The following is a 54,966-nucleotide window of genomic DNA, read 5'->3' on the forward strand; positions in this document are numbered from 1 at the left end:
CGGGCTGAGGCCGCCGGTGCGGAACCGGGTGGGGGCGGCGGCGGCGGGACCGGAGGCTGGATCGGAGGTCGGACTGGACATGGGGCGGGCCTTTCCGGCTGGGCCGGACCTTCGGGGGTGCGGCGTTCCATTCTTGAACTCGGGGCACTTAGTCTGTTATCCCGAACGCCAAGGGTTTTGAAGAACCCGCGTCGGATTCCGGCGTCGCAACGGGCATGAGGGCAGGGATGGCAGATTTCCGGTTGGCGCGGTCGGTCCTTGCGGCCTGCCACCTTGCGCGCAGGCAGGGGCTGGTGCTGATCCTGACGGCCGTGGTCGCGGCCTGTTCGCCGATCTACCGCAACCACGGCTATGTCCCGTCCGATCAGGATCTCGCGCAGGTCGAGATCGGCCGCGATACGCGCGAGACGGTGGGCGAGAAGATCGGGCGACCCTCGACCTCCGGCCTTCTGAACGATGTCGGCTGGTTCTATGTGCAAAGCCGCTTCAAGACCGTCGGCCCGCGCGAGCCGCAGGAGATCGACCGTCAGGTGGTTGCGGTGACCTTCACCGACAAGGGGGTGGTGGAGAACATCGCCCGTTACGGGCTGGAGGACGGCCGGGTGGTCGAACTGTCGCGCCGCGTGACGCAGCCCAACGTGAAGGGCCTGTCCTTCATCCAGCAGCTTCTGGGCAGCTTTGGCCGCATTCAGGCCAGCGATGTTCTGGCCCGGTAGGACCGACGGCGCGATCTACTCCTCGGGCTCGAAGGTCAGCGCGACGCCGTTGATGCAGTAGCGCAGGCCGGTCGGCGCAGGGCCGTCCGGGAAGACATGGCCCAGATGCGCGTCGCAGCGGTTGCAGTGCACCTCGGTCCGGCGCATGAACCAGCTGCGGTCCTCCTGTTCTCCCACCATCTCGGGGTCGATCGGGGCATAGAAGCTGGGCCAGCCGGTGCCGCTGTCGAACTTGGTGGCCTGGTCGAACAAGGGGGCGCCGCAGCAGACGCAGCGGTAGGTGCCGGGCACTTTCGGGAAGTTGTCATGGGTGAAGGCGCGTTCGGTGGCGTGCTTGCGCGTCACCCTGTAGGCGAGGTCGGACAGCTGGGCCTGCCATTCGGCGTCGCTCTTGACGATCTTGTCCATGCGGGTCTCCTTTAGACCCACGTATCTAGGATGCGCGGGGCCACGGGAAAAGTCATGTTGCCGATCCGTAAAGGCAAGTTGATCGCTCGGCTGGCCCATGGGGCGGGGGACATGCGCCGCGTGATGGCGTTCCGACGGGCGGCGTTTCCGAGGGTCGCGGGGGTGGAAGAGGACGCCCATGACGCCCTGTCGGCGCATGTGATGGTCGAGGGGCCGGAGGGCCTGCTGGCCTGTTTCCGCCTGATGCTGTTCGGCTGGGGGGCGGGCCTTGCGCAGGGCTACGCGGCGCGGTTCTACGATGTTGGGCCCCTGTCGGGCTATGCGCGGCCCATCGCCGAGATCGGGCGGTTCTGCGTCAGGCCCGGTGGGGTGCATCCCGATGTGCTGCGGCTGGCCTGGGGGGCGATGACGCGGATCGTGGACGAGGGGCAGGCGGGGCTTCTGGTCGGCTGCACCTCGTTCCGGGGGGCAGGGTGGGAGGCGCACCGGGCGGGGCTGTCCCTGCTGGCGGCGGAGTTCGTGGGGCCGGCGGAGCACCGGCCGGGGCGGAAGGCGGCGGAGGTGGTCGGGCTTGATCTGGCCGGGCCGCCGGGGGACAGGCGGGCGGCGCTGGCGGGGCTGCCGCCGCTGTTGCGGTCCTATCTTGGGATGGGGGGCTGGGTCAGCGACCACGCGGTAGTGGACCGGGAGCTGGACACGCTGCATGTCTTCACCTGCGTCGAGGTGGACCGGGTGCCTGCGGCGCGGGCAGCGAGCTTGCGGGCGGTGGCGGGGTGGCGCGCCGCGCGCGGCGCAGGTCCTGGGGTAAGCAATTTCAAGGGGTTGGCTGTGGGTGTTCAGGTTTCGTTAACCCCTGACGCAGCCCTCAGCCGCCGCCGTGGACCGCCTTGATCGTGTCGCCGATGGCGTAGGCTTCGGCCTCCACCGCCTGATGGTCGCGGACGTAGCGGCGAGCGAAGCCCATCAGGCCCCAGCGGTGGAACTGTTCGACATGCTTCACCTCGTGACCCCAGAGCGCGACGTTGTTTTCAGCGTCCGACGCATGGCGGAAGATGATCGTGTCGATGGCGGTGACGGCGGTCGCATCGCCGTAGCGCATGGCGAGCGACTGCACGCTGCCGTCCTCGGGCGCGCCGACGCGGTATTCGATGCTGTCGAGGAGGTCGGCCGGATACCAGGCCAGGAGCGCCTCGCGGATGTGCCGCGGCATCGGTCGGGTGCCCTGCTGCCAGGCGGCATCGCGCGAGGCGACCAGCGCGCGGGCCAAGGCGGTCGCGGCGATCTCGTAACCGGTCTCCAGCGCGGCGGTGGGGTCGAGGAGGGATTGAGCCTGCGGCGGTGTCGCGGGCAGGGCCGCGAGCAGAAGGGCGAAAAGCGGGGCGGCACGCATGGGCGAAGGGTGCCAAGGTTCGGCCAGGGCCGCAACCGGGGCAGGGGGGCGGTGACGGAAAGGTGAGCGCGTGCGGCGGCGGGGCGGTTATCAGAAGGAGCGCGTTCCGCGCAAGGCTTTTGTCTCGCGGGTTTGCGTGAAGGACGCAAACCCGCTCGGGCGTGCCTCCGGCGGGGATATTTGCGGACAGATGAAAGGGCTGTCCCCGCTTGTCGGGTTACGCCCGGCCCCTGCGCCCGCCGCGCCGGCCCCCGGCGGCCTGGGAGGCGGCGGCGGAGGCTTCGGCGAAGGTCATGCCGCCTTCCACCGATTCCAGCACCTTGGCGAAGCGGATCCATTCGCCGCCGTTCGGATCGTGGTTCATCAGGAAGTTGGCGGCGCGGATCGCCTCCATCTCCTGCTGGCGGACGGGGTTCATGATGGCGCTGGTCATGCCGGCGCAGATCGCCATGGGCAGGAAGGCGCCGTTGATGCCGTGGCGATGCGGCAGGCCGAAGGAGATGTTGGAGGCGCCGCAGGTGGTGTTGACGCCAAGCTCTTCGCGGAGGCGGCGGACGAGGGTGAAGACCTGTTGACCGGCGCTCGCCATCGCACCCACCGGCATCACCAGGGGGTCGACCACGATGTCATGCGCGGGGATGCCGAAATCGGCGGCGCGGCTCACGATCTTCTTCGCCACGGCGAAGCGGACATCGGGGTCGGGCGAGATGCCGGTGTCGTCGTTCGAAATGGCGACGACGGGGACGTTGTATTTCTTGACGAGCGGCAGGACGAGTTCCAGCCGTTCCTCCTCGCCCGTGACCGAGTTCAGCAGCGGGCGGCCTTCGCAGGCCTGAAGGCCCGCTTCCAGCGCGCCGGGGACCGACGAGTCGATGCAGAGCGGCACATCGACGGTCTGCTGCACGATCTCGATCAGCGCCTTCATCAGGGGTGGCTCGACGAAATTGTTGTCGGCATAGCGCGGGTCTTCGGCCATCTTGTTGGTGAAGACGGCGCCCGAGTTCACGTCCAGCACCGTGGCCCCGCAGGCGACCTGTTCGAGCGCGTCCTTGATCACGGTCTCGAAATTCCCGGCCTCGAGTTCGGCGGCGAGCTTCTTGCGGCCCGTGGGGTTGATGCGTTCGCCGATCACGCAGAAGGGTTCATCGAAACCGATGACGACGGTTTTCGTTTTGGATTCAATGACGGTACGGGTCATTCTTGAGCCTTTGGATTAAGCGGAGACAGAGGCGGGAACGCCCGAAGCGCCGCCGTGTTCGGTCACCCACTGGGCATTGGTCCTGATGCCGCCGAGGGGGAAGAAGTGGACCTGCTCGATCCCGAAACCGGGGTTCGCGGCCTTGTGGGCGGCGAGGTCCTGGAGGATCTCGGTGGGTTCGTAAGGAAGGAGGAGCTTGGTCACGTCCATCGCGCGTTTCTGGAGGACGCGCAGGCTGGGGCCGACGCCGCAGGCGATGGCGAACTTGATGAGCGTTTGCAGCTTGGCCGGACCCGCGATGCCGATGTGGACGGGCAGCTTGATGCCTTCGGCCTGGAGGCGGTTCACCCAGTCGATCACCGGCTGGGCCTCGAAGCAGAACTGGGTGGTCATCGCCATCCGGGCGTCGGTGCGTTCGGCGAAGGCGGATTTCCAGCGGGCGGCCTCCATCACCATGCGGTCGGAGCCGTCGGGGTCGATGTCCCTGTTGCCCTCGGGGTGGCCGGCGACGTGGAGCCGTTCGAAGCCGGTGAAGGCGCCGGTTTCGAGGAGTTCCATCGAGGAGGCGAAATCGCCCACCTGCGCGGCGGGGTTGCCGGCGAGGATGAGGCCCTGCCGGACGCCTACATCCTTGTAGCGGGCGACCCAGTCGAACAGCGTGGCCTTGTCCTTGATGATGCGTGCGGGGAAGTGGGGCATGGGCTCATAGCCTTCGCGCTTGATCCGCGCGGCGGTGGCGACCATGTCCTCGATCGGCGTCTCGATATGGGCGATGTAGACGCGGGTGCCGGCGGGCAGGATGTCGCGGAAGCTTTCCACCTTTTCGGCGGTGCGGGGCATGACCTCGATGGAATATCCCTTCAGGAAGGCCTCGAGCGATCCGGTCGCGGGTGCGGATTCTTCCTTTCGGCGGAAATTGAACAGGGCCATCACGGTCTCCTTCAGGGTGGAAGGCCTGGGCGGGGACATGGGGCGCGTCAGGCCCTGGCCCAGCCTTCGGCGTCGATCAGGGTCTTGAGGCGGGCGGTGTCGTATTCGGCTTCCAGCCTGGCGGCATAGTCGGCGGCGATGGTGTCGGGCTCGCCATCGATCTCGGCGACGACGGCCTTGCGCCATTCGGCCAGATAGCTGTCGGTGTCGCGCGCGCCGACCTTCATCGCGCAGCGGTCGATGGCCTGTTCGAAGCGTTCGGAAAGCTGGACCTTCGATCCGCGACGGCCCTTGCCGACGATGACCTGCGCCGGGATGTCGCGCCAGTAGACGATGGTGACTTCGGCCATGTTGCGATGATTCCCCTTGCCGGTGCTGATCCCGTTGATACGGGCCGATCCCCGACAACCGATGTCGGTTTTCGACATGGCGGAAGCGGGATGCGACCCGGGGCGCGAAGCTATGCGACGCGGGCGCGGTTGTCCAACCCGCAGAGGATGAGAAATCTTCACCTTGTTCATGCATCAGGTCGATGCAGGGGACCTGCGGTGTCGCAGGGGCGCGCAGGGGCAGGCGTCGGCGGCAGGTCGGGTGCGATCCGGTCACCAGCGGCTGGCGAAGCCGATCTGCATCCGGCCGATCTCGATCCTGGTTTCGCCGGTGGGCACGTAGTCGGGCAGGGGTTGCGCGCCGAGGTCGATGTGATCGTAGCGGATCGTCAGGCTGAGGCCGTCTGCGACCTGCCTCTCGGCGCCGACGGCGAGGGTCCAGCCGGACAGGTCGGCGTCGGCATAGGTCAGCAGGCCGCCCAGATTGGTCGCCGTGACCGACCCGCGCGCCCAGCCGCCTTCGGCAAACAGATGCGCCTTGCCCGCGGCAAGTCCGATGCGCCCGGTCAGGGTCGTCAGGTTGTCCACCTCGGTCGCGCAATCGGCGCAATTGATGAACAGGGCGTTGCGCGGTCGGGCGACGTGGCTGCCGGGGCCATAGTCGATCCGGGCGCCATAGGTCAGCCGGTTGCGCTGCCAGTCGTGCCCGAGGCTGAGCACCAGCCCGTTGCCCCGCCAGTCGCCCGGCACAAGCTCCAGCCCGCTGGAGGCCTGGCGCCAGCTGTTGCCGCCCTGGGGGGCGGCAAGGGCGAGGCCGAGGTAGGGGCCGCTCCAGTCCGGGACGGCGTCGGACGCAAGGCGCGGTGCGGGTTGTTCGGCCGAAGCCGGCAGATGGGGCGACATGAACAGAAGGGCCGCAAGCGCGACCGCGTGCCGACAGGTCATCTCTGCCTCTTTTTCTTTTTTCCGAAGGCTAGGCACCAAGTGCCGCCCCCGTCAACATTTGCGCGCAGGCAGGGGCGCACCGGCGCCGGGGCTGTGCAGATCCGCCACAGGGCGAGGGCTGCGATGCGCGCTTGCACCGGCGGAGGAAGCCGACTACCCTTGATCCAACCACAGATGGAGGGCGGTCATGACGCCCGAGCGTCCCCGTAGGGCGGACGCGACTGAGGCGCAGGTCGAGACGCCGCACAGCTTGTCGCAGGCCGTTTCCCGCGCCGATGAGCCGTCAGCCCTATCCCGGCCGGGGCCGGCCCCGCTTTACGCGGCGCTGGATCTTGGCACCAACAGTTGCCGGATGCTGATTGCCCAGCCACAGGGCAGTCAGTTCGCGATCGTGGACAGCTTCTCGAAATCGGTACAGCTGGGCATCGGGCTGGAAGCCTCGGGCCGGCTGTCGCGGGCCTCGATGGGGCGCGCGATCCAGGCCCTGCGGATCTGCGAGAAGAAGATCGCCAAGCACGGGGTCCGGCGCATGCGGCTGGTCGCGACCGAGGCCTGCCGGCGTGCGCGCAACGCCCGCGACTTCATCCGCCAGGTCCGCCGCGAGACGGGCCTGGCGCTGGAGATCATCGCCCCTGAGGAGGAGGCACGGTTGGCGGTGATCTCTTGCGCGCCGCTGGTCAGCGCGACGACCGAGCAGCTGCTGGTGGTGGACATCGGCGGCGGCTCGACCGAGCTGGTCTGGATCGACCTGAGCACCGTGCCCCCTGCCGACCGGGCGCGGGCGATCATGCGGCTGCACGCGGGCTTTGACGCGCAGGGCGAAGGCGCGGTGGCGCGGGTGGTGGACTGGATCAGCGTGCCGCTGGGCGTGGCGACGCTGAAGGACCAGTTCGGCGATGTGGACGACGATTCCGCCCGCTTTGCGCTGATGAGCTGGTTCTTCGAGGAGAACCTGGCCAGCTTCAGCCCCTACAATGCCGAGCACCCGCGCGAGGGGTTCCAGATCATCGGCACCTCGGGCACGGTGACGACGGTGGCGGCGTCCTTCCTGAACCTGAAACGCTATGACCGGACGAAGGTGGACGGGTTGCAGATGACCAGCGACCAGATCGACCTGGTGATCCGGGAATATCTGGCGCTGGGGCCGGAAGGGCGGCGGACCGACCCGCGGATCGGGCGCGACCGGCACGCGCTGATCATGTCGGGGGCGGCGATCCTTCAGGCCCTGATGCGGATCTGGCCCACGGACCGCTTGTCGGTCGCCGACCGGGGCCTTAGGGAGGGGCTTCTTTATGCGCAGATGAGCGCGGATGGTGTCCTGGAAGACGGGCCTGACACATGAGCGAGAAACCGACCTCGGGAAAGCCGACCTCCGGACGCGGCCAGCGCGAGCTGCGGGTGCGGGTCAAGACCGCGAAGGGGCGGAAACTGTCCTCCACCCTCTGGCTGGAGCGGCAGCTGAACGATCCTTATGTGCAGCGGGCGAGGCGCGAGGGCTATCGCGGACGCGCGGCCTACAAGATCATCGAACTGGACGACAAGTACGGGTTCCTGAAACCCGGCGCGCGGGTGGTGGATCTGGGCTGCGCGCCCGGCGGCTGGTGCCAGGTGGCGGTTGTGCGGGTCAATGCGCTGGGGCAGAACCCGAAGAAGCCGGTGGGCCGGGTGCTGGGCGTGGACCTTCAGGAGGTCGAGCCGATCGCCGGGGCAGAGATTCACCAGCTGGATTTCCTGTCCGACGAGGCGGACGAGAAGGTCAAGGGCTGGCTGGGCGGCCGGGCGGATGTGGTGATGTCGGACATGGCGGCGGCGGCCTCGGGCCACAAGGCGACGGACCATCTGCGGATCGTGGCCCTGGTCGAGGCGGCGCTGGCCTTTGCCTTCGACGTGCTGGAGGACGGCGGCACCTTCGTGGCCAAGGTGCTGGCGGGCGGGGCCGAGAACGAGATGCAGGCCATGCTGAAGCGCAACTTCCGCAAGGTGGCGAATGTGAAGCCTCCGGCCAGCCGGGCCGACAGTTCGGAAAAGTTCGTGGTGGCGATGGGGTTCCGCGGACGGGAGATCGAAGCCGCGGCGGTCTGAGGGACGCCTCCTCGTGCGCCTTCGGCTTCTCGTCGGGAACCGAGCCAAAGGGAGGTCAGCGAGGAGGCGGCAAGGGCCATCGACGCGCGGTTCGGTGCGGCGCGCATGAAAAAGGCGCCCGAAGGCGCCCTGTTTCGCGGTGCGGAAAGGATCAGCCGCCCCAGCTGCGGACCGGGCCGCAATCCATGTGGACGAAGTTCGACCGCGAATACTTGCCGACCCCGCCCGAGGCGCAGGCCGCGGCCGCGTTGGCCATCTGCCCGACCGAGCGCGACTGAAGCCGGAGGTCGGCCGCCTTGCCCACCATGTGCAGCGAATTCTTCGCCACCCCGCGCGAGCGCGACCGCAGCATCGCGTTGGTCCGGGGCGAGCGGTAGCCCGACAGGAGCATGTAGGGTTCGGACACGTCCATCAGCCGGTGCGCCGCGGCCATGATGTCGATGGTGCGCATGTCCATCTTCACCGCCTCATCCGTCCGCCAGTCGCGCATGAAGTGGTTGATTTCCTTGATGACCTCGGGGATGTATTCGCCTTCGATCCAGTAGATCGTGTCGATGCTTTCGCCGGTGCGGCCCGAATACATGCGGATCCTGCGGATGTCGCCGGCCCCCTTCAGCAGACCGAAAGCGTTGGTGTAGGTCGGCGCCGCAACCAGAGCCGTTGCCGCGAACGCACCAAGAAGGCCGCGTCGCGAGACGCTGTTGAGCTTGATGTCCGTCATTCTGCCGTCTGTCCCCGTGCTGTCTTCGACTGCCGTAGCGCAGCTCTCGTGCCACTTCTTCCCCAAGTGCAGCCACGTTATTGCACATGTCGAATCGAAGCCCAAGCGCCGATTGTCCGCCAGGGCGGCAGCACAACCGACATCGGCAAATTTCTGCTTAACCGCGGTGAAATTCGCCCTGTGTGGTGGAACTGCACCTGTTTCGGCGTCGTCTGTTGCCCGAGGCGACACAATCTGGCGGCCACGACATGGGTCTTCCGCATTGTGAATGGACAAGGCTGTCCGTTGCGGGGAAACATGGCGCAAATGGTTCAAGTCGTTGAGAACGAGGACAGAATGCACTTTCATTCCCTGCGCAAGCCTTTCGGCCGGTCCTGGCTTGTGCCCCTCGCCTTCGTCCTGAGCCAGGGCATCGCGCCTGCGGTTCCGGCGCAGACGGCGGCCTTCACCCGGTCGCTGGCCGCGACGGCCTCTTCCGACCAGGTCGTGGCGGACTGGTATCGCGAGACCGGCTACCGGACGCTGTGGACCGGGCCCGAGGATGCCGGGCGGCGCGCGGCCTTTCTGGCGGCGATCCTGTCGGCGCGGGACCATGGCCTGCCGGTGGCGCGCTATGACGCGGCGGCGCTGATGGCGCGGCTGCGGGCTGCCGAGACCGAAGGCGACCGTGGCCGGATCGAGGTGGAGATGACCCAGGCCTATCTGGCCTGGGCGCGCGACCTGACTTCGGGCGCGCTGGAGCCGCGGAAGGTGGACGCCGGGATTGTGCGCGAGATCGACCGGATCGACCCGAAGACCCTGCTGACCCGTATCGCCAACGGCAACCCCGAGGCGGTGCTGCGATGGCTGGAGCCGAAATCGCCGGTCTATCTGCAACTGATGAAGGCGAAGATCGGGCTGGAGGCGCAGATCGCCGCCGGCGGCTGGGGCGCGCCGGTCGCGGCCAGGCCCCTGTCCCCGGGCGACAGCGGACCGGCGGTCGTGGCGCTGCGCGACCGGCTGGTTCGGATGGGCTATCTTGCCCCGACCCCGGTCGCCAGCTACGACCGCGGGTTGCAGATTGCGGTGACCGCGTTCCAGCTGGCCCATGGGCTGACGCCGGACGGCGTGGCGAATGCCGCCACGCTGGCCGAGATCAACCAGCCCCCCGAAGCCCGGCTGAAATCGGTGATCGTGGCGATGGAGCGCGAGCGGTGGATGGACATCGACCGCACGCGCAAGCACATCTGGGTCAACCTGCCGGATTTCCGGGCGAAGATCGTGGACGGCGGCAAGACCATCTTCGAGACCCGGGTGGTGATCGGCAAGAACGTCCCCGACCAGCGAAGCCCCGAGTTTTCCGACGAGATGGAGCACATGGTCATCAACCCCTCCTGGGGGGTGCCGCGGTCGATCATCGTGAAGGAATACCTGCCGCTGTTGCAGCGCAATCCGAATGCGGTCAGCCACTTGCAGGTGATCGACGGCCGGGGCCGCGTGGTGTCGCGCGGATCGGTCAACTTTGCGGCCTATTCCGCCAAGACCTTCCCCTTTGGCCTGCGCCAGCCGCCCTCGGACGGCAATGCGCTGGGCAAGGTGAAGTTCATGTTCCCCAATCCCTACAACATCTATCTGCACGACACGCCGTCGAAATCGCTGTTCGACCACGAGGTGCGCGCCTACAGCCATGGCTGCATCCGGGTGGCGGACCCCTTCGGTCTGGCGCACGAGCTTCTGTCCTGGCAGGTCGACAATGCAGAGGCAGAGTTCGAGGCGGCGCTGAAGACCGGCAAGGAGACGGTGGTCAGGCTGCAAGAGCATCTTCCGGTCCACCTGGTCTATTTCACCGCCTATCCCGATGCCCGGGGCCGGATCAGCTATCGCCGCGACGTCTATGGGCGGGATGCGGCGCTGTGGGAGGCCCTGGAAGCGGCCGGGGTGGAACTGGCGGGCGTTCAGGGATAGACCTTTGGCAGGAATGCCCGGGGGAAGCATGGGCCATACGATCCGTGACATCGCAGCCGCTCTGGGGGCCGAGGCGGAGGGTGACCTTGATCTGACCGTGCGCGGCGCGGCCGAGCCCGCAGCGGCCGGGCCGGACCAGATCGCCCTGGCGATGGACCCGCGCTATGGCGAGGGCATCGGCAAGGGCCGGGCGCAGGCGGCGGTGGTCTGGCCGGGCGCGGACTGGCGGGGCATGGGGCTGAAGGCGGCGATCTTCGCGCCGCGCGGGCGGCTGGCCATGTCGGGGCTGACGCGGCTGATGGACCCCGGGCCGGCCATCGCGCCGGGGGTGCATGCGATGGCGCTGGTGGACCCGTCCGCCCGGATCGGCGCGGGTGCGGCGATCGGGCCCTTCGTCGTGATCGGTGCGGGCGTGGTGATCGGGCCGGGGGCGCGGATCGCCTCGCACGTGTCCATCGCCGAGGGCGCGCGGATCGGGGCGGATGCGCTGATCCTGCAAGGCGCGCGGATCGGCGCGCGGGTCACGATCGGCGACCGTTTCATCTGCCAGCCGGGGGCGGTGATCGGGGCGGACGGGTTCAGCTTCGTCACGCCCGAGAAGTCCGGCGTCGAGGAGATCCGCGAGACCCTGGGCAGCCGCGCCGAAATCCGGGATCAAAGCTGGACGCGCATCCATTCGCTGGGGGCCGTCACCATCGGCGATGACGTGGAAATCGGCGCGAATGTCTGCATCGACCGGGGCACGATCCGCGACACTGTCATCGGGTCCGGCACCAAGCTGGATAACCTGGTGCACATCGGCCACAACGTTCAGGTCGGGCGCGACTGCCTCTTGTGCGGGCAGGTCGGCATCGCCGGGTCGGCGCGGATCGGCGACCGGGTGGTGATGGGCGGGCAATGCGGGGTGAACGACAACATCTTCGTCGGCGATGACGTGATCTGCGGCGGGGCGACCAAGGTCTTCACCAATGCGCCCGCGGGGCGGGTGCTGCTGGGCTATCCGGCTGTGAAGATGGAGACCCATGTCGAGATCCAGAAGGCGCTGCGCCGCTTGCCGCGGCTTGCCAACCGGGTGGCGGCGCTGGAAAAGGGCAGGGCGGGCGAGTCGGGGCCGGAGCGGGACTGATGCGGGCAGAGATCGAAGCAGCGGTGATCGAGATCCTGGCGCGGCAGCTGTTGCTGCCCGCCGCCGAGATCGCGCCGGATGCACGGATCGAGGATCTGGGGCTGGACAGCCTGGGCAAGGCCGAGGCGATCTTCGCGCTGGAAGAGCGGTTCGACATCAGCGTGCCCTTCAACGCCAACGAGCCCGACCAGCCGAATTTCGACTTCTCGACCGTGGGCAGTATCGTGCGCGGCGTCGAGGCGCTGATCGCCGCGAAGGCCGGATGAGGCGGGTTGTCGTCACCGGCCTCGGCACGGTGAACGCGCTGGCCCATGACCTTCCGGGCACCCTGGCCGCCTTCCGCGACGGGCGCTGCGGCATCGGCCCGCTGACCTTCCGCGAGGCCGAGCGGCTGAGCATCCGCATCGGCGCCGAGGTCCGCGACTGGCGGCCGGAAGAGCGGTTTCCTGCGAAGGATCTGCCGCTGCTGGACCGGGTGACGCAATATGCGCTGGTCGCGGGGGCCGAGGCGGTGGCGATGGCCGGCCTGCCTGCGGCGATCGGCCCGCGCGGGGGGGCGATCCTGGGCACCGCGGCGGGCGGCATCGGGACCTGGGAGGACAGCTATCGCGCGGTCTACGCCGAAGGGCGCAACCGCGTCTCGCCCCTGGTGGTGCCGCGTCTGATGCACAATGCGCCGGCCGCGCATCTGTCGATGCGGCATGGGCTGGGGGGTCCGGTGCTGGCGGTGTCCTCGGCCTGCGCCAGCGCCAATCATGCGATCGGGCTGGCCTTCCAGCTGATCCGCGCCGGGGCGGCGGAGGTGATGCTGGCGGGCGGGACCGAGGCCATGCTGTGCTTTGGCGGGGTCAAGGCCTGGGAGGGGCTGCGGGTGCTGGCCCCCGATGCCTGCCGCCCGTTCTCGCTGGGCCGAAAGGGGCTGGTGATCGGCGACGGGGCCGGGGTGCTGGTCCTGGAGGCCGAGGACCACGCGCGGGCGCGCGGGGCGCGGATCCTGGCCGAGGTCGCGGGTTTCGGGATGACGGCGGACGCGGCCGACATCGTGGCACCGGGCGGCGATGGTGCGGTGCGCGCGATGCGGGCGGCGCTGGCCGATGCGGGCCTGGCGCCGGAGGAGATCGGCTATGTCAACGCGCACGGCACCGGCACGCTGGCCAACGACCGGGCGGAAGCGGTGGCGATCCGCGAGGTCTTCGGTCCGGCGCCGCCGCCGGTTTCCTCTACCAAGGCGATGCATGGCCATGCGATCGGCGCGACCGGCGCGCTGGAGGCGATGGCCTGCATCCAGGCCCTGACCGAGAGCCTGCTGCCGCCGACCGCGGGCGTCCTGGCGGCCGACCCGGACTGCGGGCTGGATGTCGTGGTCGGACAGGCGCGCCCGGCGCAGGTGACGGCGGTGCTGTCCAATGCCTTCGCCTTCGGCGGGCTGAATGCGGTGCTGGCCTTCCGCCGCGCCGACTGACGCCGTGCCGAATGACAGCGGCCGGCCCGAAGGCCGGCCGCAAGGCAAGGTTCCGCGCGACCGCGAAAGGCGCGGGGATCAGGGATTGGCCGCCGGAGCCGTAGCGCCCGCGGCCTTTGCGGCCTCGTCCGCGGCGTCGTTCGCGGCGGCCACCGCGTCATAGCCGGCGGTGAAGCCCTTGAGCGACAGCGTCAGTTCCACCTTTTCGTCCGGGGCGACGAAGGGGACGATGACGATCTTCGCATTCGCCCCCTTCTTCATCTGCGCAATCTCTTCGGCGGTAAAGCCGACCCGGGCCACGCAGCCGATCTGGGTGCAGAAGGTGAAGGGATAGGCCTTGGGTTTCGCCGAGTCGATCTGCAACATCATCCCGGCGGTCAGCAGCGTTTCCAGCGGCGCGATGAAGGTGGCCCCGGCGACGGCCGGCCCCTGGGTGCCCTTGGGCAGGTTGAACATGGTGAACTCGGCCACCGAATTGCCGTCCTTGTCCTTGAGCAGCATGTAGAGCTGGCAGGGATCCTTGCCGGTCTCGGTCCGGACGCAGCGCTGTTCCCAGGCTTCGAAATTGGCGGCGACATAGGTGCTGCCCGGACCATCGGCGGCTGCACCGACTTCCTGGCCGAGCGAGAGATTGTCGGCGGTCGGTGCGTCAGCCGCAACGGTTCCGTCGCCCTGGGCGGGCGTCTCGGTGGTCTGCGCAGCCAGCGGGCCCGAGGTCAGGGTCAGCAACAGGGCGAGGGCGATGCTCGTGGTCTTTGCCATCTTCGACATTTCCTTTGGTCGGTCGAGTGTCTGGGGGTCTCTAGCATGGCGGCAGACCCGAGTCAGGTGCGAAAAGCATGGCCCGGCAGGGTTCTGCGCGCGCGCCCGGGGCATCCCGGCGCGTCTCTGACGCGCCTTTGGCGAAAATGGAAAAGGGCCGGCAAGACCGGCCCTTTTCGTGACTGTTTTTGCTCCCTGTCGGACTGGCCGACTTCATGGATAGCGACGCTACGGCGGAAAACCCTGCCCGTCAACGGGTTCTTTTGCAGAACGAAGCGGAAAAAGCCGCGCCTTTTCAAGGGCGCGGCCAGTCGACAGGGAGGAAGTCACCGCCGGACCCGCCAAGTCCCGAGGTCCGGCCAGTTGAGTCTGGCAGAATGAGGTTAACAATGTATGTTCGGTCCGGTGAGCAGGGCATGACCGGCCGGAGAGGCGGTTCAACCGGGGATTGTGGGTGGCGATGGCGACGGAACAGACAGGCGAAGCAGAGAGCATCTTCATCGGCGGCGGCGGCGAGGGCTATGGACTGCCGCAGCGGCTCTTGCTGAAATACGGCAACCGTCACGGTCTGATCGCGGGCGCCACCGGGACCGGCAAGACGGTGACATTGCAGATCCTGGCCGAGGGCTTTTCGGCGGCGGGCGTTCCGGTATTCATGGCGGATGTGAAGGGCGACCTGGCCGGGATCTCGGCGCCGGGCTCGGCCGAAGGCAAGCTGCACGACGCCTTCACGAAGCGCGCGGCGCAGATCGGCCTGGACCTGCACTATCGCAGCTTTCCGGTGATCTTCTGGGACCTCTTCGGCGAGAAGGGGCATCCGGTCCGCGCGACGGTGGCCGAGATGGGGCCGCTTCTGTTGTCGCGCCTGCTGGAGTTGAGCGAGGCGCAGGAGGGCGTGCTGAACGTGGCCTTCCGGCTGTCGGACGAAGAGGAACTGCCGCTGCTGGACCTGAAGGACCTTCAGGCGCTGCTGACCTTCGTGGCCGAGAATGCGCAGGCGATCTCGGCGCGCTACGGGCTGGTGTCGAAAGAGTCGGTCGGCGCGATCCAGCGGCGGCTGCTGGTGCTGGAGAACGAGGGCGGGGCGGGGCTGTTCGGCGAGCCGGCGCTGGACCTGATGGACCTGATGACGGTCGATCCTTCGGGCGCGGGGCGGATCAGCATCCTGGCCGCCGACCGGCTGATGCATTCGCCGCGGCTTTATGCGACCTTCCTGCTGTGGCTTCTGTCCGAGCTGTTCGAGGCGCTGCCCGAGGTGGGCGACCCGGACAAGCCGAAGCTGGTCTTCTTCTTCGACGAGGCGCATCTTCTGTTCACCGATGCGCCCAAGGCGCTGATTTCCAAGGTGGAACAGGTCGCGCGGCTGATCCGGTCCAAGGGGGTCGGGGTCTATTTCATCACCCAGAACCCGGCGGATGTGCCGGACAACATCCTCGGCCAGCTGGGCAACCGGGTGCAGCACGCGCTGCGCGCCTTCACCGCGAAGGATCAGAAGGACCTGGCCAAGGCGGCCGAGACCTACCGGCCGAACCCGCGCTTCAGGATCAACGAGGCGATCCGCGACGTGGGGACGGGTGAGGCCGTGACCTCGCTGCTGGAGGCAAAGGGGATCCCGGGCATCGCGGAGCGGACGCTGATCCGGCCGCCGTCGAGCCAGCTGGGCCCGATCGACGATGCGGCGCGGGCGGCGGTGATGGCGGGCTCGCCGGTCCGGGGGAAATATGAGCAGGTGCTGGACCGGGAAAGCGCCTTCGAGAAGCTGCGCGCCCGGGCCGAGACGGCGGCGCGCGAGGCGGCCGAGCTGGAGGCGCGGCAGGCCGAGGAGAAGCGCGAGTTCGAGCGCGCCCGGCGCTATGACGGGCAGGGCTACGGCACGCCGAAGCCGCGGACGACCAGTGCGTCCAGCCGGTCGGATTCGATCGGCGAGGCCTTTGCCAAAAGCTTCGCGCGTCAGCTGGGCACCCGGTCGGGTCAGGCGCTGGTGCGCGGCGTTCTGGGCTCGCTGTTCGGCAAGCGTTAACCGGCCGTCAACCTGTATCGGGGCAGGATCGGCGCATGTCGATGCTGCCGCCCGTCTCTCCCGAACAGTTCCTGGCCGAACTTTTCAGTTCGCGCGCCGCGGCCACCGGCGCGGTGATCCGGCGCAATGCGCGCGACATCGACCGCTATTACGGCCGCGCCGCCTTTCTGGAGGAGATGCGGCGCCGGGGGTTTTCGGTGGTGGAGAATGCGGGGCAGATGGTGATCTTCTGCAACCGCGAACCGATCCGCCGTCTGGCGTGACGGCAGGGCCGGGCGCGATTTCCTGCGGAAATCGGTCCGGAAAGCGCAGGGTTTCCGGGGTGGCCCGGTGACATCGGTCGGGAAATCGGATCATCTCGGCGGGCGAGTCGGGAGGAAGACATGAAACGGTCACGCATCAACGAGATCATGCGCGCGGCGGATGAGATGATCCGCCGCTACGGTTTTGTGCTGCCGCCCTTTGCCAACTGGTCGCCCGAGGAGTTCAAGGCGCGCAAGGATGCCAGCGCCATCGTCACGGCGCGCTGCGGCTGGGACATTACCGACTATGGCCAGGGCCGGTTCGACGAGATGGGGCTGTTCCTGTTCACCCTGCGCAACGGGCGGCTGGCCGACCTCAAGCGCGGCGGCGGCATGTGCTATGCCGAGAAGCTGCTGATTTCGCGGCAGGATCAGCTTTCGCCGATGCACACTCATGTCATCAAGGCCGAGGACATCATCAACCGCGGCGGGGCGACGCTGGTGGTCGAGCTTTACGGATCGGACGATCAGGGCAATTTCGCCTGGGACCGCGGCGGCATGGTGCGCTGCGACGGGATCGACACGCCCTATGGCCCGGGGACCAGGCTGAAGCTGGCTCCCGGCGAAAGCGTCACGCTGATGCCGGGGGACTGGCATGCCTTCTGGGGCGAGGGGGGCGATGTGCTGATCGGCGAGGTCTCGACCGTGAACGACGACCTGACCGACAACATCTTCCGCGAGCCCATCGGCCGCTTTGCCGAGATCGAGGAGGACGAGGCGCCCTGGCATCTTCTGGTCAGCGATTACGACCGCTGGTTGCAATGAGGAAGGGGGCGCCGGGCGCCCCTGTTCGATGTCGGGCCGAAGGAAGGCTCAGTTGCCTTCGGTTGCGGGCGGGCAGAGGCCGTTCACCAGCGGACGCGGGCAGGCGGTGGTGGCGGGCGAGCCTCCCGGCGTCGTCGCTGCCGGAGTTGCCGCCGCGCCGGTGGCGATACTGGGTGGCGGCAGCACCTTGAGGGCCGGGATCGCATTGGCCGGGATCTGGGCCGGCTTGGCCACCGCAGGCCCGGCGGCGACCTTCGGGGCCACGGGTTTCGGAATGGTGAGACCCTTCGGCATCTCGCCCGAGGCGGTCAGCACGATCACCTTCTCGCCGCCCTTCACCCGGTTGTAGAGATCCAGCACATCCTGGTTGATCATCCGGATGCAGCCGGACGAGGCGTTGCGGCCGATCGACTGCCATTCCGGCGTGCCGTGGATGCGGTAGCCATAGTCGCGTCCGCCCGAGGTCAGATAGATCGCGCGCGCGCCCAGCGGATTGGTCGGACCGCCAGGCTGGCCGACCTCATCGTACTCGGCCAGTTCGGGCCGGCGGGCGATCATCTCCTTCGGCGGGATCCAGCGCGGCCAGGGCTTCTTGTCGGCCACGATGGCCTCGCCGGACCATTCGAAGCCGGCCTTGCCCACCGCGATCCCGTAGCGGATCGCCTTGCCGTCGCCGAGGACATAGTACAGCAGCTTGGTCGCCGGGTTAATGATGATCGTGCCCGCCGGCTGGTCGGTCTTGAACGAGACCACCTGGCGGCGGTAGGTTTCCGGGATCTTCTCGACCGGCAGCGCCGGGATCGTGATGCCGGAATCCATCGTGGCAAGGTAGACGTTCTCATCCACCTTCGGCACCGGGGCGGTGCTGGCGGCAGGCCCTGCCGTCGGCTCGACGCAGGCGGCCAGCAGCGCGAGCGACATCAGGGCCGGAGCCAGTGCGGAACCGCGAAAGGCCAGTGCGGAACCGCGAAAGGGAAGGCGCGAAGTCATGGTCATCAAACGGATCCGTATCAGAAGGCCTGCCGACAGGATGTCGCAGGCGCAGTCCCGCTCACGCTAGACGAGCGTTATCCACAGGTCAAACCTCCGCAGCGGGCGAAGCCGGTCACGGCACTGTGAGAATTGCTGATTTTCCCCATGGCGTTGCGCTGCCGCCGCAGGTTGCGGGCCCGATCGGGGCGGGCTGCGGGCAGGCCAGCGGTCACAGCGCCGTGCGCAGCGACCAGAGTTCGGGGAACAGCTCGACCTCCAGCATCCGGCGCAGGTAGGCCACGCCCGAGGTGCCGCCCGTGCCGCGCTTGACGCCGATCACGCGCGCGACCGTGGTCAGGTGGTTGAAGCGCCAGCGGCGGAAGTAGTCCTCGAAGTCCACCAGCTTCTCGGCCAGTTCATAGGCCTGCCAGTGGCGCGACGGATCGCGGTAGACGGCGGCCCAGACCGCCTCGACGCCGGGATGCGGCGTCCAGGGCTGGCGCAAGGGGCGCGCGAGGACCTCGTCCGGGACGGCGTGCCCCGCGCGGGCGAGGAAGTGCAGTGCCTCGTCATACAGCGGGCGGCGGGCCAGTTCGGCCTCGAGCCTTGCGGTCAGGTCGGGGCGATGCGCGTGCGGGCGCAGCATGGCAAGGTTGCGGTTGCCCACGGCATATTCGATCAGCCGGTACTGCCAGGACTGGAAGCCCGAGGACTGGCCCAGGCTTTCGCGGAAGGCGGTGTAGTCCGAGGGCGTCATGGTGCGCAACACGTCCCAGGCCGAGTTCAGCTGCTCGAAGATGCGGGCCACGCGGGCCAGCATCTTGAACGCCTCGTTCACGCGGTCGGCGGCGATCATCCGGCGCGCGGCGTCCAGCTCGTGCAGCGCCAGGCGCATCCAGAGTTCAGAGGTCTGGTGCTGGATGATGAACAGCATCTCGTCATGGGCATCCGACAGGGGATGCTGGGCGTCAAGGATGCGGTCGATCTGGAGGTAGTCGCCATAGGACATGCGGCCGTCGAACGCCATCTGGGCGCCGTCCTCGGCGGGGTTGAAGGGGCAGGTGGTCATGTCGGTCTCCGGTTTTGAAAGGGGTTTTCAGGAACGGAGAGCAGGCTTTCGGTTCAGGATCGACAGGGTGCCCATGCGCCGCCAGAGCGCGACCCAGCCGGCGGGGCGGCAAAGAGGGGGCAGGGTCAGTTGCCGCATGGCAGGCCAAGCGCGCGGCAGGTGCCGGGTGAAAGCCGGCGGTCGGGGGCTTCGGGGTCGGCCACGCCCATGTCGCCCTTCCAGGACAGCACGGCCCAGCCCATGCCCGCGGCCTCGGCGGCGCGGCGCTTGTCGGCCAGGAAGGCGTGATACCATTCGATCGGCTGGGTCACGCCGTCCGCGGTGTGCAGCGCGCCGAATTCGCCCAGAAGGATGCGGTCGCGCGGGATGCCGTGCGCATCCGCCCAGGACGCGGCGACCGCGATCTCGTAGGTCGCGTCGCTGTCGGCCGTTCCGGCATAGGCCTCGACCTCGCGGGCGATGGCCCCTTCATCGGCCAGGCCCTCGGCCTCGGCCATGCGGGCGGCGGAGTCCGCAATGACCCGGGCGGCGGTGTCTGGCGTCATCAGCGAAGGCGGATAGGGCAGGTCGCGCAGGTAGCGGACCGGGGCCTCGGTCCAGACCGCGCCCTGGTGGCTGTAGGCGAAGGGGACATAGCTGTGGAAGGTCCAGAGCACGCTGTCATCGCCGATATGCGCCGGGTCGAGACTGGCCAGCGCATTGGCCTGGCCCCAGCAGGCGCCGGTCAGGATGATCGTGAGGTCGGGCGCCTCGGCGCGGGCAGCGGCGTGGAGTTCGGCCTGCATCGCCGGCCATTTCGGCGGCGCGCCGGCATAGACGCCCTCGCAGTCGAAACTGGGTTCGTTCAGCAGTTCCAGCGCGACGCGGTCCTGCGGCAGCTCGGCCAGCCTTTGGGCGATCCGCGCCACCAGGGCCACATAGTCGGGGAAATGGCTGCCAAGCAGGCTTTCGATGCCGCCGATTTCCGCGCCGCGGGGCAGGGGGTGCAGGTCGAGGATGACCTTCAGGTCGGCATCCAGCCCCATCTGCACCGCCGCGATCATGCCGTCGATCAGCCGGTCCTGCTCGGCCCCCGGACCTGCGGCCAGGGCGGGGCCGGGGTCGGTGGGCATGCGGATGAAGTCGAACCCCTGTTCGGACAGGGCCTCCATCATCGCGGGCGTCACCATGCGACGCCAGTCGGGAAAGACGGCCAGCGCCTCGGGATCGGCCCGAAGCTCGGCGATCGAGCCCCAGTTATGCCACAGGTCGCCGTTGATCCCCCGTTTCAGCAGGATCGGCTCGGCCCCGGCAAGGCTGCCTGCCAGTGCAAGGGCAATGCAGAGGGTGAGGGAAAGGCGCATCCGACGATCCTTCAGGTGACCCGTGCGCGGGTCTTGAATTCCGGCTTGTCCCAGCTGCCGTAGTCCATGATCTTCGCCAGCACGGATACGGCACGGGCCACGTCGTCCTCGTCGATATAAAGGGGCGTGAAGCCGAAGCGCAGGATGTCCGGCGCACGGAAGTCGCCGATCACGCCCTCGGCAATCAGCGCCTGCATGATGGCATAACCTTCGGGGTGGCGGAAGCTGACCTGCGAGCCGCGCATCAGGTGCGAGCGGGGGGTGGCCAGGTGCAGCATCGGCGCGCGGGTCTCGATGCCCTTGATGAACTGGTCCTGAAGGCGCAGTGATTGGGCGTGGACCTCGCGCAGGTCGATGCCGTCCCAGACGTCAAGTGCGGCGTCGAGGGCTGCCATCTGAAGGATCGGCGGGGTGCCGACGCGCATCCGCTCGATCCCCGCGCCGGGGCGGTAGGTCAGGTCGAAGGCGAAGGGGCTTTCGTGGCCAAGCCAGCCCGACAGCGCCGGGCGGGCCACATCGGCGTGGCGGGGGGCGACGTAGATGAAGGCCGGGCCGCCGGGGCCGGAGTTCAGATACTTGTAGGTGCAGCCCACCGCGAAGTCGGCCTTGGCCGCTGTCAGGTCCACGGGGATCGCGCCCGCGCTGTGCGCGAGGTCCCAGACCGTGAGCGCCCCCATCTCGTGCGCGCGTTTCGTGATGTCGGCCATGTCGTGCCGTCGGCCGGTGCGGTAGTCCACCTCGGTCAGCATGACCACGGCGACGGTCTCGTCGATCGCGGCCATCACCTCTTCGGGGGCGACGGTCTTGAGGCGATACTGACCGCCCAGCGTGCGGCACAGGCCCTCGGCCATGTAGAGGTCGGAGGGGAAGTTGCCGGTGTCCGACAGGATCACCCGGCGCTTGGGGTTCATCTCCAAGGCCGAGGCGAGCGCCTGGTAGACCTTGATCGAAAGCGTGTCGCCCAGGACCACCGTGCCGGGGGCCGCGCCGATCAGCCGGGCGATCCGGTCGCCCATCGCGGCGGGCAGGGCCATCCAGCCGGCCTTGTTCCAGCCGCGGATCAGAAGCTCGGCCCATTCGTCCTGCATCACCCGGGCCATCCGGTCCGGTGCGGATTTCACCATGGGCCCCAGAGAGTTGCCGTCGAGGTAGATCACCCCCTCGGGCAGGTGGAAACGGGCCTTGGTCGCGGCAAAGTCGATGGGCATGGGCGGATCCTTCCGGGGTTCGGCCTGTCATGCCGCCTCGGGCGAGAAATTTCAAGCTTGAAATTTCTCCGGTCCCGGCGCGACCAACGGAATGACGCAGGGAAAGGCGGCAGCGGGTTCCGGGCTTGCAGGCCGCGGCGCGGGGTGGTTTAGACGGGTCATCCCCAGGAGGTTCGCATGCGCCCGACCCTTCGCGACATCGACATCCCGCCCAGCTGGCTGGCGCTGCATCTTGCGGCGGCCTGGGCCTTGTCCAAGGTCTCGCCCGCCCTTTTCGGTGCCGCCGGACGGCTTGGCGGGCTGATCCTGGTGGCCTCGGGCCTTGTCCTGATGGCGGCGGCGGTGGCAGAGATGGCGCGGCACAGGACCACGGTGATCCCGCGCCGGAACCCCTCGGCTCTGGTGACGGGCGGTGTCTTCCGCCTGTCGCGCAACCCGATCTATCTGGCCGATGCGCTGATCCTGCTGGGCGCGATCCTCTGGCTGGACGCAGGTCTGGCCCTGCCGCTGGTCGCCGGTTTCGTCTGGCTGATCCAGACCCGGTTCATCCGCGACGAGGAGGCCCGGCTGACCGAGGCCTTCGGGCCGGAGTTCGACCTCTGGGCCGCCCGCACCCGGCGCTGGTTCGGGCGGCGGGGCTGATTTCATGCTGCGGCCGCAAACGGGGTTTGAAATATTGTTGCGCGATGGTAAGTGCAACGAGTCAGATTATGGCGCAAGCCTTGCAATCGGGGGATGGGTGTGAAGATAGGCGCTTTGACAGAGGTCTTTCCGGGCGAGAACCGGGTGGCGATGACGCCGGATTCGGCGACGCAACTGGCCAAGCTGGGACATACGGCCTGCATCCAGGCGGGCGCGGGGGCCAAGGCGGGGTTCTCGGACGCGGCCTATGCGGCAGCAGGGGTCGAGGTGCTGCCGGATGCGGCCTCGGTCATCGCGGCGGCGGATGTGATCGTCAAGGTGCGGGGGCCGGATGCGCAGGAACTGGCGGCCTTGCGGGACGGGCAGACGCTGATCAGCTTCTTCTGGCCCGCGCAGAACCCCGAGCTTCTGGAAGCGGCGGCGAAGAAGAACCTGACCATCATCGCGATGGACATGGTGCCGCGGATTTCCCGCGCGCAGAAGATGGACGCGCTGTCCTCGATGGCCAACCTTGCCGGCTATCGCGCGGTGATCGAGGCGGCGAACAATTTCGGCCGCTTCTTCACCGGCCAGGTGACGGCAGCGGGCAAGATCCCGCCCGCGAAGGTGCTGGTGGTGGGCGCGGGCGTGGCAGGGCTGGCGGCCATCGGCGCCTCGGTCAGCCTGGGGGCTGTGACCCATGCCTTCGACGTCCGCCCCGAAGTGGCCGAGCAGATCGAATCCATGGGCGCGAATTTCGTGTTCCTGGAGTTCGAGCCGACCCAGGACGGCGCGGCGACGGGGGGTTATGCGGCGCCCTCCAGCCCCGAGTTCCGCGAAAAGCAGCTGGCCAAGTTCCGCGAGCTGGCGCCCGAGATGGACATCGTCATCACCACCGCGCTTATCCCCGGCCGGCCCGCGCCGAAGCTGTGGACCGAGGACATGGTGCGCGCGATGAAGCCGGGCAGCGTGATCGTCGATCTTGCGGCGGAACGCGGCGGCAACTGCGACCTGACGGTGCCGGACCAGAAGATCGTCACCGACAACGGCGTGACGATCATCGGCTACACCGATTTCCCCAGCCGGATGGCGACGCAGGCCTCGACGCTCTATGCCAACAACATCCGCCACATGCTCGCCGACCTCACGCCGAAGAAGGACGGCGTGATCCTGCACAACATGGAGGATGACGTGATCCGCGGCGCCACGGTTGCGCATATGGGGGCGGTGACCTATCCGCCGCCGCCGCCGAAGGTGCAGGCGATCGCGGCGGCCAGGCCCAAGGAGAAGCCGAAGGAACTGACGCCCGAGGAGCGCCGCGCGCAGGAGGTCGCGGCCTTCAAGGCGCAGACGCGCAATCAGGTGTCGCTGCTGACGATCGGAGGCGGCCTGATGCTTCTGGCGGGGCTTTATGCTCCGGCCAGTTTCATGAGCCATTTCATCGTCTTCGTGCTGGCGGTCTTCGTGGGCTTTCAGGTGATCTGGAACGTCAGCCACAGCCTGCACACGCCGCTGATGGCGATCACGAACGCCATTTCCTCGATCATCATCCTTGGGGCGCTGATGCAGATCGGGTCGGGGTCGTTTATGGTGATCCTGCTGGCGGCCCTGTCGGTCTTCATGGCCGGGATCAACATTTTCGGTGGCTTCATGGTCACCCGGCGCATGCTTGCCATGTTCCAGAAGTCGTAAGGGGGCCGTCGTGGGAACAATTGATAGCACCTACTACCGCCTGACCTGCAGTGTCTGTGGAAATGCTGAAACTTTATCTGCTCATCAAGGCGGATCAGGATGGTCCCCGGGTAACTGGGGTGTCTTGGGACCGGCTGTTCACTTCGATGTTGAAGAGGATCCAGGTAATCTGGGCAGTGGCCCCGAGGTAACCTCAGCGATCTGCAAGAAATGCGGCGTTGAAGCAAAAATAGAGAACAAGATGTTCTCGAAACCGACGGGTTGGTGAGGTAGCGCAGATGGCTTACGGATTCACCACGGCTGCCTATGTCGTTGCGGCCGTTCTCTTCATCCTCTCGCTGGGCGGGCTTTCGGGGCAGGAAAGCGCCAAGCGCGCGGTCTGGTATGGCATCGTCGGCATGGCGCTGGCGGTCCTTGCCACGCTTTACGGCCCCGGAGCGGGGCTCTGGTGGCTGTCGGTCGCGCTGATCGCGGGCGGCGGGGTGCTGGGCTGGATCGTGGCGCAGCGCGTCCAGATGACCGAGATGCCGCAGCTGGTGGCCGCGATGCACAGCCTGGTCGGCCTTGCGGCGGTCTTCATCGGCTTCAACACCCATATCGAGATGATCCGCCTTGCCGGCATGGACGAGGCCGCGCGCGCCGCGCTGACCGGCTTTGCCGCGACGGTGGCGCACAAGACCGGGGCCGAGATCACCATCCTGCGGATCGAGACCTTCCTCGGCGTCTTCATCGGGGCGGTGACGTTCACCGGCTCGGTCATCGCCTTCGGCAAGCTGGCGGGCAAGGTGGATGGCAAGGCGAAGAAGCTGCCCGGCGGGCATGCGCTGAACGCGGGCGCGGCGCTTTTGTCGCTGGTCCTTCTGGTCGTCTATCTGCAATCGGGCTCCACCCTGGCGCTGATCGTGATGACGCTGGCGGCGCTGTTCATCGGCTATCACCTGATCATGGGCATCGGCGGGGCGGACATGCCGGTCGTCGTCTCGATGCTGAACAGCTATTCCGGCTGGGCGGCGGCGGCGATCGGCTTTTCGCTGTCGAACGACCTGCTGATCGTGGTCGGCGCGCTGGTGGGTTCCTCGGGGGCGATCCTGAGCTACATCATGTGCAAGGCGATGAACCGCAGCTTCATCAGCGTGATCCTGGGCGGGTTCGGCAACACCACCGGCCCGCAGATGGAGGTGACGGGAGAACAGATCGCCATCGATGCCGAAGGGGTCGCGGCGGCGCTGAACGATGCCGAAAGTATCATCATCATCCCCGGCTACGGCATGGCGGTGGCGCAGGCGCAGCAGTCGGTCAGCGAACTGACCCGCAAGCTGCGTGCCAGGGGCAAGAACGTCCGCTTCGCCATCCACCCGGTTGCGGGTCGGCTGCCCGGCCACATGAACGTGCTTCTGGCCGAGGCGAAGGTGCCCTACGACATCGTGCTGGAGATGGACGAGATCAACGAGGACTTCCCGCACACGGATGTCGCCATCGTCATCGGGTCGAACGACATCGTGAACCCGGCCGCGCAGGAGGACCCGAACAGCCCCATCGCCGGGATGCCGGTGCTGGAGTGCTGGAAGGCCAAGCTGGTCATCGTGTCGAAGCGTGGGCAGGGGACGGGGTATTCCGGCATCGAGAACCCGCTGTTCTACAAGGAGAACACGCGGATGTTCTACGGCGACGCGAAGAAGTCGCTGGATGCGCTGCTGCCGCTGATCGAGTGAAAACGGAAGGGCGGGCAAGATGCCCGCCCTTTCTTCCTAGTCCTTCCGCGCAGCGCGCTTGCGTTCGTTCGGGTCCAGTTCCCGCTTGCGCAGCCGGATGATCTTGGGCGTGACCTCGACCAGTTCGTCATCGTCGATGTAGGCGATGGCCTCTTCCAGGCTCATCCTGACATGCGGGGTCAGCCGCACCGCCTCGTCCGAGCCGGAGGCGCGGATGTTGGTCAGCTTCTTGCCCTTCAGCGGGTTGACCTCAAGGTCGTTGTCCCGGCTGTGTTCGCCGATGATCATGCCGGTATAGACCTGTTCCTGCGGGCCGATGAACAGGCGGCCGCGTTCTTCCAGGTTCCACAGCGCATAGGCCACCGAAACCCCGGACTCGGTCGAGATCAGCACGCCCTGCCGCCGCCCCTGGATCGGGCCCTTGTGCGGCGCCCAGCCGTGGAAGATGCGGTTCAGCACGCCCGTGCCGCGCGTATCGGTCAGGAACTGCCCCTGATAGCCGATGAGACCCCGCGACGGCACATGCGCGATGATCCGCGTCTTGCCGACACCGGCGGGCTTCATCTCGACCAGCTCGCCCTTCCGCTCGCCGGTCAGCTTGTCAATGACCGCGCCGGAATATTCGTCGTCCACATCGATGATGACTTCCTCGATCGGCTCGTGCCGGACCCCGTCGATGTCCCGCATGATGACGCGGGGGCGGCTGATCGACAGTTCGAACCCCTCGCGGCGCATGTTCTCGATCAGCACGCCCATCTGGAGTTCGCCCCGGCCCGAGACCTCGAAGGCCTCGCCGCCCGGCGTGTCGGCGACCTTGATCGCCACGTTGACCTCGGCCTCCTTCATCAGCCGGTCGCGGATGACGCGGGACTGGACCTTGGTGCCGTCACGGCCCGCAAGGGGCGAATCGTTGATGCCGAAGGTCACGGTGATCGTCGGCGGGTCGATGGGCTGCGAGGGAAGGGCCGTGTCCACCTCCAGCGCGCAAAGGGTATCGGCCACGGTGGCCTTGGTCATGCCCGCAAGCGTGACGATATCGCCCGCGACGGCCTCGTCGATCGGGGTCTGGCTGAGGCCGCGGAAGGCGAGGATCTTCGTCACGCGGAACTGCTCCAGCCGCTCGCCGGTGCGCGACAGGGCCTTGAGCGTGGTGCCGGTGCTGATGCGGCCGGATTCGACGCGGCCTGTCAGGATGCGGCCCAGGTAGGGATCGGCGGAAAGGGTGGTGGCCAGCATCGAGAACGGCTCGTCCACGCGGGCCAGCACCTTCGGCGCGGGGACGTGGCGCACGATCAGGTCGAAGAGCGCGGACAGGTCCTTGCGCGGCCCGTCCAGCTCCAGATCGGCCCAGCCCGACCGGCCCGAGGCATAGACATGCGGGAAATCCAGCTGCTCGTCGCTGGCGCCGAGATTGGCGAAAAGGTCGAACACCTCGTTCAGCGCGCGGTCGGGTTCGGCGTCGGGCTTGTCGACCTTGTTCAGCACCACGATGGGGCGCAGGCCCAGGGCCAGCGCCTTGGTCAGCACGAACTTGGTCTGCGGCATCGGGCCTTCGGCGGCATCGACCAGAAGGCAGACGCCATCGACCATCGACAGGATCCGTTCGACCTCGCCGCCGAAATCGGCGTGGCCGGGGGTATCGACGATGTTGATCCGGGTGCCGTGCCATTCGACGCTGGTGCATTTCGCCAGGATCGTGATGCCGCGTTCGCGTTCGATGTCGTTCGAATCCATCGCGCGTTCCGAGACGGCCTCGTTGGCGCGGAAGGCCCCCGACTGTTTCAGAAGCTCGTCCACCAGCGTGGTCTTGCCGTGGTCGACGTGGGCGATGATCGCGATGTTGCGCAGTTCCATGGGGTCCGTTCCTGTAGGGTTGCGGCGCCCTTACAGGGTTTTGCGGCAACTGGCCAGAGCCTGTCAGGCCGCGATATAGCGGTCGCGGCGATGGTTGACGGCAAGGAACAGCGAAAAGACGGCGGCGCCCAGAAAGCTGTAGGCCAGGGTCTCCAGCGGCAGGATCAGGGCGGCAAGCGCGAAGATCACCACGTCGGACAGAAGCTGCGCATGGCCTGCGGGGAAGCCGGTGCGGTCCTGAAGCTCGATCCACAGGACCGAAAGTCCGCCGAAACTGCCGCCGTGGCGGATGGCGGCCAGGGCGGCGATGCCGAAAAGGAGGCCGAACAGGATCGCGGCCACGGCGGGTTCGATCCGGCCGAGTTCGATCCAGCGCGGCAGGACGGCGACAAGGGCGGACAGGGCGGCCGTGGTGACGAGCGTTTTCAGCGCGAAGGCAGCGCCCATCCGCTTGCAGGCGAGGCCGAGGAAGGGCAGGGTGACGGCAAAGTAGACGGCCGCGAAGGGCAGGCCGGTCAGATGGGCGATCAGCACGGCAAGGCCGGTGGTCTGTCCGGTGACAAAGCCCATGTGGGTCAGGATATGCATCCCCAAAGCGGCCATTATGACGCCGAACCCGATGCCTTGCGCGTCGTCAACGGCGCTGTGGCGGGGGCGGTCGGCGATCTGGTCGGGACGGTCGGGCATCGGGGGGCTCCTGCGGCTGGAAAGGTCATACATCCTGCCGCAGAAAAGTCAATAATGCTTACCTAAATCCGTTAGGCCAGAAAAAGGGCCGGAGGTTTCCCTCCGGCCCATGCATGGTGCGCTTTAGCGCACCCTGCGCAAATTACCCCTTCAGCGCCTTGTTCAGGTATTCGTCGACCTTCTCCAGAAAACCCATCGTGGTCAGCCATTTCTGGTCCGGCCCGACCAGGAGCGCGAGGTCCTTGGTCATGTACCCGTCCTCGACCGCCTGCACCGTCACCTTCTCCAGCGTGGTGGCGAAGTTCATCAGCGCCTCGTTGTTGTCCAGCGTCGCGCGGTGCTTCAGACCCCCGGTCCAGGCGTAGATCGACGCGATGGAGTTGGTCGAGGTCTGCTTGCCCTTCTGATGCTCGCGATAGTGGCGGGTCACCGTGCCGTGGGCGGCCTCGGCCTCGACGATCTTGCCGTCGGGCGTCATCAGCACGCTGGTCATCAGGCCGAGCGAACCGAAGCCCTGCGCCACGATGTCGGACTGCACGTCGCCGTCATAGTTCTTGCAGGCCCAGACATAGCCGCCCGACCATTTCAGCGCGCTGGCCACCATGTCGTCGATCAGCCGGTGTTCGTAGTGGATGCCCTTGGCCTTGAACTTGTCCGCAAACTCGGCGTCGAAGACCTGCTGGAAGATGTCCTTGAAGCGGCCGTCGTAGGCCTTGAGGATGGTGTTCTTCGTCGACAGATACACCGGCACCCCGCGCTGGAGGCCGTAGTTCAGCGAGGCGCGGGCGAAGTCGGTGATCGAGTCATCCAGGTTGTACATCCCCATGTAGACCCCGGCGGACGGCGCCGAATAGACGTCCTTCTCGATCACCGTGCCGTCCTCGCCGACGAATTTCATCGTCAGCTTGCCCGCCCCGGGGAACTTGAAGTCCGTCGCGCGATACTGGTCGCCGAAGGCGTGGCGGCCGACCACGATGGGCTGGGTCCAGTGCGGCACCAGGCGGGGGACGTTCTTGCAGATGATCGGCTCGCGGAAGATCACGCCGCCCAGGATGTTGCGGATCGTGCCGTTGGGCGACTTCCACATCTGCTTCAGGCCGAATTCCTCGACCCGGGCCTCGTCCGGGGTGATCGTCGCGCATTTCACGCCGACGCCGTACTGCTTGATCGCGTTCGCCGCGTCGATGGTGACCTGATCGTTGGTGCGGTCGCGCTCCTCGATCCCGAGATCGTAATATTTCAGGTCGATGTCGAGATAGGGCAGGATCAGCTTCTGCTTGATGAAGTCCCAGATGATCCGGGTCATCTCGTCGCCGTCCAGCTCGACGACGGGGTTGGCTACCTTGATCTTCGACACGGCTGACCTCCTTTGGGATTCGGTTGCAGGCTGCATAGCGGAAAAAGTGGGCCATGGAAAGGGCGGTATGCGATTGTATACCGAATGGCCGTCCCGCTCTTTGCGCCGCTCGTCGTGGACTTCGTCCGTCCTCGCTGGGGTGGTCTGCGACGAGACGCCGAAGGCGCACGAGGAGCTATCCGAACCGGGGCCGGGCCTTTTCGCGGACCCAGTCCCACAGCGCGGGCGCGCCCCTGGCGATCCTGGACCCGACACGGGCCTCAAGCTGGTCGTAGGTCACACCATAGGTTTCCCAGGTGCCGCCACCGCTCATCAGGTTCGCCATCACCGGCTGCACCCGGTCCAGGCTCTTGGCAAAGCGGGCGTCGGGGGTCTCGGCGGCCTCGAACTCTTCCCACAGCGCGCGGAGGCTTTCGCCGAGGTCGGGGGGCAACAGGCCGAAGATGCGCTCTGCGGCTCGCGCCTCTGCGGCCTGCGTCGCCTCGCTGCCATGGGCCTGGCCGTTCCGGGAATGGATCGGCACGTCGCCCACGTCGATCTCGACCAGATCGTGGATCAGGAGCATCCGGATCACCCGGTCAATGGACACCCCCGGCCCGGCCTGATCGGCCAGCACCAGCGCGTAAAGCGCCAGGTGCCAGGAATGTTCGCCGGAATTTTCCACCCGCGAGCCATCGACCAGGGTCGTCGCGCGCAGGATCTGCTTCAGCCGGTCGGCCTCGTTCAGAAAGGCGAACTGGCGTTCCAGCCGGTCGGTCAATGGCCCATGCCGCCGAAATCGACCGGGGCTTCGGGGGCCTCCTCGATCTCGCCGCGCTTGGCGGCAAGCGCCTTTTCCAGGAACTCGCGGCCGCGCCGTTCGGCCAGACGGACACGGACCGCGGTCATGTAGGCCTCCTGGAAGGTCGGAGAGGCCGCCATCAGAACCTTGGCGACCTTCTCGTAGAAGCGGTCATCGCCCAGTTCGGCTTCGGCGGCCAGCACGTCGTCGGCCAGCTGGTCGGCCATTTCCTGCAAGGTCGCCATCAGCGCGTTGCCTCCGTCAACCTCCGGCGGACATAGTCCGAAACGGTCTGGATCATCGGCTGCATATGCGCCTCTTCATCCTTGAAGAAATGGTCCGCCCCCTCGATCTCGGCATGGGTGATGGTGATGCCCTTCTGCTCGTGCAGCTTGCTGACCAGGGCCCGGGTGTCCTTGGGCGGCGCGACCTTGTCGGCGGTGCCGTTGATGATCAGGCCCGAGGAGGGGCAGGGGGCAAGGAAGGAGAAGTCATACAGGTTCGCGGGCGGCGCCACCGAGACGAAGCCGGTGATCTCGGGCCGCCGCATCAGAAGCTGCATGCCGATCCAGGCGCCGAAGGAAAACCCCGCGACCCAGCACTGCTTGGAGTTCTGGTTCATCGATTGCAGATAGTCCAGCGCCGAGGCCGCATCCGACAATTCGCCGATGCCCTGGTCATATTCGCCCTGGCTGCGCCCCACGCCGCGGAAGTTGAAGCGCAGGACCGTGAAGCCCAGATTGTAGAAGGCATAGTGCAGATTGTAGACGACCTTGTTGTTCATCGTCCCGCCATAGGCCGGGTGCGGGTGCAGCACGATCGCGATCGGCGCGTCGCGGTCCTTCTGCGGATGGTAGCGGCCTTCCAGACGTCCGTCGGGACCGGCAAAGATTACCTCGGGCATTGCACTTTTCTCATCCAGGAGCGTGCGATTTCTTGACGCTTTCGCTCGGCTAAACTAGAACCGTTCTAAAGCTGGCATGCGGCCTGGCGACCGGGGCCAACTTTTCGGGGCTTGACTGAGGTAATGTGCGCGGCGCGTGGCGTCAATGCGGTTGCATGGGCCGCGCGGGCCAGGAGGCGGGAATGAAGCTATCGACCAAGGGGCGCTATGCGATGGTCGCCCTTGCAGACCTTGCCCTGGCGCAGGGCGACGATCTGGTGTCGCTGGCGGCGATTTCCAAGCGGCAGGACATCAGCCTGCCCTATCTGGAACAGCTGTTCGTCAAGCTGCGCCGGGCTGGGCTGGTCGAGGCCGTGCGCGGCCCCGGGGGCGGCTACAAGCTGGCGAAATCGCCCGACCAGATCCGTATCAGCGAGGTGATGCAGGCGGTCGAGGAGACGGTGGATGCGATGCACACCGGTGCGGGAGCCAGCGGCGGGCTTTCGGGCACACGGGCGCAATCGCTGACCAACCGGCTGTGGGAAAGCCTTTCGGCCAATGTCTATGTCTTTCTGCACCAGGTCCGGCTGTCGGATGTGGTGAATAACGATCTCACCCCCTGCCCGGCGGTTCCCAGCCTGTTCCGCGTGGTGGACGAGGAATGAGCCGCCTCTACCTGGACTGGAACGCGACCGCGCCGCTGCGGCCCGAGGCGAAGGCGGCGATGCTTGCGGCGATGGAGGTGGTGGGCAACCCGTCCTCGGTTCATGCCGAAGGACGGGCGGCCAGGGCGCTGGTGGAACGCGCGCGGGCGCAGGTGGCGGCGGCGCTTGGGGCTGACGGGGCGGATGTCGTCTTCACCAGCGGCGCGACCGAGGCGGCGGCGTTGGCCTGCGCCGGGCGCGGCCTGGTCTGCGCCGGTGTGGAGCATGATGCAGTGGCCGCCTGGTGCGAGGCGGGTCTGGCGGTGGACGGGCAGGGCCGGGTGACGGTTCCCGACCCGCCCCGGTCGGCGCTGCAACTGGCCAACAGCGAGACCGGCGTGATCCAGGACCTGCCCCAGGGCCTGGCGGTCAGCGACCTGACGCAGGCCTTCGGCAAGATTGCCTTTGCCTTCAACTGGCTGGGCTGCGACAGCGGGCTGGTATCGGCGCACAAGCTGGGCGGGCCGAAGGGCATCGGCGCGCTGGTGGTGCGGCAGGGGGTCGAGGTGCTGGCGCAGCTGAAGGGCGGCGGGCAGGAGATGGGCCGCCGCGCCGGGACCGAGAACCTGATCGGCATCGCAGGCTTCGGCGCCGCGGCCGAAGCCGCCGCCCGCGATCTGGCGAACGGCGTCTGGGAGGAGGTCGCCGAACTTAGAAATATTCTAGAAATGCAGTTGTCGGCCGCGGAAAATGAGACTATTTGCGTCGGGAATGGTTCGCCGCGCCTGCCGAACACGCTTTGCCTGATCGCGCCCGGCTGGAAGGGCGAGACCCAGGTGATGGCGATGGATCTGGCGGGGTTCGCGATTTCCGCCGGTTCGGCCTGTTCCAGCGGGAAGGTGCGGACCAGCCGTGTCCTGACCGCGATGGGCCTTGATCCGGCCCTTGCGGGCCAGGCGATCCGGGTCTCGATCGGCCCGGGGACGAGACGAGACGAGGTGCTGCGGTTCGGGGAAGCCTGGACCAAGGCCTATGCCAAGGCCCGCGCGCGGGCTGCCTGAAGGGATGATGCCGATGACCGCCGCTCTGGACACTTCCGAAGCCGTCGAGATCCGCGAAGGTGTTGATCGCGGGACCGTCGAGACCGTGCAGGCGATGGCCGGCAAGTACAAGTACGGCTGGGAAACCGAGATCGAGACGGAATATGCGCCGAAGGGTCTTAACGAGGACATCGTGCGCCTGATCAGCCAGAAAAACGGCGAGCCGTCCTGGCTTCTGGACTGGCGGCTTGACGCCTTCCGCCGCTGGCAGAAGATGGAAGAGCCCCGCTGGGCGATGGTGCGCTATCCGGAGATCGACTATCAGGATCAGTACTATTACGCCAAGCCGAAAAGCATGGCGAAGAAGCCGAAGTCGCTGGACGAGGTGGATCCGAAGCTGCTGGCGACCTATGCCAAGCTGGGGATTCCCCTGAAGGAACAGATGCTTCTGGCCGGAGTCGAAGGCGAGGCCGAGCCGCGCAAGGTGGCGGTGGATGCGGTCTTCGACAGCGTGTCCGTGGGCACGACCTTCAAGGCCGAGCTTGCCAGGGCGGGCGTGATCTTCTGCTCGATCTCGGAAGCGGTGCGCGAACATCCCGATCTGGTGCGGAAGTATCTGGGCTCGGTCGTGCCGCCGACCGACAACTTCTTTGCCACGCTGAACAGTGCCGTGTTCAGTGACGGGTCCTTCGTCTACATCCCCAAGGGCGTGCGCTGCCCGATGGAGCTGTCCACCTATTTCCGCATCAATGCCGAAAACACCGGCCAGTTCGAACGGACCCTGATCGTGGCCGACGAAGGGTCTTACGTCAGCTACCTGGAAGGCTGCACCGCGCCCAAGCGCGACACGAACCAACTGCACGCCGCCGTAGTGGAGATCGTGATCCTGAAGGATGCCGAGGTGAAATATTCGACCGTCCAGAACTGGTATCCGGGCGACGAGAACGGGGTCGGCGGCATCTATAACTTCGTCACCAAGCGCGCCGATTGCCGGGGCGACCGGGCCAAGGTGATGTGGACCCAAGTCGAGACCGGGTCGGCGATCACCTGGAAATACCCCTCCTGCATCCTGCGCGGCGACGACAGCCAGGGCGAGTTCTATTCGATCGCCATCGCCAACAACGCCCAGCAGGCCGATACCGGGACGAAGATGATCCACCTTGGCAAGCGGACGAAATCGCGGATCGTCTCCAAGGGCATCTCGGCGGGCCGGGCGCAGAACACCTATCGGGGGCTGGTCTCGATGCACCCCAAAGCCAGGGACAGCCGCAACTATACCCAGTGCGACAGTCTGCTGATCGGCGACAAGTGCGGGGCGCACACAGTGCCTTACATCGAAGTTCGCAACAATTCCTCGCGCGTGGAGCATGAGGCGACGACCTCGAAGGTGGACGACGACCAGCTGTTCTACTGCCGTTCGCGCGGCATGGACGAGGAAGAGGCCGTGGCCCTGGTGGTGAACGGCTTTTGCAAGGAGGTTCTCCAGGCCCTGCCGATGGAGTTCGCGATGGAGGCGCAAAGCCTGGTCGCGATCAGCCTGGAAGGCTCGGTCGGCTGACCTGCCATGGCCAAGGCGCTTGCACAGGTCCAGCCCGACGCAGCACGGCCCCCGGTCGTTCTGGTCTCGGCCATGCGCAACGAGGGCCCCTTCGTGCTGGAATGGCTGGCCTATCACCGGGTGATCGGGGTGGATCGGGTGGTTATCGTTTCCAACGGCTCAACAGACGGGTCAGATGACCTGCTGGCCGCTCTGGCAGAGGCGGGGGAGATCACCTTTCTGCGCACCACGCCCGGCTACGGGGTCGCGCCGCAGGCGGCGGCTGTTCAGGCCTTCGAGGCCGAGGTCGGCTATCAGCGCGGCGCCTGGTATCTCTGGCTCGACGCAGACGAGTTTCTGAACGTTCACGTCGGCGAACGCACGGTGCAGGCGCTTCTGGACCGGCTGGGGGGCGCCGGGGCGCTGATGCTGAACTGGCGGCTGTTCGGCTCGGGCGGCAACGACAGCTTTCCAGGGCGGCACATCTCGGGCCATTTCATCGGCGCCTCGAAGCTGGGGTTCGTTGCCAATCTGGAAACCAAGCCGATGTTCTGCTTCGGCGACAGGTTTGCGGGTTTCTCGGCCGATTCCGTTGGCCTGCCGCGCCTTGTCGACGGGGCCGCGGTCACGGCGGACGACTGCCTTGGCGGCAATGGCAAGCCCCTGGACCCGAAGAACCCCCGCACCGCACCCTGGCTGGAGCGGCGGCCCTACACCGGACGCACCAACCTTGCCTCGCGGCATGAATTCGGCTGGGACCTGGCGCAGATCAACCACTATTCCGTCCGCACGCCCGACCATTTCCGCCTGAAGGCCGCGCGGGGCAGGGGCATGGTCTCGACCGGCCCGCGCCGCCCGAATGTGCGCCACACGCCGGAATATTTCGACCGCTTCGACCGGAACGAGGCCGAGGATCGGTCAATCCTGCATTGGGAAGCGGCGGTCACCGAGGAAATGGCCCGCCTGATGGCGCTGCCCGGCGTGGCCGAGGCGCAGGCTCGGGTCAACGCGCTGGTGGCCGAGGCGCTGGCCGCGTTGGATCACGGCCGGAACCCCGGGATGGACGCCTCCGCGCCTCCGACACCGGTTGTCATTCGCGGCATGGATGCAGACCACGAGCAGGAGACCGAAGCGCCCAGCTTCAAGCTGACCTTCGGCCCGGCCGAGGCAGAGGTGGTCCGGCGCCATTATGCGGCGGCAGAGACGATCCTGGAATATGGCAGCGGCGGCTCGACCGTTCTTGCGGCGCGGCTGGGCAGGGCTGTGTTCAGCGTGGAAAGCGACCGGGCCTGGGCCGAGCGTCTGGCCGATCATGTTGCGCCGATCTCGGACCGGGTGCATGTGCACTGGGCCGATGTCGGGCCCACCGGCGCCTGGGGCATGCCGGCCGGTTCGCGCGACTTCCGCCGGTTTCACGGCTATGCGCTGTCGGTCTGGGACCGGCCGGATTTCGTGCAGCCCGACCTGGTGCTGATCGATGGCCGGTTCCGCGCCGCCTGTCTGGTGGCGGTGCGCTTGCGCGCGACCCGGCCCGTCACCGTGCTGTTCGACGACTATCGCAAGCGCGCCTACTACCATGGGGTGGAAGCTCTGGCCCGCAAGGAAGAAATGGTGGGTCGCATGGCCCGCTTTACCGTCACCCCCGGCGCGATCCCGCCCGAGATGGTCACCACGGCCATCGGCTGGTTCACCGATCCGCGCTGACGCCAAAGGGAAGAAAGATGCTGGAAATCAGGAATCTGCACGTCAAACTTCAGGAAGAGGACAAGGTGATCCTGCGCGGGGTGGACCTGACCGTCGGCGCGGGCGAGGTCCATGCGATCATGGGGCCGAACGGGTCGGGCAAGTCCACCCTGTCCTATGTCCTGGCGGGCCGCGACGGCTATGAGGTCACGGAAGGTTCGGCGAGGCTGGAGGGCAAGGACCTTCTGGACATGGAGCCCGAGGAACGCGCCGCTGCCGGTCTGTTCCTTGCGTTCCAGTATCCGGTGGAAATCCCCGGCGTCGGCAACATGACCTTCCTGCGCACCGCGGTGAACGCGCAACGCAAGGCACGCGGCGAGGCGGAGCTTTCCGCCGGCGACTTCCTGAAAGTGGTCCGCGAAAAGGCCAGGACGCTGAAGATCGACGCCGAGATGCTGAAGCGCCCGGTCAATGTCGGCTTCTCGGGCGGTGAGAAAAAGCGCAACGAAATCCTGCAGATGGCCATGCTGGAGCCGCGCATGTGCATCCTGGATGAAACCGATTCGGGGCTTGACGTCGATGCGATGAAGCTGGTCGCGGACGGCGTGAACGCCTTGCGCAGCGACGGCCGGTCCTTCCTGGTCATCACCCACTACCAGCGGCTTCTGGACCATATCAGGCCGGATGTCGTGCACATCATGGCCGCGGGACGCATCATCAGGACCGGGGGCCCGGAGCTGGCGCTGGAGGTCGAAAACAACGGCTATGCCGACATCCTGAGCGAGGTGGGCTGATGGCACTGCCGAAGGCGAAGGAAGACGCGCTTGCCGCGCGGCTCGCCGCTCTCCCGGCGCTGTCGGGCAAGGGGTGGCTGGCGGCGGCGCGGGCCGAGGCTCTGGCCCGGTTGCAGGCGATGGGCCTGCCCGCACGGCGCGACGAATACTGGCGCTACACCGATCCGGCCAGCCTGAACGCGCCCGAGCCGCTGCCGGCGAAGCGCTTTGACGTGACGGACGAGGCGGCACCCTTCGACGGCATGGACCGGCTGAAGATCGTCTTCGTCGATGGCGTGTTCGATGCCGCGGCCTCGGACGATCTGGCGCTGGCCGGGGTGTCGATCGAACGACTGGCCACGGCAGAGGAAAAGGACATCCACTGGGCGCAGGGCATCTATGGCGTCCTCGAGGCGCGCGGCCAGACCCCCGTGGCCCGCCCGCTGGCCGCACTGAACTCGGCCTTTGCCACGGATGGCGTGCTGATCCATGCGACGGGCCGGGCGAGCAAGCCGGTTTCCCTGATTTACGTCCATAATTCAGAGACTTCCGACGCGATCCTGCACCATTGCATCAAGCTGGACCCCGGCGCGGAACTGACGCTTCTGGAAAACGGCCCGGCGGCGGCGCGCTTCTCGAAGGTGATGGAGGTCGACATCGCCGATGGCGCCAGCTTCCACCACATCCGCCTTCAGGGGCGCGACCACGAACGCCGCGCCGTGACCCATCTCTTTGCCCGGCTCGGCGCGAAATCCGACCTGCGGTCCTTCACGCTGACCGCGAACGGGCGGCTGACGCGGAACGAGGCGGTGGTGGAGCTGACCGGGGACGAGGGCCGGGCGCATCTGGCCGGGGCCACGGTCGGGGACGGCGGGTTTCACCACGACGATACGGTCTTCATCACCCATGCCGCCGTGGCCTGCGAAAGCCGCCAGGTGTTCAAGAAGGTGCTGATGAACGGGGCCACGGGCGTATTCCAGGGCAAGATCCTGGTGAAGCCCGGCGCGCAGAAGACCGACGGCTACCAGATCAGCCAGAGCCTGCTTCTGGACGAGGACAGCCAGTTCCTCGCCAAGCCCGAACTGGAGATCTACGCCGACGACGTGAAGTGCAGTCACGGCTCCACCTCCGGCGCCATAGACGAAACCGCGCTGTTCTACCTGCAATCGCGCGGCGTGCCGCGGCGGCAGGCGCAGGCGCTGCTGGTGCTGGCCTTCCTGGCCGAAGCGATCGAGGAGATCGCCGACGAGGCGATCGCCGAGGACATCCGCGCGCGGCTGGAACGCTGGCTGGCCCGGCACGGATCGAAAGGGTAGGGTGCATGGCGGTCACGACCGATCTGGTCGCCACCTGGGCGCGCCCGCGCCGGATCCTGCGCCAGCATCTGGCGCGCGGCCGGTCCGAGCCCTTCGCGCTGTCGCTGCTGATGGTCTTCCTGATCCTGGCCTTCATCGGCCAGTGGCCCGGCGCGGCGCGCGCGGCCTTCCTGGCGGGAGAGCCCTCTGCCTGGCCGCGCATCCTGCCCACGGCCTACGGGCTGCTGGCGGCGGTGCCGTTTCTGTACGGGCTTGCCGCGCTGGGGCACCTGGCGGCGCGGGCGATGGGCGGGCAGGGCAGCTGGTACGGCGCGCGGGTCGCGCTGTTCTGGGCGCTGGCCTCGGTCGGCCCGCTGATCCTGTTGCAGGGGCTGGTCGCGGGGATGATCGGCCCCGGCCCGGCCCTGACCGTGGTCAGGTTGATCGTCGGCCTGGCCTTCCTGTGGCTCTGGGCCACGCTCTTGCACGAGGCCGAACGCGGATGAGCCTGACCGACCGCCTGATCGCCCTGGCCCGGCTGACGCTGGAGGATCCCCGCACCGCCGCCCGGGCGCTTTTGGCCGAGGACGTGCCGCTTCCGGCCCGAAGTGCGGGGCTGCTGCTGGTGGCGGTGGTATCTGCGCTGCTGGCCAGCGTGCAGATCGGGCTGAGCCCGCAGCCGATGGACCCGATCAGCGCCTTCATGCTGGCCAGTCCCTTCCGCGCGGCGGTGGTGCAATGGGTCTTCCTTGCGCTGTCCGTCCTGTTGATCCACCGCGTCGGCCGCGCCTTCGGCGGCCGGGGCGCGTTTGCGGATGCACTGCTGGTCGTCGTCTGGCTTCAGGTCCTGATGCTGGTGGTTCAGGCGCTGCAACTGGTGACGGGGATCCTGATCCCGCCGCTTGCGGGGTTGATCGGCCTGGGCGGCTTTGCCCTCTTCCTGTGGCTGATGACCTGTTTCATCGCCGAACTGCACGGCTTTGCCTCGCGCGGGAAGGTGTTCCTCGGCATGGTTGTCACCGCCTTTGCCGCCGGCCTCGTGCTGGGTGTCCTGGTGATGCTGCTTGTCGGGCCGGAGGCCCTTATGCCCAATGTATGACGTGACGAAGATTCGCGCCGACTTCCCCATCCTTGCGCGGGAAGTGAACGGCAAGCCTTTGGTCTATCTGGACAATGGCGCCTCGGCCCAGAAGCCGCAGGTGGTGATTGACGCGGTGACCCGCGCCTATTCCCAGGAATATGCCAATGTCCATCGCGGCCTGCATTACCTGTCGAACCTGGCCACCGAGAAATACGAGTCCACCCGCGGCATCATCGCCCGCTTTCTGAACGCCGCCTCGGAAGACGAGATCGTGTTCACCTCGGGCACGACCGAGGGCATCAACCTCGTCTCCTACGCCTGGGCCGCGCCGCGCCTGGAACCGGGCGACGAGATCGTGCTGTCGGTGATGGAGCATCACGCCAACATCGTTCCCTGGCATTTCCTGCGCGAACGCCAGGGGGTGGTGCTGAAATGGGTCGAGGTGGACGGCAAGGGCGACCTCGACCCGCAGGCGGTGCTGGATGCGATCGGCCCAAAGACCAAGCTTGTCGCCGTTACGCACATGTCGAACGTGCTGGGGACGGTGGTCGATGTCGCCGCCATCTGCCGGGGCGCCCGGGAAAGGGGCGTGCCGGTGCTGGTCGATGGCAGCCAGGCGGCGGTCCACATGCCGGTGGACGTGCAGGCCATCGGCTGCGACTTCTATGCCGTGACCGGACACAAGCTATACGGGCCAAGCGGCTCCGGCGCGATCTTCATCCGGCGTGAGCGTCAGGCCGAGATGCGCCCCTTCCTGGGCGGCGGCGACATGATCCGCGAGGTCGGGCGCGACGCCGTCACCTGGAACGACCCGCCGATGAAGTTCGAGGCCGGCACCCCCGGTATCGTCCAGCAAATCGGTCTGGGCGTGGCGCTTCAGTATCTGATGGACCTCGGCATGGCCAATGTCGCGGCGCATGAACGGGTCTTGCGCGACTACGCCCGCGACCGGCTGGCGGGGCTCAACTGGCTGAACGTGCAGGGAACATCCGAAACCAAGGGCGCGATCTTCAGCTTTACCCTGGACGGTGCGGCCCATGCGCATGACATCTCCACCATCCTCGACAAGCGCGGCATCGCGGTGCGCGCCGGAACGCATTGCGCCATGCCGCTGATGGCACATCTGGGCATCTCCGCCTCATGCCGCGCGTCCTTCGGGCTTTACAACACCACCGAAGAGGTCGACGCGCTGGTCTCGGCCCTGGAACTTGCGCACGAACTTTTCGCCTGAGCGCGGTCCGCCATTGAAACCCCCGGCGGCTTCCGCTAAGGACGCCGTCAGGCACCCGTAGCTCAGCTGGATAGAGTGCTGCCCTCCGAAGGCAGAGGTCACAGGTTCGAATCCTGTCGGGTGCGCCACTTCCCTGCATTGCGATCCGACCCGCCCGGCGCCGTCCGCTTTCCCGTCGTGTGGCGGCTTTGCGGGCATCCGGGCCGTTCGGCCTGCCATTCGGCGGACATTCAGCAGACCGCCCCTTGCCTTCTTGCAAATGCTTCTCATTTACATTCTAATCTCCCCAAAACCGGAGGCCAAATGCCGTCTCGCCGTCTTCTTCTGCTTGCACCGCTGCCGGCTGCCCTGCCGCTTCCGGCGCTGGCCGAGGCGCGGCTGAAGGTCGTGACCACCTTCACGGTGATCGCCGACATGGCGCGGAACGTCGCCGGGGACGGGGTCGAGGTCGTCTCGATCACCAAGCCGGGGGCCGAGATCCACGGCTATGAACCGACCCCGCGCGACATCGTCGGCGCGGCGGATGCCGATCTCGTGCTCTGGAACGGGCTGGGGCTCGAACGCTGGTTCGAGCAGTTCCTGAGCAATCTCGCCGGGGTCCCTGCCGCCACGCTGACCGATGGCATCACGCCGATCTCGATCACCGGAGGGGATTACGACGGCCGCCCGAATCCGCATGCCTGGATGAGCATCGACAATGCGCTGATCTATGTGGATAACATCGCGAAGGCGCTGTCCGGTGTCGATCCGGCCCATGCCGCGACCTATGCCGCCAATGCCGCGGCCTACAAGGCGCAGCTCGCCGCCGCCCTCGACCCGCTGAAGGCGCAGATCGCGGCGCTGCCGGAGGATCGTCGCTGGCTGGTCACCTGCGAAGGCGCCTTCAGCTACCTGGCCCGCGACCTGGGCCTGAAGGAGCTTTATCTCTGGCCGATCAACGCCGACCAGCAGGGCACGCCCCGCCAGGTCCGCGCCGTGATCGACGGGGTGCGTGAACATGGCATTCCGGCGGTGTTCTGCGAAAGCACCGTGCCCTCGGACCCGGCCGAACAGGTCGCGCGCGAGACGGGTGCGGCCTTCGGCGGCGTGCTTTACGTGGACAGCCTGTCCGCGGCCGACGGGCCGGTGCCGACCTATCTCGACCTCCTGACCGTGACCACCGAAACCATCGTGCGGGGCCTCGCGTCCGCGAATTGAGGATGACATGCGCGACGACCGGGCTTGCGAAGGCATTTTCGCCGAAGGGCTTACCGTCACCTACCGGAACGGCCTGACCGCGCTGACCGATGCCAGCTTCGCGGTCCCGCAAGGCACGATCACGGCGCTGGTCGGCGTCAACGGGGCGGGAAAGTCCACGCTGTTCAAGGCGATCATGGGCTTCGTGCCGCTGGCGCGCGGCACGATCCGTCTTCTGGGCCTGCCTGTGCGCGAGGCGCTGCGGCAGAACCTTGTCGCCTATGTTCCACAGGCGGAAGAGGTGGACTGGTCCTTCCCGATCCTGGTCGAGGATGTGGTGATGATGGGCCGCTATGGCCACATGGGCTTCCTGCGCCGCCCCTCGGCCGCCGACCGGGCAAAGGTGGATCAGGCGCTTGCCCGTGTCGGCCTGTCGGACCTGCGCCACCGCCAGATCGGCGAATTGTCCGGCGGTCAGAAGAAGCGCGTCTTTCTCGCCCGCGCGCTGGCGCAGGAGGGCCGGATCATCCTTCTGGACGAGCCCTTCACCGGCGTTGACGTGAAGACCGAGGAACAGATCATCGCCCTCATGCGCGACCTGCGCGACGCGGGCCATGTCATGCTGGTCTCGACCCACAACCTGGGCTCGGTCCCCGATTTCTGCGACCGGACCGTGCTCGTCAAGGGCACCGTCCTCGCCCATGGCCCGACCGAAACCACCTTCACCCGCGAGAACCTCGAACGGGCCTTCGGCGGCGTCCTGCGCCATTTCACCCTGGGCGGCAGCGACCTGCACGACGACGACGATGCCCGCGAGATCTCGATCCTCACCGACGACGAACGCCCCTTCGTGCAATACGGTCGCAAGGACCAGACATGACCATGCCATTTGCCCATGTCGCAAATACTCCCGCCGGAGGCCGCCCGAGCCGGTTGCGCGCGCCCCGCGCGCAGAGGCGAGACAAGAGGCTTGCGCCGCAAGGCGCGCAATCTGCCAACCGCCCCGACCCGTGCGCAGGTAGCCATGCTTGAGCCCTTCGCCTACAGCTACATGACCAATGCGATGGGCGTCTCGGCCCTGGTCGGCGGGGTCTGCGGGCTGCTGTCGGCCTACCTGATGCTGAAAGGCTGGTCGCTGATCGGCGATGCGCTGTCCCATTCCGTGGTGCCCGGAGTCGCGGGGGCCTATATCCTGGGCCTGCCCTTCGCGCTTGGCGCCTTCCTGTCCGGAGGCCTTGCCGCCGGTGCCATGCTGTTCCTGTCCAGCCGAAGCGGGCTGAAGACGGACACGGTGATCGGCCTCATCTTCACCTCGTTCTTCGGCCTTGGCCTGTTCCTGATCTCGGTCTTTCCCACCTCGGTCTCGGTCCAGACCATCATCATGGGCAATGTGCTGGCGATCTCGCCCGGCGACAGGGTGCAGCTTCTGCTGATCGGCGGCATTTCGGCCCTGGTCCTGCTGGTGCTGTGGAAGGACCTCATGGTCACCTTCTTCGACGAGGCGCATGCCCGCGCCATCGGGCTTCGGCCCGGGGTCCTGAAACTGGTGTTCTTCACGCTTCTCGCGGCCTCGACCGTGGCCGCCATGCAGACGGTCGGGGCCTTCCTGGTCGTGGCGATGGTCGTGACGCCCGGCGCCACCGCCTATCTTCTGACCGACCGTTTCCCCCGGCTTCTCGCGCTGGCAGCCGGGATCGGCGCGTCCAGCGGCTTTGCGGGGGCCTACCTGTCCTATTTCCTGGACGGAGCGACCGGAGGCGTGATCGTCCTGTTGCAGACCGCGCTTTTCGCGCTTGCCTTCCTTTTTGCCCCGAAGCACGGGCTGCTGGCCGCGAAGGCCCGGGCGAGGGCGGCATGATCGAGTTCCTCCTCCAGCCGTTCCAGTTCCCGTTCATGCGGAACGCCTTCTGGATCGCGCTGATCGTGGCCCCGCCCACCGCGCTTCTGTCCTGCTTCCTGGTCCTGAAGGGCTGGGCGCTGATGGGCGATGCGGTCAGCCACGCGGTCCTGCCGGGGATCGTGCTGGCCTGGCTGGCCGGGCTGCCGCTCCTCATCGGAGCCTTCGCCGCCGGGCTCGGCGCGGCGCTTCTGACCGGCTATCTGGCCGACAACAGCCGGGTCAAGCGCGACACCGCGATGGGCGTGGTCTTTTCGGGCATGTTCGCGGCCGGCATCGTGCTTTACACCGCCTTTCCGAGCGAATGGCACCTGGACCACATCCTCTTCGGCAACATGCTGGGCGTGGGGGCCGAGGACCTGCGGACCTCGGCGCTGATCGCCGCGCCGGTCACGCTGATCCTTGCCCTCAAGTGGCGCGACCTGATGCTGCATGCCTTCGATCCCGTGCAGGCCCGGGTCTCGGGCCTGCCGACGGGGCTTTTGCACTACGGACTTCTGGCGATCCTGGCGCTGACCATCGTCGCCACGCTGACCTCGGTCGGGCTGATCCTGGCCATCGGCCTGCTGATCGCGCCCGGTGCCATCGCCTTTCTCCTTACCCGCAGCTTCGGCGCCATGCTGGTTGCCGCCACCCTGGTCTGCCTTCTGGCGATGATCGGCGGCGTCTGGGCCAGCTTTCACCTGAATTCCGCCCCGGCCCCGACGGTGATCCTGATCCTGACCGGCATGTTTGGTGCCGCCTTTCTGCACCGGACGATCCGCGGCCGCACCGCCTGATCCGGCTTTACGCCGGCCCGGCCAGCCCTTACCCATGGGGCCATGACCGGACCGACCCCACTGACCCGGGCGACCGACGCCCAGCTTCAGCGGCTTGCCGCGCTGCCAGCGGGTCCCGACCGGCTGGCCGCGCAGCTGCGGCAGCTGGCGAAATGGCGCGCGATCGTCCTGGCGAACACGCTGCTTCAGCGCAGCGGCGGCCGGGTCGCCCACGGACCCTTCGCCGGCATGCACTACGCCGTCCCCGCTGCCGAGGGCGGCCGCGCCCCGCGTCTGTTGGGTGTCTACGAGGCCAGCCTGCATCCCGTGATCGAGACGGTGATCTCCCGTGGCTATCCCCAGGTGCTCGATATCGGCTGCGCCGAAGGTTACTATGCCGTGGGCCTGGCCCGGCGCATGCCGTCCAGCCTGATCCATGCCCGCGACACCAACCCCGCCGCGCGCGCCTTGTGCACCGAGCTTGCCCGCGCGAACGGAGTCGAGGACCGGCTGCGGATCGCGGGCGCGGTCGGCCATGCCGATCTTGCGCTTTGTGCCGAGGCGCCGACCTTCATCCTGTGCGACATCGAAGGGGCCGAGGCCGAGCTTCTGGACCCCGCCCGCGCCCCGGCGCTGGTCCGCGCCGACCTCCTGGTCGAGGTGCATGAAGGGATGCGCCCGGGCCTGCTGGCCCTGCTGACCGACCGTTTCGCGCCCTCGCACCGGATCACCCGCATCGACCGCAGTCTGCGCCCCGACCTCTTGCCCGACTGGGCCGAGATGCTGTCCGACCTCGACCGCCTGCTGATGCTGTGGGAATGGCGCGCCACGCCGACGCCCTGGCTCTGGATGGAAAGCCGCTGATGCCCGACCCGACCCCTGCCGCCAATGCCGCGATCTGGTTCACGTCCGACGGCTACGACCCGGCGCGCAGGGGCATCAACGGCCGCCGCGTCGCCGGCGAAAGCTTCCTGCGGGGCTTCTTCACCCATGGCCGGGTAGAAGAATTCGTCTCGGTCGCCCATACGCAGGGCGACCACGCGGCCTTCGCCGAAATGGCCCGTGCCGCAGGCGTGACCCGGCCCTTGCGGGCGGTCCGGCTGGATGCGCCGGCCGCGATGGCGCCGGTCGAGGTGCTGCATTATCCCGCCCCGATCAGCGCCGCCGAGTGCTGGCGCCGGTCGGTGCACGGGGCGGCGGCCTGGGCGCTGTGCGGCGTGACCCATACCACGGCCACGAAGAACGTCATGCAGGCTCTGTTCGACCTGCGCGCGGCGCCGCAGATGCCCTGGGACGCGGTGATCTGCACCTCGGACGCGGTCCAGGCCTCGCTGCGCCGGTTGATGGAACTGGCCGAGGCCCATCTGGCCCACCGCTTTCCGGGCGCGGTCCTGCCGGCGCGGCCGCTGTTGCCGGTCATTCCGCTGGGTATCGCCTGCGATGACTTCCAGCCGGACCCGGCTCTCGGCCAGGAGCTGCGCGCGCGCATCGGAGCCGCGCCCGGCGATGTGGTCGCCGTCACCATCGCGCGGCTGACCCCGGACGAGAAGTTCGACCCGCTGCCCCTGTTCCTGGCCATGGAACAGGCCGCGGGCGAGGTCCGCGCCTTCGGCGGCGGCAAGCTGCATCTGGTGTTCTGCGGCCAGTTCCGAGAAGAGCTCTGGGAAGCAATCTATGCCAGGGCCGCGGTCCGGCTGATGCCCTCCTGCGGCTATCACCTCATGGACGGCGGCAACCCGCAGGACCGCAAGGCCACGCTGTCGGGCGGCGACATCTTCGTCTTTCCGATCGACAACCTTCAGGAAACCTTCGGTCTGGCACCGGTCGAGGCGATGGCGGCGGGTCTGCCGGTGATCGTGACGGACTGGGACGGGATGAAGGATACGGTGACGCCCGAGGTGGGCATCCGGGTGCCAAGCGAACTGCCCCGCGCGGGGCTGTCCGGTTACATCACCCAGCGCTTCCTGGGCGGGACGGATGCCTATGTGCAGTATCTCAGCCAGGTCTCGGCCCTGACGCCCGTGGATGTCGGCGCCTTCGCCCGGGCGCTGGTGACGCTGGCGATGGATCCCGACCTGCGCGCGCGGATGGGGGCCATGGGGCAGGCCCGGGCGCGGGCGCTGTATGACTGGCGCGCGGTGATCCCGCAGTATCAGGCGCTCTGGGCGGAACAGCGGGCGATGCTGGCCCACGCCCGGGCAAGGGGCGGGCCCGGGCTTGCGCCCTGCGCGCCCGCGCAGGTGCCGGTCGGTCCGGCAGTGGAAGAGATGTTCGCCGCCTATCCGACGCGCTTCGCCCCGCCAGAGCGTCGTCTGGCCGCCCGGCCGCCCGAGGATCGGCCGCCCCCGGCCGAGATGTTCGCCCTGCGCAACTACGCGCTGCGCCGCCGCCTGATCGACGACCCGGCCCGGATCGAGGCGGTGCGCGCCGCCTATGCCGCGGCAGGCCCCGGCGGCGCGACCGAGGCCGAGATCGGCGCCGCCCTGCGCCTGCCGCCCTCGGTCGTCGGCCGCGCGGCGCTCTGGCTGCTGAAATACGACTACCTGGTGGAGGTGTCATGACCGACCGTTCGATCCTGATCACCGGCGCGGGCGCCGGCATCGGCCGCGCCACCGCGCGCGCCTTCCTGGCGGCGGGCTGGGAGGTCAGCCTCCTGGGCCGGCGCCGCGCGGCGCTGGAGGAAACCGCAGGCGATGCCCCCGCGCGTATTCTGGTGGCGGATGTGGGCGACCCGGCCGAGGTCGAGGCCGCCTTTGCCCGGCTGCCCCGGCTGGACGTGCTGTTCAACAACGCCGGCATCTCGGCCCCCGCCGCCCCCATCGACGAGATCCCGGTCGAGAAATGGCTCGAGGTCAGCCGCACCAACATCACCGGCATGTTCCTCTGCGCCCGCGCGGCCTTCGGACTGATGCGCCGCCAGACCCCGCGCGGCGGACGGATCATCAACAACGGCTCGATTTCCGCCCATGTGCCGCGGCCCGGCTCGGTGCCCTATACCATGTCGAAACATGCCGTGACCGGCCTGACCCGCACCCTGGCCCTGGACGGCCGCGCCTTCGACATCGCCTGCGCGCAGATCGACATCGGCAATGCGCTGACCGACATGGCCGCGAAGTTCCAGACCGCCGTGCCCCAAGCCGACGGCAGCATCCGGGCCGAACCGGTGATGGATGTGGACCATGTGGCCGCAATGGTCCTGCACATGGCCAGCCTGCCGCTGGAGGTGAACACCCCCTTCGTCACGATCATGGCGCGCGACATGCCCTATATCGGGCGCGGCTAGCGGCAGGCGGCGCCGGGCGGCGCCTCGGGCCCTTGCCCTGCCGGCGCGGCGCGGGCAAGGTTGCGCCGAAGGCCGGCGGGCGGCCGAGGCCGTCATTCCGGCGTCATCGGCCCCTGGCATCCCGCACCGGTCACCGCGACCGCAACCCCCACGCCGCGCCCGCTGCGCAAACAGGACCCAGACCATGCTCCGCCCCTCTGCCTTCACCGCCCCCGGCCGCTTCTGGCGCGGGAACCTGCACACCCATTCCACGCGCTCCGACGGTGTGCTCGCGCCCGAAGAGGTCTGCCGCCGCTACCGCGACGAGGGCTATGATTTCCTGGCGCTGACCGACCATTTCATCGGCGCCTACGGCTATCCGATCGTCGATACCGTGCCCTTCCGCACCAACAGCTTCACCACGATCCTCGGGGCCGAACTGCATTCGGGTGCCATGGCCAACGGCGAGCTGTGGCATATCCTGGCCGTGGGCCTGCCGCCGGACTTCGCGCCCTCGGACAGCCCCGGCTTCCTGCCGAAACCGGGGCAGGAAAGCGGGGCCGAGATCGCCGCCCGCGCCGTCGCTGCCGGGGCCTTCGTCGCCATCGCGCATCCGCAATGGTCGGGCCTGACCCTTGCCGATGCGCGGTCGATCACGGCGGCCCATGCGGTCGAGATCTACAACCACGGCTGCGCCGCCGGCTGCGACCGGCCCGACGGCGCGGCGATTGCCGACCTGCTGTTGACCGAAGGCCGGCGCCTGAGCCTGATCGCCACCGATGACGCGCATTTCTCGGAACCCGACCATTTCGGCGGCTGGGTGATGGTCAAGGCCGAGGCGAACGAGCCCGAGGCGCTGCTGGCCGCGTTGAAGCGAGGGGATTTCTATTCCTCGCAGGGGCCGGAGTTGCGCGATGTGGCCGTGGATGGCGACAAGGTGGTGGTCGAATGTTCGGCCGCCGTCTCGGTGGTGGCGCTGGGGCATGGCACCGGCGCCAAGGCGGTGCACGGGGCGTCGATGACCCGGGCGGAAGTGCCGCTGCAGCGGCTGAACGACAGCCCATGGCTGCGCGTCGCGGTGATCGATGCGGCCGGAAAACGCGCCTGGTCGAACCCGATCTGGCTGCGATAGGGCAGGAACGGGCGCAGTCTCGGCGCCCCGGATTGCTCTGCCGGCGCCTGGTTCGCCAGCCTTCTGGCGCGGCGCGAATCTGCCAACTGGCCGGGCCGAGCGCGACGGTGAAGCAGACATTTCTGCGCCATGCGCGCCAGGTGCTGCCTGCGGGCGCTGGAAGGCCGCTTTCCGGGCGCACCGGAATTCGAAACGAATTCCGGGCCGGTTTCCGTGCCGGAAACCGGCGCCCGGCCGATCAGGTGCCGAGGATCGCCGGCAGACGCAGCCCGTGGTCCTTCGCGCATTGGATCGCGGTTTCGTAGCCCGCATCCGCATGCCGCCAGACGCCGCTGGCCGGATCGTTCCACAGGACGCGCTCCAGCCGGCGCGCGGCCTCGGGCGTCCCGTCCGCGACGATGACCACGCCCGCGTGCTGGCTGAACCCCATGCCCACCCCGCCCCCGTGATGCAGGCTGACCCAGGTCGCGCCGCTGGCGGTGTTGACCAGCGCATTCAGCAGCGGCCAGTCCGACACCGCGTCCGACCCGTCCTTCATCGCCTCGGTCTCGCGGTTGGGTGAGGCGACGGACCCCGAGTCCAGGTGATCCCGCCCGATCACGATGGGGGCCTTCAGCTCTCCGTTTGCCACCATCTGATTGAACATCAACCCGGCGCGGTGCCGGTCGCCCAGCCCGATCCAGCAGATCCGCGCGGGCAGGCCCTGAAACGCGATCCGCTCGCCCGCCATGTCCAGCCAGCGGTGCAGATGTGCATTGTCGGGGAACAGCCGCTTCATCGCCGCGTCGGTCTTGCGGATATCCTCCGAATCGCCCGACAGGGCGCACCAGCGGAAGGGGCCGATCCCCTTGCAGAAGAGAGGGCGGATATAGGCGGGGACGAAACCGGGGAAGGCGAAGGCGTTCTCGAACCCCTCCTCCTTCGCCACCTGCCGGATGTTGTTGCCATAGTCGAGCGTAGGGACGCCTGCGTTCCAGAAGCCGACCATCGCCTCGACATGGGCGCGCATCGAAGCTCGCGCGGCCACCTCGACCGCCTTGGGGTCCGTCTCCTGCCGCGCGCGCCAGTCGGCCACGGTCCAGCCCGCAGGGCAATAGCCATGCAGCGGGTCATGCGCTGACGTCTGGTCGGTGACGATATCGGGGCGCGGCCCGCCAGCCTGCATCCGGCGCAGAAGTTCGGGAAAGACTTCGGCGGCATTGCCCAGCAGGCCCACGGATTTCGCCTCGCCCTTCGCGGTCCAGTCCGCGATCATCGCCAGCGCCTCGTCCAGCGTATGGGCCTTGGCATCGAGATAGCGGGTGCGGATACGGAAATCGATCCGCGTCTCGTCCACCTCGACCGCAAGACAACATGCCCCCGCCATCACCGCAGCCAGCGGCTGCGCCCCGCCCATGCCGCCCAGGCCCCCGGTCAGGATCCAGCGGCCCGAGAGGTTCCCGCTGTAATGCTGCCGCCCGGCCTCGGCAAAGGTTTCATACGTCCCCTGCACGATCCCTTGCGTCCCGATGTAGATCCAGGATCCGGCGGTCATCTGGCCGTACATCATCAGGCCCTTGCGGTCCAACTCGTTGAAATGCGCCCAGGTCGCCCAGTGCGGCACGAGGTTGGAGTTGGCGATCAGCACGCGGGGCGCATCCGCATGGGTGCGCACGATGGCAACCGGCCTGCCCGACTGCACCACCAGCGTCTCGTCGCCCTCCAGATCCCGCAGGCTTGCCACGATGCGGTCGAAGTCGTCCCAGGTCCGCGCCGCCCGGCCGATGCCGCCATAGACCACCAGTTCGTGCGGGTTCTCGGCCACGTCGGGGTGCAGGTTGTTCATCAGCATCCGCATCGCCGCTTCGGTCTGCCAGCTTTTGCAGGTCCTTTCGGGGCCGGTCGGCGGGTAGATGTCGCGCAGGTTGTGGCGGGGGTTCGACATTGTGGGCTCCTTCGCTGGTGGGGACCCCCGGGGCGCTTCGCCCCCGGACCCCCGAGGATATTTGTGGACAGATGAAATCAGGCGAGGTCGGGCATCGGGATGGCGGCGGCCCGGCTGAGCGCGCCTTCGGCGACAAGCGCGGCCGCGCGGGCTAGGTCGGGGGCCAGGTAGCGGTCATCGGCCAGGGCAGGGACCTTGTCGCGAAGCGCGCGGACCGCCGCCTGGAGGGGCGCGGAGGTGCGCAGCGGGGCGCGGAATTCGATCCCTTGCGCCGCGCAGAGCGCCTCGACCCCGAGGATCACGTTCAGGTTCGCGACCATCCGCCCCAGCCGCCGCGCGCCATGGGCGGCCATGCTGACGTGGTCCTCCTGATTGGCGGAGGTGGGAGTCGAGTCGATAACCGTGGGATGGGCGAGGTGCTTGTTCTCGCTCATCAGCGCGGCAGTCGTCACTTCGGCGATCATCAGGCCGGAGTTGAGGCCGGGCTTCGGCGTCAGGAAGGCGGGCAGGTCGAAGCTGAGCGTCGGATCGACCATCAGCGCCACCCGGCGCTGCGCGATGGCGCCGATCTCGGCCACCGCCATCGCGATCATGTCGGCAGCAAAACCAACGGGTTCGGCGTGGAAGTTGCCACCGCTGACGATCTGCCCATCGGACAGCACCAGCGGATTGTCGGTGGCGGCATTCGCCTCGATCTCCAGCGTCCGGGCGGCCATGCGCAGCACGTCCATTGCCGCGCCGGTGACCTGCGGCTGGCAGCGGATGCAGTAGGGGTCCTGCACCCGGCTGTCGCCCTCGCGGTGGCTTTCCCGGATCTCCGACCCGGCCAGCAGCGCGCGCATTGCCGCTGCTGTGGCGATCTGGCCCGGCTGGCCGCGCAAGCTGTGGATTTCCGGCTCCAGCGGCGCGGTCGAGCCCATGATCGCGTCGGTGGACAGCGCCGAGATCACCAGCGCCTCCTGCGCCGCGCGCCAGGCCTGGAACAGGCCGGCCAGCGCGTAAGCGGTCGAGAACTGGGTGCCGTTGATCAGCGCCAGCCCCTCCTTCGCCCCAAGAGTGATCGGTGAAAGCCCATTCATCGCAAGGGCTTCGGCGCCGGATTTCACGTCGCCATCGACCATCGCCTCGCCATGGCCGATCATCACGGCGGTCAAATGGGCCAGGGGGGCGAGGTCTCCGCTGGCGCCGACCGAGCCCTGATCGGGGATCACCGGGGTCACGCCTCGGGCCAGCATGGCTTCAATCAGCTCCACGATGACCGGGCGAACCCCGGATGCCCCGCGGCCAAGCGAGAGGAGTTTCAGCACCATCATCAGCCGCGCCACATCCCGGGGCATGGGCGCGCCCACCCCGCAGCAATGGCTGAGGATCAGATTTTTCTGAAGCTTGGTCGTATCTTCCGGGGCGATCTTGATGCTTGCCAGCTTGCCGAAGCCGGTGTTCACCCCATAGACGGCTGCCGTCCCCCCGGCTGCCGCCGCAATGTGACCGGCGGCGCGTTCGATCCCGTTGCGGGCACTGTCATGCAGGCGGGCAGGCAAGCCTTGTCTGTATATACGCGCCAGCTGCGACAGGCTGACCTGGCCCGGGATCAGGATTTCAGGCGTCAAGCTGGCCTCCGTATATACGTTTGTGCAGGGGGGTTGCGCCGATCCGATAGCTGAGTTCCGCAGGATGGTGGGCGTCCCAGATGCAGAGGTCGGCCCGCTGGCGCGGCGCGATCCTGCCCCGGTCGGACAGACCCAGGGCGCTTGCGGCATGCAGCGTCGTCCCGGCAAGGGCCTCCAGCGGCGTCAGACGGAAGAGGGTGCAGGCCATGTTCATCGCCAGCGTCAGCGAGGCCATCGGCGAGGACCCGGGGTTCAGGTCGGTCGCCACCGCCATCGGCACGCCGGCCGCGCGCAGGGCGCCGATGGGCGGCGTCCGGGTCTCGCGCAAAGTGTAGAAGGCGCCGGGCAGGATCACCGCCACGGTTCCGGCCTGCGCCATCGCCGCGATGCCTTCGGGCGAGAGATATTCCAGATGATCCGCCGAAAGCGCCCCGTGACCTGCCGCGAAGGCCGCGCCGCCCCGGTCGCTCAGCTGCTCGGCATGCAGCTTGACCGGAAGGCCAAGCGCGCGGGCCTCGGCAAACAGCGGCGCAAGTTCATCGACGGAAAAGGCGATGGTTTCGCAGAAGGCATCGACCGCATCGACCAGCCCCTCGGCATGCGCGGCGCGCAGCGAGGGCAGGGCGACCTCGGTGATATAAGCCTTTGCGTTGTCTTTGAATTCCGGCGGAACGGCATGGGCCGCCAGATGAGAGGTCCTCACCGTCACCGCGCGGTGCCTGTCGATCTGCCGCGCGACGCGCAGCATCTTCAACTCGTCCCCGACGGTCATCCCATAGCCGGATTTGACCTCGACCGTGGTGGCGCCAGAGGCCGTCAGCTGGTCGATGCGGGCAAGCGCGCCGGACAGGAGTGTGTCCTCGGAGGCCGCCCGGGTGGCGGTCACGGTCGCCATGATCCCGCCGCCGGCGCGGGCAATCGCCTCATAGCTGGCGCCGTTCAGGCGCAGCTCGAATTCTTCGGCGCGGTGTCCCGCGAAAACCGCGTGGGTGTGGCAGTCGATCAGGCCGGGGGTGACAAGCCTGCCCCCGCAGTCGAGGTGGGGCAGTCCCCGGTGGTCTGCGGGCAGATCTGCCATCGGGCCGACCCAGGCGATCCGGTCCGCCTCGATCACCACGGCGCCGTCCCGGATCAGGCCGTAATCGCCCGATCCAGCCGCGGGGCTCATCGTCGCAAGGGTGGCATGGGTCAGGAGCATCGGCTTGCCTTATGACTGCATGTCCGGCTAATATGTCTAGACATAATTCAAGTCAAGCGAGTCGCCATGATCCTGCACGCCGCATCCGCCCTCTTGCCCGACGGCTGGGCGAAGGACGTCCGTATCCGCGTCGCGGCGGGCCGCATCGTCGAGGTGACGGCGGGCGTGCCGGGGCAGGGCCATGGCGTGATCCTGCCCGCGCCGGTCAATCTGCACTCGCACACCTTCCAGCGCGCGATGGCCGGCCTGATCGAGGCGCGCACGGCGGGGCGGGACAGCTTCTGGTCATGGCGTGCGCTGATGTACCGCTTTCTCGACCGGCTGAGCCCCGAGGACGTGCAGGCCATTGCGGCGCAGGCGATGGTCGAGATGGCCGAGGCGGGCTTTGCGGCGGTCTGTGAGTTCCATTACCTGCACCATCCGGTCGGCGGCGGCAGCTATGCCGACCCGGCCGAGATGTCCGCGCGCATCGTGCAGGCTGCGCGGGATACCGGCCTTGGCCTGACGCATCTGCCGGTGATCTACGAACAGGGCGGGGTGGACGGGCGGGCGCTGTCGGGCGGGCAGCTGCGGTTCGGCTCCTCTCCCGAGGTCTTTGCCAGGGTGCTGGAGAGCGCCGGGCGCGCGCTGGCCGGTCTGCCGGATGCGGTGCTGGGCGTGGCACCGCATTCCCTGCGGGCGGTCAGCCGCGGGACGCTGGGCCGCGTCGCGGGGATGACCGGCGGGCCGATCCATATCCACATCGCCGAACAGCTGGCCGAGGTGGCCGAGGTCCAGGCTGCCTGGGGCGCGCGCCCGGTGGACTGGGCCTGCGCGAACCTGCCGCTGGACGGGCGCTGGTGCATGATCCACGCGACCCAGATGACACCGGGCGAGGTGGCTGCGCTGGCCCGCAGCGGCGCGGTCGCGGGCCTGTGCCCGATCACCGAGGCGAACCTGGGCGACGGCATCTTCGACGGCCCCGGCTGGCTGGGGGCGGGCGGCGCCTTCGGGGTCGGGACCGACAGCAACGTCCGCATCTCGCTGGCCGAGGAGCTGCGGCTTCTGGAATATTCCCAAAGGCTTGCCGGCCGCGCCCGGGCGGTGATGGCCGATCACCGCTCCACCGGTCGGCTGCTGTGGGAGGCGGCGGTCAAGGGTGGCGCGCAGGCGGCGGGGCGAGGCCGGGGCGGCATCGCGGTCGGGGAATGGGCGGACCTTCTGGCGCTGGACACCGGCGATCTGCGGCTGGACGGCCTGGAGGGCGACCGGCTGCTGGATGCCTTCGTCTTTGCGGGCCGCGACGGGCTGGTGTCCGACCTCTGGTCGGCGGGCCGTCCCGTCGTGCGTGAGGGCCGCCATGTCGCGCGCGAGGCCGTCGCGGCGCGTTTCCGCGCCACCATGCAGCGCCTGCGGGACACGCTGTGACGCTGGGCTGGGAAGAGATCCGCGCCGAGGTGCTGCGCC

55 protein-coding genes and 1 tRNA gene (2 of these 56 only partly in view) are annotated in these 54,966 nt (G+C 67.8%); 34 read left to right on the forward strand and 22 right to left on the reverse strand.

Annotated elements, in window-relative coordinates:
* Window positions 1-81: the 5' end (the start) of a YceD family protein gene (locus G8O29_RS08835; RefSeq protein ID WP_166402872.1), read on the reverse strand. The gene continues 516 nt to the left of window position 1, outside the view; only the first 81 of its 597 coding nucleotides appear in the window; its start codon is at window positions 79-81; the stop codon falls past the left edge of the window.
* Between the two features lie 146 nt (window positions 82-227).
* Here G8O29_RS08835 and G8O29_RS08840 point away from each other — a divergent pair, with 146 nt between their 5' ends.
* The gene (locus G8O29_RS08840) at window positions 228-716 is read left to right on the forward strand and encodes an outer membrane protein assembly factor BamE (RefSeq protein ID WP_242679002.1); all 489 of its coding nucleotides are present in this window, start codon (window positions 228-230) and stop codon (window positions 714-716) included.
* A gap of 15 nt (window positions 717-731) precedes the next feature.
* On the opposite strand, the gene msrB is transcribed toward G8O29_RS08840, so the two are convergent.
* A complete protein-coding gene (gene msrB / locus G8O29_RS08845; RefSeq protein ID WP_166402874.1) occupies window positions 732-1,124 on the reverse strand; it encodes a peptide-methionine (R)-S-oxide reductase MsrB in 393 nt (130 codons plus the stop codon).
* Between the two features lie 54 nt (window positions 1,125-1,178).
* Between msrB and G8O29_RS18700 the strand changes: the two genes are divergently transcribed.
* Window positions 1,179-2,015: a GNAT family N-acyltransferase gene (locus G8O29_RS18700; protein WP_166402875.1), complete on the forward strand. Its 837-nt coding sequence runs from the start codon at window positions 1,179-1,181 to the stop codon at window positions 2,013-2,015.
* Here G8O29_RS18700 and G8O29_RS08855 read toward each other — a convergent pair.
* The 5 genes from G8O29_RS08855 to G8O29_RS08875 all read right to left on the reverse strand — a co-directional run bounded on the left by G8O29_RS08855 (window position 1,990) and on the right by G8O29_RS08875 (window position 5,916).
* Entirely contained in the window at window positions 1,990-2,514 is a 525-nt protein-coding gene (locus G8O29_RS08855) for an eCIS core domain-containing protein (protein WP_166402876.1), read from the reverse strand. The two genes, G8O29_RS18700 and G8O29_RS08855, sit on opposite strands and share 26 nt — an antisense overlap.
* A gap of 217 nt (window positions 2,515-2,731) precedes the next feature.
* On the reverse strand, window positions 2,732-3,712 hold the full coding sequence (locus tag G8O29_RS08860; RefSeq protein ID WP_166402877.1) for a methyltetrahydrofolate cobalamin methyltransferase: 981 nt from the start codon (window positions 3,710-3,712) through the stop codon (window positions 2,732-2,734).
* Window positions 3,713-3,727: 15 nt separating this feature from the next.
* Window positions 3,728-4,642, reverse strand: a complete 915-nt coding sequence (locus G8O29_RS08865) for a methylenetetrahydrofolate reductase (protein WP_166402878.1) — start codon at window positions 4,640-4,642, stop codon at window positions 3,728-3,730.
* Window positions 4,643-4,689: 47 nt separating this feature from the next.
* Entirely contained in the window at window positions 4,690-4,992 is a 303-nt protein-coding gene (locus tag G8O29_RS08870) for a virulence factor (protein ID WP_166402956.1), read from the reverse strand.
* Between the two features lie 252 nt (window positions 4,993-5,244).
* Complete coding sequence (locus G8O29_RS08875; protein ID WP_166402879.1) at window positions 5,245-5,916, reverse strand: outer membrane protein; 672 nt, start codon at window positions 5,914-5,916, stop codon at window positions 5,245-5,247.
* 187 nt (window positions 5,917-6,103) lie between these two features.
* Here G8O29_RS08875 and G8O29_RS08880 point away from each other — a divergent pair, with 187 nt between their 5' ends.
* Both G8O29_RS08880 and G8O29_RS08885 read left to right on the forward strand, forming a co-directional pair.
* Entirely contained in the window at window positions 6,104-7,258 is a 1,155-nt protein-coding gene (locus tag G8O29_RS08880) for a Ppx/GppA phosphatase family protein (RefSeq protein ID WP_166402880.1), read from the forward strand.
* A complete protein-coding gene (locus tag G8O29_RS08885) occupies window positions 7,255-7,998 on the forward strand; it encodes an RlmE family RNA methyltransferase (protein WP_166402881.1) in 744 nt (247 codons plus the stop codon). Before G8O29_RS08880 ends, G8O29_RS08885 begins: the two co-directional genes overlap by 4 nt.
* Before the next feature lie 151 nt (window positions 7,999-8,149).
* Here the strand turns inward: G8O29_RS08885 and mepK are convergent, their stop codons facing one another.
* Entirely contained in the window at window positions 8,150-8,719 is a 570-nt protein-coding gene (gene mepK, locus G8O29_RS08890) for a peptidoglycan L,D-endopeptidase MepK (RefSeq protein WP_166402882.1), read from the reverse strand.
* 336 nt (window positions 8,720-9,055) lie between these two features.
* Between mepK and G8O29_RS08895 the strand changes: the two genes are divergently transcribed.
* The 4 genes from G8O29_RS08895 to G8O29_RS08910 are packed head-to-tail and all read left to right on the forward strand — an operon-like array spanning window position 9,056 to window position 13,251.
* The gene (locus G8O29_RS08895; protein ID WP_166402883.1) at window positions 9,056-10,663 is read left to right on the forward strand and encodes a L,D-transpeptidase family protein; all 1,608 of its coding nucleotides are present in this window, start codon (window positions 9,056-9,058) and stop codon (window positions 10,661-10,663) included.
* Window positions 10,664-10,691: 28 nt separating this feature from the next.
* Window positions 10,692-11,789: a UDP-3-O-(3-hydroxymyristoyl)glucosamine N-acyltransferase gene (gene lpxD / locus G8O29_RS08900; protein WP_166402957.1), complete on the forward strand. Its 1,098-nt coding sequence runs from the start codon at window positions 10,692-10,694 to the stop codon at window positions 11,787-11,789.
* The gene (locus G8O29_RS08905) at window positions 11,789-12,055 is read left to right on the forward strand and encodes an acyl carrier protein (protein WP_166402884.1); all 267 of its coding nucleotides are present in this window, start codon (window positions 11,789-11,791) and stop codon (window positions 12,053-12,055) included. Before lpxD ends, G8O29_RS08905 begins: the two co-directional genes overlap by 1 nt.
* Window positions 12,052-13,251, forward strand: a complete 1,200-nt coding sequence (locus G8O29_RS08910) for a beta-ketoacyl-[acyl-carrier-protein] synthase family protein (protein WP_166402885.1) — start codon at window positions 12,052-12,054, stop codon at window positions 13,249-13,251. Before G8O29_RS08905 ends, G8O29_RS08910 begins: the two co-directional genes overlap by 4 nt.
* Window positions 13,252-13,329: 78 nt before the next feature.
* On the opposite strand, the gene G8O29_RS08915 is transcribed toward G8O29_RS08910, so the two are convergent.
* Complete coding sequence (locus G8O29_RS08915) at window positions 13,330-14,013, reverse strand: invasion associated locus B family protein (RefSeq protein ID WP_242679004.1); 684 nt, start codon at window positions 14,011-14,013, stop codon at window positions 13,330-13,332.
* A gap of 460 nt (window positions 14,014-14,473) precedes the next feature.
* Between G8O29_RS08915 and G8O29_RS08920 the strand changes: the two genes are divergently transcribed.
* The 3 genes from G8O29_RS08920 (at window position 14,474) to G8O29_RS08930 (ending at window position 17,100) form a co-directional block, all read left to right on the forward strand.
* A complete protein-coding gene (locus G8O29_RS08920) occupies window positions 14,474-16,033 on the forward strand; it encodes a helicase HerA-like domain-containing protein (RefSeq protein WP_166402887.1) in 1,560 nt (519 codons plus the stop codon).
* Window positions 16,034-16,068: 35 nt separating this feature from the next.
* Window positions 16,069-16,296, forward strand: a complete 228-nt coding sequence (locus tag G8O29_RS08925) for an N-(5'-phosphoribosyl)anthranilate isomerase (protein ID WP_128516870.1) — start codon at window positions 16,069-16,071, stop codon at window positions 16,294-16,296.
* 120 nt (window positions 16,297-16,416) lie between these two features.
* Entirely contained in the window at window positions 16,417-17,100 is a 684-nt protein-coding gene (locus G8O29_RS08930) for a D-lyxose/D-mannose family sugar isomerase (RefSeq protein ID WP_166402888.1), read from the forward strand.
* Window positions 17,101-17,148: 48 nt separating this feature from the next.
* On the opposite strand, the gene G8O29_RS08935 is transcribed toward G8O29_RS08930, so the two are convergent.
* The 4 genes from G8O29_RS08935 to kynU form a co-directional block, all read right to left on the reverse strand.
* Entirely contained in the window at window positions 17,149-18,096 is a 948-nt protein-coding gene (locus G8O29_RS08935; protein ID WP_242679006.1) for a L,D-transpeptidase, read from the reverse strand.
* A gap of 205 nt (window positions 18,097-18,301) precedes the next feature.
* Entirely contained in the window at window positions 18,302-19,141 is an 840-nt protein-coding gene (gene kynA / locus G8O29_RS08940) for a tryptophan 2,3-dioxygenase (protein WP_166402890.1), read from the reverse strand.
* 125 nt (window positions 19,142-19,266) lie between these two features.
* Window positions 19,267-20,484, reverse strand: a complete 1,218-nt coding sequence (locus G8O29_RS08945; RefSeq protein WP_166402891.1) for a glycoside hydrolase family 5 protein — start codon at window positions 20,482-20,484, stop codon at window positions 19,267-19,269.
* Between the two features lie 11 nt (window positions 20,485-20,495).
* Window positions 20,496-21,692: a kynureninase gene (gene kynU / locus G8O29_RS08950; protein ID WP_166402892.1), complete on the reverse strand. Its 1,197-nt coding sequence runs from the start codon at window positions 21,690-21,692 to the stop codon at window positions 20,496-20,498.
* A gap of 177 nt (window positions 21,693-21,869) precedes the next feature.
* Between kynU and G8O29_RS08955 the strand changes: the two genes are divergently transcribed.
* From G8O29_RS08955 to G8O29_RS08965, 3 genes are all read left to right on the forward strand, one after another.
* Window positions 21,870-22,334, forward strand: a complete 465-nt coding sequence (locus G8O29_RS08955) for a methyltransferase family protein (RefSeq protein WP_166402893.1) — start codon at window positions 21,870-21,872, stop codon at window positions 22,332-22,334.
* 99 nt (window positions 22,335-22,433) lie between these two features.
* Complete coding sequence (locus G8O29_RS08960) at window positions 22,434-24,005, forward strand: Re/Si-specific NAD(P)(+) transhydrogenase subunit alpha (RefSeq protein ID WP_166402958.1); 1,572 nt, start codon at window positions 22,434-22,436, stop codon at window positions 24,003-24,005.
* A 278-nt stretch (window positions 24,006-24,283) separates the two neighbouring features.
* Complete coding sequence (locus G8O29_RS08965; RefSeq protein WP_166402894.1) at window positions 24,284-25,717, forward strand: NAD(P)(+) transhydrogenase (Re/Si-specific) subunit beta; 1,434 nt, start codon at window positions 24,284-24,286, stop codon at window positions 25,715-25,717.
* Between the two features lie 36 nt (window positions 25,718-25,753).
* Here G8O29_RS08965 and typA read toward each other — a convergent pair whose 3' ends face one another.
* The 6 genes from typA to G8O29_RS08995 form a co-directional block, all read right to left on the reverse strand.
* Window positions 25,754-27,571, reverse strand: a complete 1,818-nt coding sequence (typA, locus tag G8O29_RS08970; RefSeq protein ID WP_166402895.1) for a translational GTPase TypA — start codon at window positions 27,569-27,571, stop codon at window positions 25,754-25,756.
* Between the two features lie 63 nt (window positions 27,572-27,634).
* Window positions 27,635-28,258: a YitT family protein gene (locus G8O29_RS08975; RefSeq protein WP_207623735.1), complete on the reverse strand. Its 624-nt coding sequence runs from the start codon at window positions 28,256-28,258 to the stop codon at window positions 27,635-27,637.
* A 142-nt stretch (window positions 28,259-28,400) separates the two neighbouring features.
* On the reverse strand, window positions 28,401-29,615 hold the full coding sequence (locus tag G8O29_RS08980) for an NADP-dependent isocitrate dehydrogenase (protein WP_166402896.1): 1,215 nt from the start codon (window positions 29,613-29,615) through the stop codon (window positions 28,401-28,403).
* 175 nt (window positions 29,616-29,790) lie between these two features.
* Entirely contained in the window at window positions 29,791-30,375 is a 585-nt protein-coding gene (locus tag G8O29_RS08985) for an HD domain-containing protein (protein ID WP_166402897.1), read from the reverse strand.
* Complete coding sequence (locus G8O29_RS08990) at window positions 30,372-30,641, reverse strand: hypothetical protein (RefSeq protein ID WP_166402898.1); 270 nt, start codon at window positions 30,639-30,641, stop codon at window positions 30,372-30,374. The genes G8O29_RS08985 and G8O29_RS08990 overlap by 4 nt, the downstream gene beginning before the upstream one ends.
* On the reverse strand, window positions 30,641-31,300 hold the full coding sequence (locus tag G8O29_RS08995) for an alpha/beta hydrolase (protein ID WP_166402899.1): 660 nt from the start codon (window positions 31,298-31,300) through the stop codon (window positions 30,641-30,643). The genes G8O29_RS08990 and G8O29_RS08995 overlap by 1 nt, the downstream gene beginning before the upstream one ends.
* A 182-nt stretch (window positions 31,301-31,482) precedes the next feature.
* Between G8O29_RS08995 and iscR the strand changes: the two genes are divergently transcribed.
* The 18 genes from iscR to G8O29_RS09085 all read left to right on the forward strand — a co-directional run bounded on the left by iscR (window position 31,483) and on the right by G8O29_RS09085 (window position 48,788).
* Window positions 31,483-31,944, forward strand: coding sequence for a Fe-S cluster assembly transcriptional regulator IscR (gene iscR, locus G8O29_RS09000; RefSeq protein WP_166402900.1), 462 nt, complete (start codon window positions 31,483-31,485; stop codon window positions 31,942-31,944).
* Complete coding sequence (locus tag G8O29_RS09005) at window positions 31,941-32,984, forward strand: cysteine desulfurase family protein (protein WP_166402901.1); 1,044 nt, start codon at window positions 31,941-31,943, stop codon at window positions 32,982-32,984. Before iscR ends, G8O29_RS09005 begins: the two co-directional genes overlap by 4 nt.
* Window positions 32,985-32,997: 13 nt before the next feature.
* Window positions 32,998-34,521 carry a Fe-S cluster assembly protein SufB gene (sufB, locus tag G8O29_RS09010; protein WP_166402902.1) on the forward strand — a complete coding sequence of 508 codons (1,524 nt, stop codon included), beginning with the start codon at window positions 32,998-33,000 and terminating at the stop codon, window positions 34,519-34,521.
* 6 nt (window positions 34,522-34,527) lie between these two features.
* A complete protein-coding gene (locus tag G8O29_RS18810) occupies window positions 34,528-36,204 on the forward strand; it encodes a bifunctional glycosyltransferase/class I SAM-dependent methyltransferase (RefSeq protein ID WP_166402903.1) in 1,677 nt (558 codons plus the stop codon).
* A 17-nt stretch (window positions 36,205-36,221) separates the two neighbouring features.
* Entirely contained in the window at window positions 36,222-36,977 is a 756-nt protein-coding gene (gene sufC / locus G8O29_RS09020; RefSeq protein WP_166402904.1) for a Fe-S cluster assembly ATPase SufC, read from the forward strand.
* A complete protein-coding gene (gene sufD / locus G8O29_RS09025; protein WP_166402905.1) occupies window positions 36,977-38,272 on the forward strand; it encodes a Fe-S cluster assembly protein SufD in 1,296 nt (431 codons plus the stop codon). The genes sufC and sufD overlap by 1 nt, the downstream gene beginning before the upstream one ends.
* A gap of 5 nt (window positions 38,273-38,277) precedes the next feature.
* Complete coding sequence (locus G8O29_RS09030) at window positions 38,278-38,757, forward strand: hypothetical protein (RefSeq protein ID WP_166402906.1); 480 nt, start codon at window positions 38,278-38,280, stop codon at window positions 38,755-38,757.
* The gene (locus G8O29_RS09035) at window positions 38,754-39,350 is read left to right on the forward strand and encodes a YIP1 family protein (protein ID WP_166402907.1); all 597 of its coding nucleotides are present in this window, start codon (window positions 38,754-38,756) and stop codon (window positions 39,348-39,350) included. Before G8O29_RS09030 ends, G8O29_RS09035 begins: the two co-directional genes overlap by 4 nt.
* Entirely contained in the window at window positions 39,343-40,563 is a 1,221-nt protein-coding gene (locus G8O29_RS09040) for a cysteine desulfurase (RefSeq protein ID WP_166402908.1), read from the forward strand. The genes G8O29_RS09035 and G8O29_RS09040 overlap by 8 nt, the downstream gene beginning before the upstream one ends.
* Before the next feature lie 51 nt (window positions 40,564-40,614).
* A tRNA-Arg gene (locus G8O29_RS09045) sits at window positions 40,615-40,691 on the forward strand.
* A 175-nt stretch (window positions 40,692-40,866) separates the two neighbouring features.
* Window positions 40,867-41,760, forward strand: coding sequence for a metal ABC transporter substrate-binding protein (locus G8O29_RS09050; RefSeq protein ID WP_166402909.1), 894 nt, complete (start codon window positions 40,867-40,869; stop codon window positions 41,758-41,760).
* Window positions 41,761-41,767: 7 nt separating this feature from the next.
* A complete protein-coding gene (locus tag G8O29_RS09055; RefSeq protein WP_166402910.1) occupies window positions 41,768-42,619 on the forward strand; it encodes a manganese/iron ABC transporter ATP-binding protein in 852 nt (283 codons plus the stop codon).
* Window positions 42,620-42,763: 144 nt separating this feature from the next.
* Entirely contained in the window at window positions 42,764-43,597 is an 834-nt protein-coding gene (locus G8O29_RS09060) for a metal ABC transporter permease (protein WP_166402911.1), read from the forward strand.
* Complete coding sequence (locus G8O29_RS09065; protein ID WP_166402912.1) at window positions 43,594-44,415, forward strand: metal ABC transporter permease; 822 nt, start codon at window positions 43,594-43,596, stop codon at window positions 44,413-44,415. The genes G8O29_RS09060 and G8O29_RS09065 overlap by 4 nt, the downstream gene beginning before the upstream one ends.
* 42 nt (window positions 44,416-44,457) lie before the next feature.
* The gene (locus tag G8O29_RS09070; protein WP_166402913.1) at window positions 44,458-45,258 is read left to right on the forward strand and encodes a class I SAM-dependent methyltransferase; all 801 of its coding nucleotides are present in this window, start codon (window positions 44,458-44,460) and stop codon (window positions 45,256-45,258) included.
* The gene (locus G8O29_RS09075) at window positions 45,258-46,955 is read left to right on the forward strand and encodes a glycosyltransferase family 4 protein (protein WP_166402914.1); all 1,698 of its coding nucleotides are present in this window, start codon (window positions 45,258-45,260) and stop codon (window positions 46,953-46,955) included. The genes G8O29_RS09070 and G8O29_RS09075 overlap by 1 nt, the downstream gene beginning before the upstream one ends.
* The gene (locus G8O29_RS09080; protein WP_166402915.1) at window positions 46,952-47,677 is read left to right on the forward strand and encodes an SDR family oxidoreductase; all 726 of its coding nucleotides are present in this window, start codon (window positions 46,952-46,954) and stop codon (window positions 47,675-47,677) included. Before G8O29_RS09075 ends, G8O29_RS09080 begins: the two co-directional genes overlap by 4 nt.
* A 184-nt stretch (window positions 47,678-47,861) precedes the next feature.
* Complete coding sequence (locus tag G8O29_RS09085) at window positions 47,862-48,788, forward strand: PHP domain-containing protein (protein WP_166402916.1); 927 nt, start codon at window positions 47,862-47,864, stop codon at window positions 48,786-48,788.
* A gap of 238 nt (window positions 48,789-49,026) precedes the next feature.
* Here the strand turns inward: G8O29_RS09085 and hutU are convergent, their stop codons facing one another.
* The 3 genes from hutU to hutI all read right to left on the reverse strand — a co-directional run bounded on the left by hutU (window position 49,027) and on the right by hutI (window position 53,520).
* Window positions 49,027-50,712, reverse strand: a complete 1,686-nt coding sequence (gene hutU / locus G8O29_RS09090; RefSeq protein WP_166402917.1) for a urocanate hydratase — start codon at window positions 50,710-50,712, stop codon at window positions 49,027-49,029.
* A 77-nt stretch (window positions 50,713-50,789) separates the two neighbouring features.
* On the reverse strand, window positions 50,790-52,322 hold the full coding sequence (gene hutH, locus G8O29_RS09095; protein WP_166402918.1) for a histidine ammonia-lyase: 1,533 nt from the start codon (window positions 52,320-52,322) through the stop codon (window positions 50,790-50,792).
* Window positions 52,312-53,520 (reverse strand): imidazolonepropionase, encoded by a 1,209-nt coding sequence (gene hutI / locus G8O29_RS09100; RefSeq protein ID WP_166402919.1) that lies wholly within the window; start codon window positions 53,518-53,520, stop codon window positions 52,312-52,314. The genes hutH and hutI overlap by 11 nt, the downstream gene beginning before the upstream one ends.
* A gap of 66 nt (window positions 53,521-53,586) precedes the next feature.
* Here hutI and G8O29_RS09105 point away from each other — a divergent pair, with 66 nt between their 5' ends.
* Complete coding sequence (locus tag G8O29_RS09105) at window positions 53,587-54,927, forward strand: formimidoylglutamate deiminase (RefSeq protein WP_166402920.1); 1,341 nt, start codon at window positions 53,587-53,589, stop codon at window positions 54,925-54,927.
* Window positions 54,924-54,966, forward strand: partial view of a histidine utilization transcriptional repressor HutC gene (gene hutC / locus G8O29_RS09110; RefSeq protein ID WP_166402921.1) — the 5' portion only. Its footprint extends 644 nt past the window's final position; 43 of the gene's 687 nt are visible here — the first part of the coding sequence; its start codon is at window positions 54,924-54,926; the stop codon falls past the right edge of the window. The genes G8O29_RS09105 and hutC overlap by 4 nt, the downstream gene beginning before the upstream one ends.

The organism is Rhodobacter calidifons, from assembly GCF_011174775.1.
Classification (GTDB): Bacteria; Pseudomonadota; Alphaproteobacteria; order Rhodobacterales; family Rhodobacteraceae; genus Tabrizicola; species Tabrizicola calidifons.

Bases quoted from the DNA above. Each gene is read 5' to 3' on its own strand.
- G8O29_RS08905 (WP_166402884.1), top strand. From the start codon at position 11,789: ATGCGGGCAGAGATCGAAGCAGCGGTGATCGAGATCCTGGCGCGGCAG.
- G8O29_RS08855 (WP_166402876.1), bottom strand. From the start codon at position 2,514: ATGCGTGCCGCCCCGCTTTTCGCCCTTCTGCTCGCGGCCCTGCCCGCG.
- G8O29_RS09035 (WP_166402907.1), top strand. From the start codon at position 38,754: ATGAGCCTGACCGACCGCCTGATCGCCCTGGCCCGGCTGACGCTGGAG.
- hutU (WP_166402917.1), bottom strand. From the start codon at position 50,712: ATGTCGAACCCCCGCCACAACCTGCGCGACATCTACCCGCCGACCGGC.
- G8O29_RS09085 (WP_166402916.1), top strand. From the start codon at position 47,862: ATGCTCCGCCCCTCTGCCTTCACCGCCCCCGGCCGCTTCTGGCGCGGG.
- G8O29_RS09065 (WP_166402912.1), top strand. From the start codon at position 43,594: ATGATCGAGTTCCTCCTCCAGCCGTTCCAGTTCCCGTTCATGCGGAAC.
- iscR (WP_166402900.1), top strand. From the start codon at position 31,483: ATGAAGCTATCGACCAAGGGGCGCTATGCGATGGTCGCCCTTGCAGAC.
- msrB (WP_166402874.1), bottom strand. From the start codon at position 1,124: ATGGACAAGATCGTCAAGAGCGACGCCGAATGGCAGGCCCAGCTGTCC.
- hutI (WP_166402919.1), bottom strand. From the start codon at position 53,520: ATGCTCCTGACCCATGCCACCCTTGCGACGATGAGCCCCGCGGCTGGA.
- G8O29_RS18810 (WP_166402903.1), top strand. From the start codon at position 34,528: ATGGCCAAGGCGCTTGCACAGGTCCAGCCCGACGCAGCACGGCCCCCG.
- sufC (WP_166402904.1), top strand. From the start codon at position 36,222: ATGCTGGAAATCAGGAATCTGCACGTCAAACTTCAGGAAGAGGACAAG.
- G8O29_RS08885 (WP_166402881.1), top strand. From the start codon at position 7,255: ATGAGCGAGAAACCGACCTCGGGAAAGCCGACCTCCGGACGCGGCCAG.
- G8O29_RS09050 (WP_166402909.1), top strand. From the start codon at position 40,867: ATGCCGTCTCGCCGTCTTCTTCTGCTTGCACCGCTGCCGGCTGCCCTG.
- mepK (WP_166402882.1), bottom strand. From the start codon at position 8,719: ATGACGGACATCAAGCTCAACAGCGTCTCGCGACGCGGCCTTCTTGGT.
- G8O29_RS08935 (WP_242679006.1), bottom strand. From the start codon at position 18,096: ATGACCATGACTTCGCGCCTTCCCTTTCGCGGTTCCGCACTGGCCTTT.
- G8O29_RS09105 (WP_166402920.1), top strand. From the start codon at position 53,587: ATGATCCTGCACGCCGCATCCGCCCTCTTGCCCGACGGCTGGGCGAAG.
- G8O29_RS09055 (WP_166402910.1), top strand. From the start codon at position 41,768: ATGCGCGACGACCGGGCTTGCGAAGGCATTTTCGCCGAAGGGCTTACC.
- G8O29_RS08875 (WP_166402879.1), bottom strand. From the start codon at position 5,916: ATGACCTGTCGGCACGCGGTCGCGCTTGCGGCCCTTCTGTTCATGTCG.
- kynA (WP_166402890.1), bottom strand. From the start codon at position 19,141: ATGACCACCTGCCCCTTCAACCCCGCCGAGGACGGCGCCCAGATGGCG.
- sufD (WP_166402905.1), top strand. From the start codon at position 36,977: ATGGCACTGCCGAAGGCGAAGGAAGACGCGCTTGCCGCGCGGCTCGCC.
- G8O29_RS09070 (WP_166402913.1), top strand. From the start codon at position 44,458: ATGACCGGACCGACCCCACTGACCCGGGCGACCGACGCCCAGCTTCAG.
- G8O29_RS08965 (WP_166402894.1), top strand. From the start codon at position 24,284: ATGGCTTACGGATTCACCACGGCTGCCTATGTCGTTGCGGCCGTTCTC.
- G8O29_RS08895 (WP_166402883.1), top strand. From the start codon at position 9,056: ATGCACTTTCATTCCCTGCGCAAGCCTTTCGGCCGGTCCTGGCTTGTG.
- G8O29_RS18700 (WP_166402875.1), top strand. From the start codon at position 1,179: ATGTTGCCGATCCGTAAAGGCAAGTTGATCGCTCGGCTGGCCCATGGG.
- G8O29_RS09005 (WP_166402901.1), top strand. From the start codon at position 31,941: ATGAGCCGCCTCTACCTGGACTGGAACGCGACCGCGCCGCTGCGGCCC.
- G8O29_RS09060 (WP_166402911.1), top strand. From the start codon at position 42,764: ATGCTTGAGCCCTTCGCCTACAGCTACATGACCAATGCGATGGGCGTC.
- G8O29_RS08840 (WP_242679002.1), top strand. From the start codon at position 228: ATGGCAGATTTCCGGTTGGCGCGGTCGGTCCTTGCGGCCTGCCACCTT.
- G8O29_RS08975 (WP_207623735.1), bottom strand. From the start codon at position 28,258: ATGCCCGACCGTCCCGACCAGATCGCCGACCGCCCCCGCCACAGCGCC.
- G8O29_RS08860 (WP_166402877.1), bottom strand. From the start codon at position 3,712: ATGACCCGTACCGTCATTGAATCCAAAACGAAAACCGTCGTCATCGGT.
- G8O29_RS08915 (WP_242679004.1), bottom strand. From the start codon at position 14,013: ATGGCAAAGACCACGAGCATCGCCCTCGCCCTGTTGCTGACCCTGACC.
- G8O29_RS08945 (WP_166402891.1), bottom strand. From the start codon at position 20,484: ATGCGCCTTTCCCTCACCCTCTGCATTGCCCTTGCACTGGCAGGCAGC.
- G8O29_RS08995 (WP_166402899.1), bottom strand. From the start codon at position 31,300: ATGCCCGAGGTAATCTTTGCCGGTCCCGACGGACGTCTGGAAGGCCGC.
- G8O29_RS08955 (WP_166402893.1), top strand. From the start codon at position 21,870: ATGCGCCCGACCCTTCGCGACATCGACATCCCGCCCAGCTGGCTGGCG.
- G8O29_RS08865 (WP_166402878.1), bottom strand. From the start codon at position 4,642: ATGGCCCTGTTCAATTTCCGCCGAAAGGAAGAATCCGCACCCGCGACC.
- G8O29_RS08925 (WP_128516870.1), top strand. From the start codon at position 16,069: ATGTCGATGCTGCCGCCCGTCTCTCCCGAACAGTTCCTGGCCGAACTT.
- sufB (WP_166402902.1), top strand. From the start codon at position 32,998: ATGACCGCCGCTCTGGACACTTCCGAAGCCGTCGAGATCCGCGAAGGT.
- kynU (WP_166402892.1), bottom strand. From the start codon at position 21,692: ATGCCCATCGACTTTGCCGCGACCAAGGCCCGTTTCCACCTGCCCGAG.
- G8O29_RS09075 (WP_166402914.1), top strand. From the start codon at position 45,258: ATGCCCGACCCGACCCCTGCCGCCAATGCCGCGATCTGGTTCACGTCC.
- lpxD (WP_166402957.1), top strand. From the start codon at position 10,692: ATGGGCCATACGATCCGTGACATCGCAGCCGCTCTGGGGGCCGAGGCG.
- G8O29_RS08990 (WP_166402898.1), bottom strand. From the start codon at position 30,641: ATGGCGACCTTGCAGGAAATGGCCGACCAGCTGGCCGACGACGTGCTG.
- G8O29_RS09030 (WP_166402906.1), top strand. From the start codon at position 38,278: ATGGCGGTCACGACCGATCTGGTCGCCACCTGGGCGCGCCCGCGCCGG.
- G8O29_RS08910 (WP_166402885.1), top strand. From the start codon at position 12,052: ATGAGGCGGGTTGTCGTCACCGGCCTCGGCACGGTGAACGCGCTGGCC.
- G8O29_RS08880 (WP_166402880.1), top strand. From the start codon at position 6,104: ATGACGCCCGAGCGTCCCCGTAGGGCGGACGCGACTGAGGCGCAGGTC.
- G8O29_RS08920 (WP_166402887.1), top strand. From the start codon at position 14,474: ATGGCGACGGAACAGACAGGCGAAGCAGAGAGCATCTTCATCGGCGGC.
- G8O29_RS09080 (WP_166402915.1), top strand. From the start codon at position 46,952: ATGACCGACCGTTCGATCCTGATCACCGGCGCGGGCGCCGGCATCGGC.
- G8O29_RS08930 (WP_166402888.1), top strand. From the start codon at position 16,417: ATGAAACGGTCACGCATCAACGAGATCATGCGCGCGGCGGATGAGATG.
- G8O29_RS08870 (WP_166402956.1), bottom strand. From the start codon at position 4,992: ATGGCCGAAGTCACCATCGTCTACTGGCGCGACATCCCGGCGCAGGTC.
- G8O29_RS09040 (WP_166402908.1), top strand. From the start codon at position 39,343: ATGTATGACGTGACGAAGATTCGCGCCGACTTCCCCATCCTTGCGCGG.
- typA (WP_166402895.1), bottom strand. From the start codon at position 27,571: ATGGAACTGCGCAACATCGCGATCATCGCCCACGTCGACCACGGCAAG.